General features: G+C 53.5%; 51 protein-coding genes and 1 riboswitch (1 of these 52 running past the window's edge). Of the genes, 28 read left to right on the forward strand and 23 right to left on the reverse strand.

What is annotated here, in order from left to right; translation table 11 throughout:
• Positions 1 to 416: 416 nt before the first annotated feature.
• Positions 417 to 1268: a glutamate racemase gene (gene murI, locus L2097_RS22355; protein ID WP_250353705.1), complete on the reverse strand. Its 852-nt coding sequence runs from the start codon at positions 1266 to 1268 to the stop codon at positions 417 to 419.
• Complete coding sequence (gene btuB / locus L2097_RS22360) at positions 1213 to 3051, reverse strand: TonB-dependent vitamin B12 receptor BtuB (RefSeq protein ID WP_250353706.1); 1839 nt, start codon at positions 3049 to 3051, stop codon at positions 1213 to 1215. The genes murI and btuB overlap by 56 nt, the downstream gene beginning before the upstream one ends.
• 66 nt (positions 3052 to 3117) lie before the next feature.
• Positions 3118 to 3297, reverse strand: a riboswitch (cobalamin riboswitch).
• A gap of 118 nt (positions 3298 to 3415) precedes the next feature.
• On the opposite strand from btuB, the gene trmA reads away from it, so the two are divergent.
• On the forward strand, positions 3416 to 4516 hold the full coding sequence (gene trmA, locus L2097_RS22365; RefSeq protein WP_250353707.1) for a tRNA (uridine(54)-C5)-methyltransferase TrmA: 1101 nt from the start codon (positions 3416 to 3418) through the stop codon (positions 4514 to 4516).
• 47 nt (positions 4517 to 4563) lie between these two features.
• Here trmA and L2097_RS22370 read toward each other — a convergent pair whose 3' ends face one another.
• Both L2097_RS22370 and fabR read right to left on the reverse strand, forming a co-directional pair.
• Positions 4564 to 4917, reverse strand: a complete 354-nt coding sequence (locus L2097_RS22370; protein ID WP_047372335.1) for a YijD family membrane protein — start codon at positions 4915 to 4917, stop codon at positions 4564 to 4566.
• A gap of 10 nt (positions 4918 to 4927) precedes the next feature.
• Positions 4928 to 5566 (reverse strand): HTH-type transcriptional repressor FabR, encoded by a 639-nt coding sequence (fabR, locus tag L2097_RS22375; RefSeq protein WP_039077269.1) that lies wholly within the window; start codon positions 5564 to 5566, stop codon positions 4928 to 4930.
• Positions 5567 to 5762: 196 nt separating this feature from the next.
• On the opposite strand from fabR, the gene sthA reads away from it, so the two are divergent.
• Positions 5763 to 7163 (forward strand): Si-specific NAD(P)(+) transhydrogenase, encoded by a 1401-nt coding sequence (sthA, locus tag L2097_RS22380; RefSeq protein WP_047372336.1) that lies wholly within the window; start codon positions 5763 to 5765, stop codon positions 7161 to 7163.
• Here the strand turns inward: sthA and oxyR are convergent.
• From oxyR to argC, 4 genes are all read right to left on the reverse strand, one after another.
• On the reverse strand, positions 7146 to 8063 hold the full coding sequence (gene oxyR, locus L2097_RS22385) for a DNA-binding transcriptional regulator OxyR (RefSeq protein ID WP_039077271.1): 918 nt from the start codon (positions 8061 to 8063) through the stop codon (positions 7146 to 7148). The two genes, sthA and oxyR, sit on opposite strands and share 18 nt — an antisense overlap.
• A 281-nt stretch (positions 8064 to 8344) precedes the next feature.
• Positions 8345 to 9718, reverse strand: a complete 1374-nt coding sequence (argH, locus tag L2097_RS22390; RefSeq protein ID WP_250353708.1) for an argininosuccinate lyase — start codon at positions 9716 to 9718, stop codon at positions 8345 to 8347.
• Between the two features lie 74 nt (positions 9719 to 9792).
• Positions 9793 to 10569, reverse strand: a complete 777-nt coding sequence (gene argB / locus L2097_RS22395; protein WP_103280952.1) for an acetylglutamate kinase — start codon at positions 10567 to 10569, stop codon at positions 9793 to 9795.
• Positions 10570 to 10584: 15 nt separating this feature from the next.
• Positions 10585 to 11589, reverse strand: coding sequence for an N-acetyl-gamma-glutamyl-phosphate reductase (gene argC / locus L2097_RS22400; RefSeq protein ID WP_047372338.1), 1005 nt, complete (start codon positions 11587 to 11589; stop codon positions 10585 to 10587).
• Between the two features lie 172 nt (positions 11590 to 11761).
• Between argC and argE the strand changes: the two genes are divergently transcribed.
• The 10 genes from argE (at position 11762) to nagA (ending at position 25158) form a co-directional block, all read left to right on the forward strand.
• On the forward strand, positions 11762 to 12913 hold the full coding sequence (argE, locus tag L2097_RS22405) for an acetylornithine deacetylase (RefSeq protein WP_085006088.1): 1152 nt from the start codon (positions 11762 to 11764) through the stop codon (positions 12911 to 12913).
• Between the two features lie 270 nt (positions 12914 to 13183).
• On the forward strand, positions 13184 to 15835 hold the full coding sequence (gene ppc, locus L2097_RS22410; protein WP_047372340.1) for a phosphoenolpyruvate carboxylase: 2652 nt from the start codon (positions 13184 to 13186) through the stop codon (positions 15833 to 15835).
• A gap of 96 nt (positions 15836 to 15931) precedes the next feature.
• Positions 15932 to 16786 carry an AraC family transcriptional regulator gene (locus L2097_RS22415; RefSeq protein ID WP_250353709.1) on the forward strand — a complete coding sequence of 285 codons (855 nt, stop codon included), beginning with the start codon at positions 15932 to 15934 and terminating at the stop codon, positions 16784 to 16786.
• 252 nt (positions 16787 to 17038) lie between these two features.
• Positions 17039 to 17701 (forward strand): fructose-6-phosphate aldolase, encoded by a 663-nt coding sequence (fsa, locus tag L2097_RS22420; protein WP_047372341.1) that lies wholly within the window; start codon positions 17039 to 17041, stop codon positions 17699 to 17701.
• A 53-nt stretch (positions 17702 to 17754) separates the two neighbouring features.
• Positions 17755 to 18858, forward strand: coding sequence for a bifunctional L-1,2-propanediol dehydrogenase/glycerol dehydrogenase (gene gldA, locus L2097_RS22425; protein WP_250353710.1), 1104 nt, complete (start codon positions 17755 to 17757; stop codon positions 18856 to 18858).
• Between the two features lie 136 nt (positions 18859 to 18994).
• Positions 18995 to 19744: a DeoR/GlpR family DNA-binding transcription regulator gene (locus L2097_RS22430; RefSeq protein ID WP_250353711.1), complete on the forward strand. Its 750-nt coding sequence runs from the start codon at positions 18995 to 18997 to the stop codon at positions 19742 to 19744.
• A 160-nt stretch (positions 19745 to 19904) separates the two neighbouring features.
• On the forward strand, positions 19905 to 22328 hold the full coding sequence (locus L2097_RS22435; protein ID WP_250353712.1) for a glycyl radical protein: 2424 nt from the start codon (positions 19905 to 19907) through the stop codon (positions 22326 to 22328).
• A gap of 12 nt (positions 22329 to 22340) precedes the next feature.
• A complete protein-coding gene (locus tag L2097_RS22440) occupies positions 22341 to 23255 on the forward strand; it encodes a glycyl-radical enzyme activating protein (protein WP_085006093.1) in 915 nt (304 codons plus the stop codon).
• A 9-nt stretch (positions 23256 to 23264) separates the two neighbouring features.
• On the forward strand, positions 23265 to 24008 hold the full coding sequence (gene nagB, locus L2097_RS22445; RefSeq protein ID WP_250353713.1) for a glucosamine-6-phosphate deaminase: 744 nt from the start codon (positions 23265 to 23267) through the stop codon (positions 24006 to 24008).
• A gap of 4 nt (positions 24009 to 24012) precedes the next feature.
• Positions 24013 to 25158: an N-acetylglucosamine-6-phosphate deacetylase gene (nagA, locus tag L2097_RS22450; protein WP_250353714.1), complete on the forward strand. Its 1146-nt coding sequence runs from the start codon at positions 24013 to 24015 to the stop codon at positions 25156 to 25158.
• A gap of 27 nt (positions 25159 to 25185) precedes the next feature.
• Here the strand turns inward: nagA and metF are convergent, their stop codons facing one another.
• The 3 genes from metF to metB all read right to left on the reverse strand — a co-directional run bounded on the left by metF (position 25186) and on the right by metB (position 29890).
• On the reverse strand, positions 25186 to 26076 hold the full coding sequence (gene metF, locus L2097_RS22455; RefSeq protein ID WP_047372348.1) for a methylenetetrahydrofolate reductase: 891 nt from the start codon (positions 26074 to 26076) through the stop codon (positions 25186 to 25188).
• 218 nt (positions 26077 to 26294) lie between these two features.
• Complete coding sequence (locus L2097_RS22460) at positions 26295 to 28727, reverse strand: bifunctional aspartate kinase/homoserine dehydrogenase II (protein ID WP_085006097.1); 2433 nt, start codon at positions 28725 to 28727, stop codon at positions 26295 to 26297.
• A gap of 2 nt (positions 28728 to 28729) precedes the next feature.
• Positions 28730 to 29890, reverse strand: a complete 1161-nt coding sequence (gene metB / locus L2097_RS22465) for a cystathionine gamma-synthase (RefSeq protein ID WP_047372350.1) — start codon at positions 29888 to 29890, stop codon at positions 28730 to 28732.
• A 276-nt stretch (positions 29891 to 30166) separates the two neighbouring features.
• On the opposite strand from metB, the gene metJ reads away from it, so the two are divergent.
• Positions 30167 to 30484, forward strand: a complete 318-nt coding sequence (gene metJ / locus L2097_RS22470; protein WP_007369220.1) for a met regulon transcriptional regulator MetJ — start codon at positions 30167 to 30169, stop codon at positions 30482 to 30484.
• A 59-nt stretch (positions 30485 to 30543) separates the two neighbouring features.
• Positions 30544 to 31155 carry a YiiX family permuted papain-like enzyme gene (locus L2097_RS22475; RefSeq protein ID WP_250353715.1) on the forward strand — a complete coding sequence of 204 codons (612 nt, stop codon included), beginning with the start codon at positions 30544 to 30546 and terminating at the stop codon, positions 31153 to 31155.
• A gap of 382 nt (positions 31156 to 31537) precedes the next feature.
• On the opposite strand, the gene L2097_RS22480 is transcribed toward L2097_RS22475, so the two are convergent.
• From L2097_RS22480 to rpmE, 3 genes are all read right to left on the reverse strand, one after another.
• Complete coding sequence (locus tag L2097_RS22480) at positions 31538 to 33079, reverse strand: MFS transporter (protein WP_085006099.1); 1542 nt, start codon at positions 33077 to 33079, stop codon at positions 31538 to 31540.
• 110 nt (positions 33080 to 33189) lie between these two features.
• On the reverse strand, positions 33190 to 33870 hold the full coding sequence (locus L2097_RS22485; protein WP_047372353.1) for an oligogalacturonate-specific porin KdgM family protein: 681 nt from the start codon (positions 33868 to 33870) through the stop codon (positions 33190 to 33192).
• A gap of 374 nt (positions 33871 to 34244) precedes the next feature.
• Positions 34245 to 34457 carry a 50S ribosomal protein L31 gene (gene rpmE / locus L2097_RS22490; RefSeq protein WP_039055221.1) on the reverse strand — a complete coding sequence of 71 codons (213 nt, stop codon included), beginning with the start codon at positions 34455 to 34457 and terminating at the stop codon, positions 34245 to 34247.
• A 206-nt stretch (positions 34458 to 34663) separates the two neighbouring features.
• On the opposite strand from rpmE, the gene priA reads away from it, so the two are divergent.
• The 7 genes from priA to rraA all read left to right on the forward strand — a co-directional run bounded on the left by priA (position 34664) and on the right by rraA (position 42641).
• Positions 34664 to 36859: a primosomal protein N' gene (gene priA, locus L2097_RS22495; protein ID WP_250353716.1), complete on the forward strand. Its 2196-nt coding sequence runs from the start codon at positions 34664 to 34666 to the stop codon at positions 36857 to 36859.
• A gap of 124 nt (positions 36860 to 36983) precedes the next feature.
• A complete protein-coding gene (gene cytR / locus L2097_RS22500) occupies positions 36984 to 38009 on the forward strand; it encodes a DNA-binding transcriptional regulator CytR (RefSeq protein ID WP_047372355.1) in 1026 nt (341 codons plus the stop codon).
• A 95-nt stretch (positions 38010 to 38104) separates the two neighbouring features.
• Positions 38105 to 39097, forward strand: coding sequence for a cell division protein FtsN (ftsN, locus tag L2097_RS22505; RefSeq protein WP_250353717.1), 993 nt, complete (start codon positions 38105 to 38107; stop codon positions 39095 to 39097).
• 90 nt (positions 39098 to 39187) lie between these two features.
• Entirely contained in the window at positions 39188 to 39718 is a 531-nt protein-coding gene (gene hslV / locus L2097_RS22510; protein ID WP_039077299.1) for an ATP-dependent protease subunit HslV, read from the forward strand.
• Between the two features lie 9 nt (positions 39719 to 39727).
• A complete protein-coding gene (gene hslU / locus L2097_RS22515; protein WP_047372357.1) occupies positions 39728 to 41062 on the forward strand; it encodes an ATP-dependent protease ATPase subunit HslU in 1335 nt (444 codons plus the stop codon).
• A 71-nt stretch (positions 41063 to 41133) separates the two neighbouring features.
• Positions 41134 to 42063: a 1,4-dihydroxy-2-naphthoate polyprenyltransferase gene (gene menA / locus L2097_RS22520; RefSeq protein WP_250353718.1), complete on the forward strand. Its 930-nt coding sequence runs from the start codon at positions 41134 to 41136 to the stop codon at positions 42061 to 42063.
• A 92-nt stretch (positions 42064 to 42155) separates the two neighbouring features.
• The gene (gene rraA, locus L2097_RS22525; RefSeq protein WP_039077301.1) at positions 42156 to 42641 is read left to right on the forward strand and encodes a ribonuclease E activity regulator RraA; all 486 of its coding nucleotides are present in this window, start codon (positions 42156 to 42158) and stop codon (positions 42639 to 42641) included.
• A 139-nt stretch (positions 42642 to 42780) separates the two neighbouring features.
• Here the strand turns inward: rraA and zapB are convergent, their stop codons facing one another.
• Positions 42781 to 43026 (reverse strand): septal ring assembly protein ZapB, encoded by a 246-nt coding sequence (zapB, locus tag L2097_RS22530; protein WP_103245119.1) that lies wholly within the window; start codon positions 43024 to 43026, stop codon positions 42781 to 42783.
• A gap of 450 nt (positions 43027 to 43476) precedes the next feature.
• On the opposite strand from zapB, the gene L2097_RS22535 reads away from it, so the two are divergent.
• From L2097_RS22535 to fpr, 4 genes are all read left to right on the forward strand, one after another.
• On the forward strand, positions 43477 to 44325 hold the full coding sequence (locus L2097_RS22535) for an MIP/aquaporin family protein (protein ID WP_039077302.1): 849 nt from the start codon (positions 43477 to 43479) through the stop codon (positions 44323 to 44325).
• A 21-nt stretch (positions 44326 to 44346) separates the two neighbouring features.
• Positions 44347 to 45855, forward strand: coding sequence for a glycerol kinase GlpK (glpK, locus tag L2097_RS22540; protein ID WP_047372358.1), 1509 nt, complete (start codon positions 44347 to 44349; stop codon positions 45853 to 45855).
• Positions 45856 to 45999: 144 nt separating this feature from the next.
• A complete protein-coding gene (glpX, locus tag L2097_RS22545; protein ID WP_047372359.1) occupies positions 46000 to 47010 on the forward strand; it encodes a class II fructose-bisphosphatase in 1011 nt (336 codons plus the stop codon).
• A gap of 145 nt (positions 47011 to 47155) precedes the next feature.
• The gene (gene fpr, locus L2097_RS22550; protein ID WP_250353719.1) at positions 47156 to 47902 is read left to right on the forward strand and encodes a ferredoxin--NADP(+) reductase; all 747 of its coding nucleotides are present in this window, start codon (positions 47156 to 47158) and stop codon (positions 47900 to 47902) included.
• Here fpr and L2097_RS22555 read toward each other — a convergent pair whose 3' ends face one another.
• Positions 47903 to 48322: a DUF805 domain-containing protein gene (locus tag L2097_RS22555; protein WP_250353720.1), complete on the reverse strand. Its 420-nt coding sequence runs from the start codon at positions 48320 to 48322 to the stop codon at positions 47903 to 47905.
• A 112-nt stretch (positions 48323 to 48434) separates the two neighbouring features.
• On the opposite strand from L2097_RS22555, the gene L2097_RS22560 reads away from it, so the two are divergent.
• Complete coding sequence (locus L2097_RS22560; protein ID WP_047372362.1) at positions 48435 to 49022, forward strand: DUF1454 family protein; 588 nt, start codon at positions 48435 to 48437, stop codon at positions 49020 to 49022.
• A 110-nt stretch (positions 49023 to 49132) separates the two neighbouring features.
• Positions 49133 to 49897, forward strand: coding sequence for a triose-phosphate isomerase (gene tpiA / locus L2097_RS22565; RefSeq protein WP_039077308.1), 765 nt, complete (start codon positions 49133 to 49135; stop codon positions 49895 to 49897).
• Positions 49898 to 50036: 139 nt separating this feature from the next.
• Here tpiA and L2097_RS22570 read toward each other — a convergent pair whose 3' ends face one another.
• A complete protein-coding gene (locus L2097_RS22570) occupies positions 50037 to 50990 on the reverse strand; it encodes an MBL fold metallo-hydrolase (protein ID WP_047372363.1) in 954 nt (317 codons plus the stop codon).
• Positions 50991 to 51071: 81 nt separating this feature from the next.
• Between L2097_RS22570 and L2097_RS22575 the strand changes: the two genes are divergently transcribed.
• The gene (locus L2097_RS22575) at positions 51072 to 52016 is read left to right on the forward strand and encodes a LysR family transcriptional regulator (protein ID WP_047372364.1); all 945 of its coding nucleotides are present in this window, start codon (positions 51072 to 51074) and stop codon (positions 52014 to 52016) included.
• Between the two features lie 53 nt (positions 52017 to 52069).
• Here the strand turns inward: L2097_RS22575 and L2097_RS22580 are convergent, their stop codons facing one another.
• The 6 genes from L2097_RS22580 to cpxP form a co-directional block, all read right to left on the reverse strand.
• Positions 52070 to 53374, reverse strand: a complete 1305-nt coding sequence (locus L2097_RS22580; protein ID WP_047372365.1) for an SLC13 family permease — start codon at positions 53372 to 53374, stop codon at positions 52070 to 52072.
• Positions 53375 to 53447: 73 nt separating this feature from the next.
• Positions 53448 to 54203, reverse strand: a complete 756-nt coding sequence (locus tag L2097_RS22585; RefSeq protein WP_047372366.1) for a CDP-diacylglycerol diphosphatase — start codon at positions 54201 to 54203, stop codon at positions 53448 to 53450.
• A 96-nt stretch (positions 54204 to 54299) separates the two neighbouring features.
• Positions 54300 to 55289, reverse strand: coding sequence for a sulfate ABC transporter substrate-binding protein (locus L2097_RS22590; protein WP_047372367.1), 990 nt, complete (start codon positions 55287 to 55289; stop codon positions 54300 to 54302).
• A 147-nt stretch (positions 55290 to 55436) separates the two neighbouring features.
• The gene (pfkA, locus tag L2097_RS22595; protein ID WP_047372368.1) at positions 55437 to 56399 is read right to left on the reverse strand and encodes a 6-phosphofructokinase; all 963 of its coding nucleotides are present in this window, start codon (positions 56397 to 56399) and stop codon (positions 55437 to 55439) included.
• Positions 56400 to 56600: 201 nt separating this feature from the next.
• Positions 56601 to 57485 (reverse strand): CDF family cation-efflux transporter FieF, encoded by an 885-nt coding sequence (gene fieF, locus L2097_RS22600; RefSeq protein ID WP_047372369.1) that lies wholly within the window; start codon positions 57483 to 57485, stop codon positions 56601 to 56603.
• 157 nt (positions 57486 to 57642) lie between these two features.
• Positions 57643 to 57671, reverse strand: the 3' portion of a protein-coding gene (gene cpxP, locus L2097_RS22605) for a cell-envelope stress modulator CpxP (protein ID WP_250353746.1). Its footprint extends 472 nt past the window's final position; only the last 29 of its 501 coding nucleotides appear in the window; its start codon lies beyond the right edge, outside the window; it ends in the stop codon at positions 57643 to 57645.

Consider the following 57671-nt stretch of genomic DNA (forward strand, 5'->3'; position numbering starts at 1 on the left):
AGCCATGATCAAACTCTTCAATTTAAAAGTTTGATGCTCTTAGAATTAAACTTCGTAATGAATTACGTGTTCACTCCAGAGACTTGGTATTCATTTATTGTCCGAAGACATTAAGAATCCATGTCACTTTGAGTGCCCACACAGATTGTCTGATAAATTGTTAAAGAGCAGTGCCGCTTCGTTTTTCGCTGCGGCGCGGGGTGTGCATATTACGCTTTCCCGCTGCAGAGTCAAGTATTTATTTTTACTTTTCTCTGCGGGCTTCTCACCGGCATTCGCCTGAGAACCCTGCTGACCCGGTGGCTTGCTTGCCGTTGTTCCGTGTCAGTGGAGGCGCATTATAGGGAGTTCTCTGGAAGTGACAAGCCCTAATTTTAAAAAACTCTTCAACCGTCTCTTTTTTGCTCAAAACACCACTAGAGCGCGAGTTTTTCGAGCGCTCCGAAGCCATAGCGCTGTAAAACGGGCAATAAAAGAACAGTTTCTGGTGTAACGGCCATGCAATACGCCAGATTCGTATCTGCTGATTTAGCATCAGGCGCTTCATGCTCAAGCAACCAGGCCGTACGACGCGCAATAGCCGCACCGGAATCCACCAGCCGCGTTCCCTCGGGGAGTACCTGCAACAACTCATGCTGTAATAAAGGGAAGTGTGTACAGCCGAGTACTACGGTATCGGGTGGCTCCGGCATACGCAGCCACGGGCGTAGAATACGTTTGAGCTCATCCAGCGGAACGGGCTTACCGTGTAACTTCGCTTCCGCAAGCTCAACCATCTCCGCAGAACCCAGCAATTCAATTTTGCATTCATTGGCAAAACGCTTGATAAGCTCATGCGTATAAGGACGTTTTACCGTTGCTCTCGTTGCCAGTAACCCAACCACGCCATTCGCCGTTAAGCGTGCAGCGGGTTTGATCGCGGGAACCACCCCTACAACCGGGAAAGCGAATTTCTCACGTAGCGCAGGTAAAGAAACGGTACTGGCGGTATTGCAGGCAATGACGGCAAGCGCCAGAGGATATTGAGCCTGAACGGCAGTAACGATTTCGACAACACGTTCAACGATGAATTCTTCGCTCTTTTCCCCATAAGGAAAGGCGACGTTGTCGAATGCATAAATGTAATGCAGGTCCGGCAGGAGATGCCGGACCTCATCATAAACCGATAAACCCCCTACGCCAGAATCAAACACCAGCACAGTGGGCCGCAGTTTAGAAGGTGTAGCTGCCAGACAAGGTATATTCTCGTCCTGCAGTTTGGTAGCCATAAGCTGTCTCGTAATCTTTATCGAACAGGTTAGCTATTTTACCACGAACTGTCAGATGAGAGGTCATTGGATATGACAATCCAATGTCCCACAGGCTCACGCCGCCAAGTTTTACATCACGGTTGTTGTAGTAATCATTATCGTAGCGCTGTCCGATATACTGATACATCACGTTCCAGCCGAGATCGAAGACCTGTCCTGTCAGTTCGTATTTCACCTGCTGCTTAGCGCGGCGATACAGAACTTTATCCGTTTGGTCATCACGTGGGTCAACATACTGAAGCGTCAGATGATGGTCCACCGGGCCAGTACTGAGGTTGCTGGTCCACTCCAGCCCTTTAATGGTGGCGGACTTGACGTTGAAATACTGATTATTCCTGTAGTCGATGAGGTTTTGAATTTCATAATGGTACGCCGACAGACGCCAGTCCAGCGGCCCCGTCAAACCCTCAATACCCGCTTCCCACTGTTTAGACTCTTCCGGTTTCAGATTCGGGTTGGAAGCAATACCAAAGCGCTCTGCGCCAAACTGCTGCCCAAGCGATGGCGCAAGGAACCCGGTGCCGTAAGAAAGCGTCACTCGGTAATCATCGACGAATTCCCACCCCGCCGCTGTCTGCCAGGTACCATGCCAACCGAACTGTTCGTCGTGATCTTCACGCCCGGACGCTTCCAGGGTTACCTTGTCAATTTGCTGCTGGCCGGTCAGATAGAGCCCGGTGGTGTCGCGCTTGTAGATATCCGTACTGGAAGTGCCGCTGGATTGCAGTTTCTCTTGTTTCCAGTCAACCCCTCCGCTTACCGCGCCATGCCCCACCTCGACGTTGTTACCCCACTGGATGTAACGCTGTTCCATATTGTCCAGGCTTGCACTCGCTGCATAGCGGCCATCCTGCGCATTGTAATTATAATTTTTAAGGTGCTGATAATTGGCAATCAACTGAGAGGAGTAGATGCCGGAATGATAATTGAGGCCGGTGTCCCATGATTGGGTGTAATTCTGGCTTTCATCGCCACCGCCTGCGTAACCATCGCTGCCCTGGTCGTAATCAGTATTTGAACTGTAGCCATAGCCGCGGAAGAATCCTGAGACGCTATCGTTAAATTTATGCTGAACGCCGCCCCAGAACAGTTTATTGCGATAACCGTCGCGATCGCTGTCATCCGCGTAGGTTGAATCCGGCTGTACGTTAAAACCCTTGGTCGTCTGATACGCACCAGCAGCGGTGACCATCGTATCGCCAAAGCGTTGATTTATCGCGCCGTCATAGTTCTGGTAACTGTTGCTCCCCATCCCTGCGTTAATCTGCGCACGTTCATCGTCACTCATCGTAATGATGTTAACCACGCCGCCGATGGCACCGGATCCATAAACCGCAGAACGTGGGCCACGGATGTATTCAATACGCTGTACCAGCGAGACCGGGATCTGACCAATATCGATTGCATTGCCAATACCGGCACGGGCCATCGGTACGCCGTCAATCAGCACCAGCACATGACGCGCTTCGGTACCGCGAACAAAGAGAGAAGAACTCTGCCCTATTCCACCGTACTGGGCGATGTCCACGCCCGGCAGGCGACGCATCACATCGTTAAGGTCTTTCGACTGCCAGCGTTGAATATCTTCACGCGTCACCACATCGGTGGGTGCCAGTACGGTGTTCACCGGTTGTTGAAAACGGTTTGCTGTTACCACCAGAGTGTCCGGGGAGCCATCCTGCGCCCAGCCGGAAAAAGCCGTGACGGAGAGCGCCGTCAGCAGCGAAGTTTTTTTAATCATTGTGAGAGCATCCACAAAATAATAAGGATGCCGCAGGCGTCATCAATAGCTCGCGATGATGGCACCATATGCGACGTAATACCGGCAGGTCTTCGGGCTAGGAGGTACAACAAGATGATGACTTCCCACATATATATGCAGTGTCTGCTTTCGCTATCATCCCACACATCCTTACCGCTGCGCGTCAGCTCCAGATTTACACTGGATTCCCTTTTAACTCACAGGACCGGAACAAGGATGCTACATTCAGAAACATATAGATGTCCAGACTGCTATGCCGGGAAGTGAAAAAACATCCGGGACTGGACATCCCCTGAGCAATCCCTACAATCCCCGCGTTATTCTTAATCATTCAGGAAGCACAATGACACCCGAACACCTGCCGACAGAACAGTACGAAGCCCAGTTGGCTGAAAAAGTCGTACGTCTGCAAGCCATGATGACGCCTTTTTCCGCGCCCGTTCCGGAGGTGTTCCGCTCACCGGTCAGCCATTACCGCATGCGCGCGGAGTTTCGCATCTGGCACGACGGCGACGATATTTACCACATTATTTTTGATCAACAGACGAAAAGCCGTATCCGTGTCGATAGCTTCCCGGCGGCAAGCGAGCTGATCAATCAGTTAATGAAAGCGCTGATGGACGGACTGCGCGGCAATAAAGTGCTGCGTCACAAGTTATTCCAGATTGATTATCTGACCACCATGAGCAATCAGGCCGTTGTCTCCCTGCTGTATCACAAGAAACTGGATGATGAATGGCGTGAAGAGGCTACGCGTCTGCGTGATGCCTTACGTGCAAAAAACCTGAACGTGCACCTGATCGGGCGCGCCACTAAAACCAAAATCGAACTGGATCAGGATTATATCGACGAACGTCTGCCGATCGCCGGGAAAGAGATGATTTATCGCCAGGTGGAAAACAGCTTCACGCAACCCAACGCGGCGATGAATATTCAAATGCTGGAATGGGCGCTGGGCGCGACAAAAGATTCAACAGGCGACCTGCTGGAACTCTACTGCGGCAACGGCAATTTCTCACTGGCGCTTGCACGTAATTTTGACCGCGTTCTGGCCACGGAAATCGCCAAACCTTCAGTTGCGGCTGCACAATATAATATCGCGGCGAATCATATTGGTAACGTGCAAATCATTCGTATGTCGGCAGAAGAGTTTACCCAGGCCATGAACGGTGTGCGTCAATTCAACCGCTTGCAGGGTATCGATTTGAAAGGTTATCAGTGCGAGACGATTTTTGTCGATCCGCCGCGTAGCGGGCTGGATGCGGAAACGGAAAAAATGGTGCAGGCCTATCCGCGCATTCTTTATATCTCCTGTAACCCGGAGACGCTGTGTAAGAACCTGGAAACCCTAAGCCAGACACACCGCGTTGAACGCCTTGCGCTGTTCGATCAATTCCCTTACACGCACCATATGGAATGCGGCGTATTGCTCACTGCGAAGTAAAAGCAAAGCGCATTAGCTCATGGGCCGATGCGCTTCATTTATTTGGTTTACAGTTCCGACTTACGGTTACGTATGCGATAACCAATCCAGAAAACCAGGATCACTGACAATACCGCCGGCAGGAAATTAGAGCCAATAGCCGGGTATTCCGCCCGTACCACGGTGCTGTAAAGTAACACGCCCAGAATAAAACAGGCCGCTGCCAGGCCCGGCAACCCGACTGGCATAGTTCGGTTTTGATAACGCTGATGCAGACAGTACACCGTTAGCACCAGTGAAATGATCGGGAAGACGGAAAAAGGCACGATCGAGCTAAAAATCGCTGCAAATGCGCCGTTAATCGATAAGCCAGCGATCAGCGCCAGCAACAAGGTACCTCTATCCTGGACAGATTGTTTCATTACTTATCCTTCACTCGTCGGTTTGATGCGCCATTTTTTCTTGTTCACGGCGATACCAGTAATACGCACCTTTGGAGATCATCCTCAGTTGCAATACCAGCCGCTCTTCTAATTGCCTGCGTTGCTCAACGCCGATATCCAGTGCCTCGGCACCCGCGCTGAAAACAATAGTTACCATTGCCTCGGCCTGCGCTTCGGTGAACGCACGCGGCATATGGTTTTCGAGTTCGAGATAATCGGCAAGTTCCGCAATAAAGTGCTGGATTTCACGTGCTACCGCAGCGCGGAATGCCGCTGAGGTGCCGGAACGTTCACGTAGTAGCAGACGAAATGCGTTCGGATTGTTGCCGATGAATTCCATAAAGGTCGAAACGGACGTTCGAATAACGCTGCCGCCTTTTGCGATACGCTGACGTGCCTGACGCATCAATTGACGCAGCATTAAGCCGCTCTCATCGACCATGGTCAGGCCGAGCTCATCCACATCGCGGAAATGGCGATAAAAGGACGTCGGGGCAATGCCCGCTTCACGCGCAACTTCGCGCAAACTCAGGCTGGCAAAACTGCGCTCAGCGCTAAGCTGGCTAAATGCCGCCTCCACCAGCGAACGCCGGGTTTTTTCTTTTTGTTGCGCTCTAACGCCCATCACGATGCTTGAATCCCTCCGCAGACCTGCTGGCACTATACCAGAGAATAAAACTAATCGGATTGTACTGGATTGTGAATGATTGTTTACGAGCTCTTTCTGCTTTACTGCATGAAAAAAGCACAACGATAATTGGGTTATCCCGCTAACGATGTTACTATTATGTTGTTTTTATGTATAAGAACAGGTAAGCCCTCCCATGCCACATTCCTACGATTACGACGCAATAGTTATAGGCTCCGGTCCCGGCGGCGAAGGCGCTGCTATGGGGCTGGTTAAACAAGGTGCCCGGATAGCTGTCATTGAGCGCTATCACAACGTGGGCGGAGGATGTACCCACTGGGGAACCATCCCCTCGAAAGCCCTTCGCCACGCGGTCAGCCGTATTATCGAATTTAACCAAAACCCTTTATATAGCGACCACACCCGCCTTCTTCGTTCTTCTTTCGCCGATATTCTCAATCATGCAGATAGCGTGATTAACCAACAAACGCAGATGCGGCAAGGCTTTTATGAGCGTAATCGCTGCGAGATCTTGCAAGGTAACGCCCATTTTGTTGACCCACACACAGTTTCGCTGGAGTGCCCGGATGGCTCAGTAGAAACCCTCACCGCCGAAAAGTTCGTGATAGCCTGTGGTTCGCGCCCCTATCGCCCGGCCGATGTGGACTTCTCTCATCCACGCATTTATGACAGCGACTCGATTCTGAATATGCACCACGAACCTCGTCACGTGATCATCTACGGTGCGGGGGTGATCGGCTGCGAATACGCGTCGATCTTCCGGGGAATGAATGTCAAAGTCGATCTGATCAACACCCGCGATCGCCTGCTGGCTTTTCTGGATCAGGAAATGTCGGACTCCCTTTCCTATCACTTCTGGAACAGTGGCGTCGTTATTCGCCATAACGAAGAATATGAACAGATTGAGGGAATGGATGATGGTGTGATTATGCACCTGAAATCTGGCAAGAAAGTGAAAGCAGACTGCCTGCTCTACGCCAACGGACGTACCGGTAACACTGACAGCCTGCAGCTGGAAAATATTGGTCTGGATGCTGATGGCCGTGGTCAGTTGAAAGTCAACAGTATGTACCAGACAGCGTTGCCGCATATTTATGCCGTGGGCGATGTCATTGGTTACCCAAGCCTTGCTTCGGCGGCGTATGATCAGGGGCGTATTGCCGCACAGGCGATGGTGAAAGGTGAAGCGACAGCCCATCTGGTGGAAGACATTCCAACCGGCATTTACACCATTCCGGAAATTAGCTCTGTGGGCAAAACCGAGCAGCAATTGACGGCAATGAAAGTACCTTACGAGGTGGGCCGGGCTCAGTTTAAGCATCTGGCGCGCGCGCAGATTGTGGGTATGAACGTTGGCACGCTGAAAATCCTGTTCCATCGCGAAACCAAAGAGATTTTAGGGATTCACTGCTTTGGGGAACGCGCGGCCGAAATCATTCACATCGGCCAGGCGATTATGGAGCAGAAAGGTGGCGGTAACACGATAGAATACTTTGTTAACACCACCTTTAACTACCCGACCATGGCGGAAGCCTATCGGGTAGCCGCGCTAAATGGCCTAAACCGCCTGTTTTAACGCACTGTCGAAATGGCCATCCATCGCACCACGGATGGCCTCTGCCAGCTGCTCATAGCGGCTACGCAGCGGTGAGCCAGGACGATAAACCAGCCCAATCGTACGACGCGGTTCCGGTTTAATGCATGGCAGATATACCACGCCATCACGCACACGTTCACGCGGTACTGCCAGTGCAGGCAGCAACGTGATACCGCTGCCCGCAGCGACCATATTACGCAGTGTCTCCAGACTGGTCGCCCGGAAGTGAGTGTCTTCATCGGCACCCGCTTCAAAGCAGAAGCCCATCGCCTGATCGCGCAGGCAGTGTCCATCTTCCAGCATGAGCAGCTTTTCACCCGCCAGATCGGACATCGGGACGCGGTCGCGATTCGCCCAGGGGTGGTCCTGATAAATCGCCAGCATCATGGGTTCGTCGAACAGCGGCACCTCAATAAAGGCTTCACTCTCTTTTACCAACGCCAGGATTGCACAATCGAGCTTGCCGCTGTCCAGTTGCGCCAGAAGCTGATGGGTCTGCGCCTCATGCAGATACATTTCCAGTTTCGGGAATGTCTGGTGCAGCATAGGGATAATATGCGGAAGCAGATAGGGTCCAACGGTAGGGATTAAGCCAATATGCAGTGGGCCGGACATCGTCTCCCCCTGCTGGCTTGCCATCTCCTTGAGCACTTTGACCTCACGCAGCACGGTGCGTGCCTGATCAACCAGCAGCAAACCGGCCTGAGTGAACAAGACTTTGCGGCTGGTACGCTCCAGCAGCATAACGCCAAGCTCGTCTTCCAGTTTACGAATTTGCCCGCTCAATGTTGGCTGGCTGACATGGCAGGAATCCGCTGCACGGCGAAAATGGCGGTGTTCAGCTAACGCCACCAGATATTCAAGATCACGAATATTCATTATTCATCCTCCGTCGCCACGATAGTTCATGGCGATAGATAGAATAGCAACGAACGATTATCCCTATCAAGCATTCTGTTCAATAATTAACTCAAGAAACGAAGCGGGACATATTACCCTTGATGCCACTGCCAGTTCTCTCTGAACAACTAAAGCCAACGTGAACATTTGCGGACCCCCGTGGTCCGCTTTTTTTTGCGCAGGATAAAAAACAAAAGGCAGCCAGCGCTGCCTTTGTCAGGATTGGCTCTCTCGCCCTGAGAGAGGGAACTCAGAGAGGCTTATACCAGGCGATTTTTCGCATCCGCAATGGCCTGAGCGACCTGTTTCGGCGACACGCCGCCTTTTGCTGCGCGTTTATCCAGGCAAGATTGCAGCGACAAAATCGGATACACATCATCGGCAATCACCGCATTGAACTTCTGCAAATCCGCCAGCGCCAGATCTTCGAGTGGTTTGCCCTGGCGGATAGCTTCCACCACGGCCTCACCAACAATATGGTGCGCTTCACGGAATGGCACGCCTTTGGCCACCAGGTAATCCGCCAGCTCTGTCGCGTTAGCATAGCCCTGTTGCGCAGCTTCCTGACAACGCGGGCGTTTTACCTGAATGCCATCCAGCACCAGTGCCGCCATGTGCAGGCAGTCAAGCCAGGTATCGAGCGCATCGAACAGCCCTTCTTTGTCTTCCTGCATATCTTTGTTGTACGCCAACGGCAGACCTTTCAGGGTCATCATCATGCCGGTCAGCGCGCCCTGCACGCGGCCACACTTGCCGCGGATTAGCTCCAGCGCATCCGGGTTTTTCTTTTGCGGCATCAGAGAAGAGCCGGAGGTAACGCGATCGGACAGTTCAACGAACCCGGCTTCACCGGTATTGAAGAAAATCAGGTCTTCGGCGAAACGGGAGAGATGAACCATACCGATAGAGGCGTCAGAGAGCAGCTCCAGCACATGGTCACGATCAGATACGGTGTCCAGGCTGTTACGGGTTGCGGATGCAAAACCCAGCCAGCCGGCCAGCTGTTCGCGATCAATTTCATAAGCAGTGCCCGCCAGTGCGCCGCAACCCAGCGGGCTCACGTCCAGGCGCTTGAGCGTATCCTGCAGGCGGCTTTCATCACGCGCCAGCATTTCTACATAGGCCAGGCACCAGTGGGCAAAAGTTACCGGCTGCGCACGTTGCAGGTGGGTGTAACCCGGCATCACTGCATCCTGGTTATTTTCCGCGGTTTCAACCAGCGCACTCTGCAACTGACGGTTTGCCGTCAGCAGCTCAGCCACCGTGTCTTTGCACCATAGTTTGAGGTCAGTCGCGACCTGATCGTTACGGCTACGCCCGGTGTGCAGTTTTTTACCCAACTGACCGACTTTATCGATCAGTTTACCTTCCACCCAGCTATGAATGTCTTCGGCATCGCTTTCGAGGATCTGCTGCGGATTCGCACGCACTTCTTCAAGCAGGATCTTCAGCGCCTCTTCCAGTTGTCGTTGCTCATCGTTGGTTAATACACCCACGGTGACCAACGCTTTGGACCAGGCCACAGAGCCAACGATATCCTGCTCCGCCAGGCGATAGTCAAAGCGCAAAGAGTCATTGAACTGTTTGAACCGTTGATCTGCTGCCTGAGTAAAACGCCCGCCCCAAAGTGCCATAACATGCTTCCTTAAATTCGTTTAATGTTGCCTGTCTTTCACCCCCTCCGCTCAGGAGAGGGCCAGAGAAAATTTTAAGCCAGAATACGTGTGCCGATCGGTGTGCCGTTAAACAGCGCCGGTAACTGATCCGCATGCCGCCAGGAGGCGATATCCACCGGCCGATTCAGCGTACGCGCCGCATCAAGCGCCGCATTCACCTTCACAATCATGCCATCGGTGATGATGCCCTGCGCGATTAACTGCTCGGCTTTCGCCGCCGTCATCTCGGCAATACGCTGGCCTTTACCATCCAGAATACCGCTCACATCGGAGAGCAAAATCAGGTCTGCGCCCAGTGTTGCCGCCAGCGCCGTCGCCGCCTGGTCTGCATTGACGTTCATCAGTTCGCCTTCGTCGGTCACACCGATAGAGCTAATCACCGGCAGGAAACCACCGTCCAGCAGCGCGTTAATCAGTTTAGGCGAGCCTGGCTGGGCCAGACCCACATGACCAAGCTCTTCATCCAGCTTCGTCACTTTTACGCTGTCGCCATCGCCAAGGAAGAGACCGACAGACGCAATCTGGTGTTTCTTCGCCCAGGCCAGCAGAGTTTTGTTCGCCGTACCCGCCAACGCACCGGTAATAATGTCGATTTGATCGGCAGGGGTCACGCGCAGGCCATTTTTCTTTTTCACCGGCAGGTTGAGCTGTTTCATCAACTCATCCACCACGCAGCCGCCGCCGTGGACAATGACCAGCGGACGCTGGTGCGATTCACGGTAATTCACCAGCGCGGTAAACAGACGCTCCAGCGCTTCTTCACTATCCAGCAGCACGCCGCCGAGTTTAATAATTAATGGATTCATCATCAGGCCTGCACTCAATTAGATAAGAGACTGGGTTTCAGCGTAGCCGAAACGAATATTGGCACACTGCACTGCCTGTGCAGCCGCACCTTTTAATAAGTTATCTTCGGTGGCCACGACAATCAGATGCTCGTCCTTCACGGCGAAACCAATATCGCAGAACGGCAGGCCAACCACATTTTTCAGCGCCGGAACGCCTTTATCGTACAGGCGTACAAGCGGTTTATTGCCATAAGCCTGGTGGAAAATCTCCGCAACTTGCGCATGGGTCACACCCGGCTTCAAACGGCAGGTAATGGTTTCCAGAATGCCGCGCGGGAAATTGCCCAGATGCGGGGTAAAAATAACCTCAGCCCCCAGGTGGGTGGTGATTTCCGGATGATGGCGATGGTTGAACACGCCATACGGCTGCAGGCTGACTTCACAGAAACTGTTCGAGATCGCGGCTTTACGCCCTGCACCGCTCACACCACTGGTGGCGTTAATCACTGGCCACTGATTCAGTTCCAGCACGCCCGCATCAATCAGCGGTTTAAGGGAGAGCTGAGCCGCTGTCGGATAGCAGCCCGGCACGGCTATCAGATTCGCCTCTTTCAGCGCATCCGTACTCCACTCCGCCAAGCCATACACTGCTTGCGCGAGCAGGTCCGGATGCTGATGGGTGAAGCCATAGAATTTTTCATAGAACGCGGGATCGTTAACACGAAACGCACCAGAGAGATCGAAGACTACGCAGCCCGCTGCGAGAAATTGCGGTGCCAGGTCGTGGCTCACTTCATGCGCGGTTGCCAGAAACACGACATCCACACCTTGCGCGAACTCACTGATATCCGACATCGGCTGCAATGGCAGGTCGACAATGCCTTTCAACTGCGGATGTAAATCAGAGACCAATTTTCCTGCATCATTACTTTGCGCTGAAACCGTCAAAGCGGTTATGTTCATATGAGGATGGCGATTTACATAGGTCACTAGCTCTGCGCCGGCGTAACCGCTGGCACCCACAATTAATGTGTTCAACATCGGGGCAGTCTACCTTCTTAGTACGTCATGTTTGCCAGGGAGTGATTCGGCATCAATCCCACGTCGCGCAGTAAAGGCGCCGGATGGGTTCCTTTACGCTCAGCATTAATGTATTTTTATTCACTATTAATGCATGAATATTGATACTATCACGAACTCAGGTATGTCAACAATGAAAATGAATTTGCCACCATTTATCGAGATTTACCGCGCCCTGATTGGCACTCCGTCTATCAGTGCAACGGAAGAAGCCCTTGATCAAAGCAATGCTTCTTTAATCAATCTGCTTGCTGGATGGTTTGGCGACCTCGGGTTCAAGGTTGAAGTACAACCCGTCCCCGGCACACGCAATAAGTTTAATCTATTAGCCAGCACCGGTGAGGGCGCTGGCGGTCTTCTGTTGACGGGTCATACCGATACCGTTCCCTTCGATGACGGGCGCTGGACGCGCGATCCCTTCACTCTGACGGAACATGACAACAAGCTCTACGGCCTGGGCACCGCCGATATGAAAGGCTTCTTCGCCTTCATTCTTGACGCGTTGCGTGATGTTGATGTGACGAAACTGAAAAAGCCGCTCTACATTCTGGCGACGGCCGATGAAGAGACCAGCATGGCGGGTGCACGCTATTTCTCCGAAAACACAGCGATTCGCCCGGATTGCGCCATCATCGGTGAGCCAACGTCTCTGCAACCGATCCGCGCCCATAAAGGTCATATCTCCACAGCGGTGCGTGTGATGGGCCAGTCCGGCCACTCCAGCGACCCGGCACGTGGCGTGAATGCCATTGAACTGATGCACGATGCCATCGGGCGCATCATGACTCTGCGTGACAACCTGAAAGAGCGCTATCACTACGATGCGTTCACCGTACCTTATCCAACGCTGAACCTCGGCAGCCTGCACGGCGGTGATGCTTCCAACCGTATCTGTGCCTGCTGCGAACTGCATATGGACATCCGCCCACTGCCAGGTATGACGCTGAGCGATCTCGACGGCTTACTGAATGAAGCGCTGGCACCCGTGAGCGAGCGCTGGCCGGGCCGCCTGACGGTTTCTGAACTGCATCCGCCGATCCCAGGCTACGAGTGCCCGCCGGATCATCAGTTGGTTGAAGTGGTGGAAAAACTGCTCGGCGAGAAAACAGACGTGGTGAACTACTGTACCGAAGCGCCGTTCATTCAAACGCTGTGCCCGACCCTGGTGTTGGGACCGGGATCAATCAATCAGGCTCATCAGCCTGATGAATATCTTGAGACCCGCTTTATTAAACCCACGCGTGAATTGATTACGCAGGTGGTCCATCACTTCTGCTGGCATTGATTTACCCCCCTCGCTCCGAGTGACCACATTTGGAGTGGGGATAAAATTGAGTGACATTGTTCACAATTCCATAAGCAACGCTTATTAGCCGGGAAGCGAATTAAATTTCGTAAATTCACGCCATTTATTCGTTTGCTGAACCGATTTCGCCGCAATTGACGCCGTGGGTTTTACGTGGCTTTATAAAAGGCGGTGTCTGATATCTATCCGTTTCACGTTGCATGGCGGTGGATATAACAAAATAAAATGAGATGGGGTGTCTGGGTTAACATGAACGAACAATATTCCGCTTTGCGTAGTAATGTCAGTATGCTCGGCAAGCTGCTGGGGGATACCATCAAGGATGCGTTGGGAGAGAATATCCTTGATAGGGTCGAAACAATCCGTAAGCTGTCCAAATCTTCACGTGCTGGTAATGAAGCGAGTCGTCAGGAACTGCTCAATACGCTGCAAAACCTGTCCAATGATGAACTGCTGCCGGTAGCCCGCGCATTCAGCCAGTTTCTGAACCTTGCCAACACCGCTGAGCAATACCACAGCATTTCGCCAAAAGGCGAAGCTGCAAGCAACCCGGAAGTGATTGCTCGTACTCTGCGTAAACTGAAAGACCAACCCGATCTCAACGAAGCGACCATCAAGCAAGCCGTCGAATCACTGTCGCTGGAGCTGGTACTGACAGCCCACCCGACAGAGATTACCCGCCGTACGCTGATCCATAAAATGGTGGAAGTGAACAACTGCTTAAAGCAGTTGGATAATACCGATATCGCCGATTATGAGCGCCATCAACTGATGCGCCGACTGCGCCAGCTTATCGCACAGTCCTGGCATACTGATGAAATCCGTAAACACCGTCCCAGCCCGGTCGACGAAGCCAAATGGGGCTTTGCGGTGGTGGAAAACAGCCTGTGGGAAGGTGTGCCTAACTATCTTCGCGAGCTTAACGAACAGCTTGAAGCGAACCTGAATTACAAACTGCCGGTCGATTTCGTACCGGTACGCTTTACCTCCTGGATGGGCGGCGACCGCGACGGCAACCCGAACGTCACCGCAGAGATTACCCGTCACGTCCTGCTGCTGAGCCGCTGGAAGGCGACCGACCTGTTTCTGAAAGATATTCAGTTACTGATTTCTGAGCTCTCGATGGTTGAATGTACCGACGAGCTTCGCGAGCTGGCCGGTGCCGAAGGCGCGCAGGAACCGTACCGTTATCTGATGAAAAAACTGCGCGGCCAGCTGATGGCGACGCAGGCCTGGCTGGAAGCGCGCCTGAAAGGCCAAAGACTGCCGAAACCAGAAGGTCTGCTGAGCCAGAACGAACAGCTGTGGGAACCGCTTTACGCCTGTTACAAATCTCTGCAAGCCTGCGGTATGGGCATCATCGCGAATGGTGAACTGCTTGATACCCTTAGGCGCGTGAAATGCTTTGGCGTACCGCTGGTGCGTATTGATGTGCGTCAGGAGAGCACCCGTCACACCGAAGCGCTCGGCGAACTGACCCGTTACCTGGGTATCGGCGATTATGAAAGCTGGTCCGAAGCCGACAAACAGGCATTCCTGATTCGCGAACTGAACTCCAAACGTCCTCTGCTACCACGTAACTGGGAGCCGAGCAATGAAACCCGCGAGGTGCTCAATACCTGCAAAGCGATCGTTGACGCGCCGAAAGGATCAGTAGCCGCCTACGTGATCTCCATGGCGAAGACCCCATCCGACGTGCTGGGTGTTCATCTGTTGCTAAAAGAAGCCGGTATCGACTATGCCTTGCCGGTTGCGCCGCTGTTTGAAACCCTGGACGATCTGAACAATGCCAACGACGTGATGACCCAGTTGCTGAACATCGACTGGTACCGCGGCTTTATTCAGGGCAAACAGATGGTGATGATTGGCTATTCCGACTCCGCAAAAGACGCGGGCGTGATGGCCGCATCCTGGGCGCAATATCAGGCACAGGACGCGCTGATCAAAACCTGCGAGAAAGCCGGCATTGAGCTGACGCTGTTCCACGGCCGTGGCGGCTCGATTGGTCGTGGCGGCGCCCCGGCCCATGCGGCACTGCTTTCACAACCGCCGGGAAGTCTGAAAGGCGGCCTGCGCGTGACCGAACAGGGCGAGATGATCCGCTTCAAATACGGTCTGCCGGAAGTGACCATCAGCAGCCTGTCGCTGTACACCAGCGCCATTCTGGAAGCCAACCTGCTGCCGCCACCAGAGCCGAAAGATGCGTGGCGTCACGTCATGGATGAGCTGTCTACCATTTCCTGTGACATGTATCGTGGCTATGTGCGCGAAAACAAAGACTTTGTGCCGTACTTCCGTTCCGCAACGCCGGAGCAGGAACTGGGCAAATTACCGCTCGGCTCACGTCCTGCCAAGCGTCGTCCGACCGGCGGTGTAGAATCTCTGCGCGCCATTCCGTGGATTTTCGCCTGGACGCAAAACCGCCTGATGCTGCCCGCCTGGCTGGGTGCGGGTGCGGCGCTGCAAAAAGTGGTGGAAGACGGCAAACAGAGCGAGCTGGAAGCGATGTGCCGCGACTGGCCGTTCTTCTCAACCCGCCTTGGCATGCTGGAAATGGTGTTCTCCAAAGCGGACCTGTGGCTCGCGGAATATTACGATCAGCGTCTGGTGAAACCTGAGCTGTGGGCGCTGGGCAGTGAATTGCGTAAGCTGCTCGAAGCCGACATCAACGTGGTTCTGGCCATCGCCAACGACTCCCATCTGATGGCCGATCTGCCGTGGATTGCCGAGTCTATCCAGCTGCGTAATATTTATACTGACCCGCTGAACGTGCTGCAGGCTGAGTTGCTGCACCGTTCCCGTAAAGCGGAAGAAGAAGGTAAAGAACCGGATCGCCGCGTAGAGCAGGCATTGATGGTGACCATCGCAGGCGTTGCGGCGGGTATGCGTAATACTGGCTAACCTTCACAGCCTTGTGCAAAAGGTCACACACAGTGTGGCCTTTTTTTATGTCGCCAGTTAAGGTTGAGCGGTTTCATGCGCGCGGAAAAGGAAACCATGAATTACGACGTCAGCGATCTGCTTACCCGCCTGATTAGCGGCCAGACACCTCTGCGGCAAATCTGTTTTACCACGGCCGCGGGTCCAGCACCTGCCTCAGCGTTACAGGTGGATTTCCCGCGCCTGGAGATCGTACTGGAAGGAACATTGATGGATCTGAGCATCAATGGAGAAACATCATTGATGACCGAACAAGATGTGCTTTACATCCCCGCAGGCGGCTGGAACGCTCCCCAATGGCAGATGCCTGTCACTATGCTGAGCGTACTATTTGGCAAACAGCAGTTGGGTTTTAGCGTGACTCAGTGGGATGGCAGCGCGTTGCATAATCTGGCTAAACAGCACGTCGCTCGCCGGGGCCCTCGTATTGGCTCATTCCTTCTGCAAACATTGCACGAGATGCAGATGCAGCCGAAAGAACAGCAAACAGCACGCCTTATCGTCGCCAGCTTGCTAAGTCATTGTGCCGATCTTCTCGGCAGTCAAATCCAGACGGCGTCGCGTAGTCAGGCACTTTTCGAAGCCATTCGCGATTATATAGACGAAAATTATGCTCTGCCTTTAAGCCGTGAATCGGTGGCCCAGGCGTTTTATATCTCGCCGAATTACCTCTCGCACCTGTTTCAGAAAACAGCCGCCATCGGTTTCAACGAATATCTGAACCATACGCGGCTGGAACACGCCAAAACGCTGCTAAAGGGTTACGATCTGAAGGTGAAAGAGGTGGCGCACACCTGTGGGTTTGTCGACAGCAACTATTTCTGCCGTCTGTTCCGGAAAAATACTGAGCGTTCGCCCTCTGAGTATCGTCGACAGTACCACAGCCAGCTGACGGAGAAAAAACTGCAATAACTCAGCCTCAAGACAGGTGAGTATAAAAATGCTATTTGCTGGATTTTTGTAATATGAAAACACCTCGCCATTTTTTAAACTATTTATATTCAACAGGTTAACTGTGCGTCCTCTCTAAATATGATGCAGATCATGCTTTCAGCTGGATATTACATTTGTCTAGTTTTTGGCAGAAATGTCGCGTAGCGGCTCCCGCATTCCCCTCGTATCCTGTAGGCAGAAATCATTCGGGGAAATTTAAGAGGACGTATCATGGAACTGTATCTGGACACCGCCAATGTGAAAGAAGTTGAACGGCTGGCGCGTATCTACCCCCTCGCGGGCGTGACCACTAACCCGAGCATTATTGCTGCGGGTAAGGAATCCATCTGGGATGTGTTACCGCGCCTGCAAAAGGCTGTTGGCCCGGAGGGCATTCTGTTCGCCCAGACCATGAGCCGGGACGCCCAGGGAATGGTGGAAGAAGCCAGACGCCTGAGCAATGCCGTACCCGGCATCGTTGTCAAAATCCCGGTAACTTCCGAAGGCCTCGCCGCGATTAAGCTTCTGAAAAAAGAAGGCATCCCGACACTTGGCACTGCTGTTTACAGTGCAGCGCAAGGTCTGCTTGCCGCGCTGGCTGGCGCGAAATATGTGGCGCCTTACGTGAACCGTGTCGATGCCCAGGGCGGAGATGGTATCCGCACCGTACAGGAACTGCAAAGCCTGCTCGAACAACATGCCCCGGGAAGTAAAGTACTGGCAGCCAGCTTCAAAACTCCGCGCCAGGCGCTCGATTGCCTGCTGGCAGGTTGTGAAGCGATCACGCTTCCCCTGGATGTAGCGCAACAAATGCTCAATACACCTGCGGTAGAGTCGGCAATAGAGAAGTTTGAGCAGGACTGGAGTAACGCATTTGGCAATCTAAACCTGTAACCCGGCGCCAGGGTCACGGTACGTGGCCCGCATCGCCAGAATGGAGGAAATGTATGGACCGCATTATTCAATCCCCAGGTAAGTATATTCAGGGTGCAGACGTTATCACCCGTCTCGGTGAGTATCTCAAACCGCTGGCAGCAAGCTGGTTGGTTGTGGGGGACAAATTTGTCTTAGGTTTCGCCCAGGAGACGCTGCAAAAAAGTCTGGCAGATGCCGGACTTGCCTGCGAAGTGGTGCCTTTCGGCGGCGAATGCTCCCAAAATGAGATCGACCGTCTGCGTACCATCGCGGAAAAAGCAAAATGCGGCGCGGTGCTCGGTATCGGCGGCGGTAAAACGCTGGATACGGCAAAAGCGCTGGCCCACTTTATGGGCATACCTGTCGCTATCGCGCCAACTATCGCTTCCACAGACGCACCCTGTAGCGCGCTCTCGGTTATCTATACCGACGAAGGCGAGTTTGATCGTTACCTGATGCTGCCCAATAACCCGGATCGCGTCATTGTCGACACCAAAATCGTAGCCGGCGCACCGGCGCGTTTACTGGCTGCCGGTATCGGTGATGCGCTGGCAACGTGGTTTGAAGCCCGAGCCTGTTCGCGCAGCGGCGCCACCACCATGGCAGGCGGACAGTGCACTCAGGCAGCATTAGCGCTGGCAGAGCTTTGCTACAACACGCTGATCGCCGAAGGCGAAAAAGCGATGCTGGCGGCCGAGCAGCACGTGGTCACGCCAGCGCTGGAACGTGTTATTGAAGCCAATACCTATCTGAGCGGCGTGGGTTTTGAGAGCGGCGGTCTGGCTGCGGCACATGCTATCCACAACGGTCTGACGGCTATTCCCGATGCGCACCACTACTACCACGGCGAGAAAGTGGCATTTGGTACGCTGACGCAGCTGGTTCTGGAAAACGCGCCAGCGGAAGAAATTGAAACCGTCGCTGCGCTTTGCCACACCGTTGGGTTGCCTGTTACGCTGGCACAGCTGAATATTACGGACGACATCCCTGCCAAAATGCGTATCGTGGCAGAAGCAGCCTGTGCCGAAGGCGAAACCATCCATAACATGCCTGGCGGCGCGACGGCAGATCAGGTGTACGCCGCGCTCCTGGTCGCCGACCAGTACGGTCAACGCTTCCTCGAAGAGTGGGAATAATCCCTTCACACTCCCGGCATCGTCCGGGAGTGTTTCTTTATGTTCCTTTCAAGCCATATTGTCACTGCAATTTATGTGCTTTATAGTGCGTTTTTCCCCTTAGTGAACCCGCACCATGCAATCATCAGACAGAAGAATGAGCATCTATGCCATTCTGCAACAAGAAAAAAAGGTCGTGGTTAATGACCTGGCGGAGAAGTTTGGCGTTACCAAAATGACCATACGCCGTGATCTCTCGTTCTTCGAAAAGCAGGGCATTGTGAAAACCAGCTACGGCGGCGCGTATCTCACCAGCGGTGCCAGCGTGGAGCCCAGCTTCCAGCTTAAATCGGTACAAATGGTCGATGATAAGCACCTGATCGGGAAAAAAGCGGCTGATTTAGTGGAAGATGGCGACACCCTTATCATCGACTGCGGCACCACGGCGCTGGCCTTTGCCCAATGTATTTTCGACAAGAAAATCATGGTGATCACCAACTCGGTACCAGTCGTTAACGTGCTTAAGGGGCGCAGCAATATCAAGCTGATTGTCGCGCCGGGCGAATACGAAGACGACACGCAGGGTATGATCTCCTTTAGCACGGCCGATTTCTTCGGCACGCTTCATGCCGATAAAGTGTTCCTGAGTACCCAGGGTATCAATGAACAGGGCGAACTAACGGTCCCCAAAATGACGGATGCCCATGTGAAACGGGCGCTGGCACGTGCCGGGCGGCAAAAAATCCTGCTGGCCGACAAAAGCAAATTTGGCCAGACCTTCCTCGCCGGACATGGTCAACTAGGCGATTTCGATGTGGTGATCAGCCAAAGCGGCCTCTCTGCTGACGCATTATCCCTTCTCAACAGCCATACCGCAGAACTCATCCTGGCCGACACGGCCGAATAATCCTCAGCGCCCTACCCCGGGCGCTTGTGTTTTTTTGTGCCTTTAAATGTTCTATTTGGATTCTTTTGTGATTAAAAGAACATAATAGATCATTTTTAGATTGACAAAAACACACCTCAGGCATGAAATGCAGAAAACCATTTCACCAGTGAGGGAATTTATGAACGGATTGCTCAGCTTCAAACCGGCGAACCAGGATTGCGATTTTGCCAGGATTGCCAAAAAACAGGATCAGATGTTCCACCGCGTGGCGACGCTTTGCCCGGAACGCGCTGAGATCATCACCGAATCCTTTAAACATTCTGAAGGTAAACCGATTGTTATCCGCCGCGCGCTGGCGATGGCGGACATCCTGGAAAAAATGAGCATTTACATTGAGCCGGATATGCTCATTGTTGGTAACCAGGCCAGCGCTAACTTCGCCGCGCCGGTCTTTCCGGAATATTCATTCAACTGGGTGATTGAAGAGCTGGATCAATTTGATAAACGCTCAGGCGACAGCTTCCAGGTAAGCGAAGAGACGAAAGCACGTCTGCGTGTATTGCAGGATTACTGGCAGGGTAAAACCCATCAGGATGAAGTGCTGGCTAACCTGCCGCACATTAACCGCCTGGCGGAAAAACAAGGGGTACTGCACCGCGGCGGCATCAGTATGTCTGGCGATGGTCACATCATTCCTAACCATGACTTCGTACTGGAAGTGGGCTACGGCGGTATGCGTGATATCGCGAAACAGCACCTGGCGGAAGATACCGACCTGACCGACGAACAAAAAGATTTCTACCAGGCCGTGATCATCACCATGGAAGCGGCACTGAATTACTGTAAGCGCTTCTCCCTGCTTGCTAAAGAAGAGGCAGCGAAAACGACCGATGTAAAACGTCGCGACGAACTGCAGGCGATGAGCGAGATGTTTGCCCATCTGATGGAAAGCAAAGCGCGCAACTTCTGGGAAGCCGTAGAGACCGTTTACCTCACACACCTGCTGATGATGATCGAGAGTAACGGTCACTCGTTTTCTTTTGGTCGCTTCGATCAGTACGTCTGGCCGTTCTACGAAGCGGATATCAATTCTGGCAAAATCAGCAAAGAGAAGGCGCTGGAGATCCTGACCCACTTCTTCATCATGACCAACAGCCTGAACAAAGTGCGCCCCTGGGGCCATACCCAGTACAGCGGCGGCTACCCGCTCTATTCCAACCTGATGGTTGGCGGGATGAAGCCAGACGGCACTGACGGCACCAATGACCTCTCTTACCTGTCGCTGGAAGCCATGGCACTGACCGGCCTGCCGGAACCTAACCTGAGCGTACGCTTCTCCAAAGATACTCCGCACTCACTGATGCAAGACTCGGCAAAACTGATCCGTAAAGGCTTCGGCATGCCGTCTATTTTCTGTGACGAAGTGGTGATTCCGGCGATGATGACGCTGGGCCTGAGTGAAGAAGTCGCGCGCGAATATGCCTCGATGGGCTGCGTGGAAACCGCTATCCCGGGACGCTGGGGCCACCGTGCTACCGGTATGACCTACGTAAACTTCGGCAAAATCCTTGAACTGGTGATGAACAACGGCTGCGATCCGACAACCGGCGTTCAACTGGTGAATGTGAACGGCAAAGAAGGCCGCGACATTAACTACGCCTCTTATGATGAAGTCTGGGCGGCATGGAACCAGCTGCTGGCGTTCTACTCCGACCTGGCGGTGGATTGCGACCTGGTTTGCGACCGCGCGCTGAAATATCACGATGCTGACGCCTTCGCTTCCGCCACCATTAACTGCTGTCTGGAACGCGGTAAAACACTGAAAAATGGCGGCGCGGAGTATGACTTCGTTAGTTCCTCCAATATCGGGCCATCCGTGGTGGGCGACAGCCTGGCCGCAGTGAAGAAACTGGTCTTTGATGACAAGGTGCTGACGCTGAAACAACTGCGCGACGCCATGGACAGCAATTTTGACGGCATTGAAGGCGCTCGTGTACGTAAGCTTTGCCGTAACGCGCCGAAGTTCGGTAACGATATCGACTATGTGGATAACATCGTCGCTGATGTGTTCGAGTCCTATCTCAAACTATTGCCGAAATATAAAACGGATCGTTATGGCAAAGGACCAAAAGGCTGCGGCTACACCATGTCAACCTCCAACATCACCTCCTACGTGCCAAATGGTTTTGATGTGGGCGCAACGCCGGATGGCCGCCTGGCGACCATGCCGCTTAACGAAGGAGCGTCACCGTGCCTCGGCGCGGACAAAGAGGGTCCGACGGCGGTCATTAACTCCATCGCTAAACTACCTAACCAGAAAATTGCCGGTGGTCAGTTGCTGAACATGAAGTTCACCCCGAGCGCGCTGGAAGGCGAGGATAATCTGGAAAAATTCACCGCCTTTATGGAAGCCGGTCGTGCGAAAAATATTTTCCACAATCAGTTCAACATCATCGATTCAAACATCCTGCGGGCGGCAAAAGAACATCCGGAAGATTATCCGAACCTGATGGTGCGCGTCGCCGGTTATTGCGCCCTGTTCTCCACGCTGATGCCGGAAGCACAGGATGCGATCATCGCCCGAACTGAACTGTGCTGGTAAGTGTGAGGTGATATGAAAACTGGCCTGATTTCACGTATTCAGCGTTATTCCACCAAGGATGGTCCGGGGCTGCGCAGTACGGTGTTTATGCAGCAGTGCAACCTGCGCTGCCAGTGGTGCGCAAATCCTGAAACGCTCAGGTCAGGATTCAACGTCTTCTGGTTCAAGGAGAGGTGCCGCCAGTGCGGCACCTGCGTGCAGGCGGCGGCAAATAACGCCATCACCTTCGCCGACCCCGGCCAGGGCGTGGTCATTGACCGTAAACGCTGCACTAACCTGCTGGATATGGTTGATGCCTGCCCCTACGACGCCTATGAAAAGGTTGGCAAGGAGATGACCTCGCAGGCGCTGGCAGATCTGCTGCTGCGGGATAAAACCTTTTACGACGAAAGCGGCGGTGGCGTCACCTTCTCCGGCGGCGAGCCCGCCCTGCAGGCAGAGTTTGTTACCGAAACCGCACACATTCTCAGCGCAGCGGGTGTTCATCTTTGTCTCGACACCGCGGGTAATATACGTCGCGACAAACTGTTGCCGCTGGTCGATGCGGTGGACATGGTCTCCTACGATTTCAAAGCATTCGATCCGGAAATCCATCTCACCTGTACCGGAGTAGATAACCGACTGATCCTTGAAAATGCCAAAACGATCGCGGCAACGGGTAAGCCGATCCTGGCACGGATGGTGATCGTGCCGACACGCAACGATCAGCCGGAAGATATTCGTAAACGGCTTGAGTTTATTCGCAGCCTGGGCAGTGCCGTACAGCAGGTCGATATTCTCGAATATCACATCTACGGTATCGGTAAATACGAAAAACTCGGCATGCCCTATTTGCTTAACGGGATTCCCCCCGTACAGCGTGAAATGACCGAGCAGATTAAACAGTACGCCGAAGATATTGGCTTAAAAGCCACCATCGGCGGTTAAGGAAAAAAGATGCTGAATTTTATTATTACCCAGTCATACGAAGAGATGAGCGCGCTTGCAGCCCGGCGCGTAGCTAAAGCGCTTGCCCGCAAACCCGATTTAGTGATGGCGCTCCCTACAGGCGGTACGCCGGTTGGGCTGCTGACAGAGATGAGCCGCATGGCGCAGGAAAAAGAGGCGGATTTCTCCCGTGCTTTTTCATTCAATATTGACGAATACATCCCGCTGAAAAAAGACGATCCCCAGAGCTACTACTGGTTTCTTGATCACCACTTCTATCAGCATGCCAATGTGCCGCCGGAGAACCGTTTCGTTCCCGACGTGCTGGCAAAAGACCTGAATGAAGAATGCGCCCGCTATGAACGTGCGATTGTCGATCATGGCGATTTTGATATGACCGTACTCGGCATTGGTCACGACGGGCATATTGGCTTTAATGAACCGCAGGCTACCCATAGCCCGGTTTGCCATGTCATCAATCTAAACGAAGAGACTATCGAGGCAAACGCGCGTTTCTTTTCGCGCCAGGAAGACGTGCCGCGTCAGGCTATCACCCTCGGCATGGGCACCATACTGAAAAGTAAAGAAATTGTACTGATCGCCAACGGTAAATCCAAAGCCCAGGTCATGAAGCGACTGCACGATTGCACAGCTATCGACCCGATGTTTCCGGCCTCTTTCCTGCTGCTGCATCCGAATGTAACCGTCATGTGCGACAACGAAGCAGCATCGCTGATTTCGTCATTGAGGTGAGCGTATGATCATCCAAAGTGAACGTGTCTGGCTCTCCGGCGGGTTTTATCCGGCGAACATCACCGTAGAAGAGGGACGAATCAGTAACATTGCCATCGGGCTGACGCACCATGCCGCCCATGATTTCGGCTCGCGTCGTATTATCCCTGGCCTGATTGACAGCCATGCTCACGGTGGATGGAATTACGACACCAATGAAAACGATCCGGAAGGCCTGCGCCGCTGGGCGGTAAATCTTCCGGCAGAAGGGGTCACGGCATTTTGTCCGACCACCGTGACGGATGAAGACGCCACGCTGCTGGCGGCGCTGGAAAATATCTCCCGTGTAATGGATGAAGGCAACGCGGGCGCGGAGATCCTCGGCATCCATTTTGAAGGCCCGTTCCTGTGCCAGAAATACCGCGGCGCACAGCCGGAAAAACAGATCCGTCCGGCGAACATCGCGCAGTTTCAGGGTTTTGAGAAGGCCGCAAACAATCGCATCATCGCCATTACTCTGGCGCCAGAAGAGGATGCCGATCTTGCCCTCACCCGTTACTGCACGCAACGGGGGATTGCCGTCAATATGGGTCATTCAGACGCCACGTTTGAACAGGCGCTGGAGGCCGTCGCTAACGGCGCAAAAAACGTTACCCATGTTTACAACGGCATGGCGAAATATGTAAACCGCGAACCGGGCCTGCTCGGCGCAGCCTTTCGCCTGGATGGGCTGTACGGCGAAGTCATCGCCGATGGCATTTTCGTGGGTCTGGTGTCGGCATCGCACCTCTATCGCCTGAAAAATGATGACTACGTCATCATGATCAGCGACTCGATGAAAGCCAAAGGCTGCCCGCCAGGCCGCTATATGTTCGGCGGCGAACCCATGATTCTGGGTGAAGATGGCGCAACACGACGCGAAGATGGTGTCCTGGTTGGCAGCACGCTGCAACTTAATCGCGGCTTATACAATATGGTAGAAAGAGCGATGGTGCCGTTTGGCGCGGCATTGAAATCCTGCACGATTAACCCGGCGCGCCTGCTGGGGCTGGACGGACACAAAGGCAAGCTTCAACGCGGTTATGACGCAGATATTGTGGTGCTGGAGGATAATTATGATGTGCACACCACGTTCTGCGGTGGCGAGGTGGCATACAGCATTGCCGGATGATGCGATCACCCGGCGTTTTCCGCTGGCTTATACTGCCGGGCGTACGCCCAGTGTGTGGCAGATGGCGTAGCTCATTTCCGCACGGTTCAGGGTATAGAAATGGAAGTCTTTAACCCCTTCACGGCTGAGAATTTTTACCATGTCCATGGCGATGCTGGCGCCCACCAGTTTGCGGGTTTCGGCATCGTCATCCAGCCCTTCAAACATTTGTGACATCCACGCCGGAATACGCACGTTGGTCATGTCGGCAAATTTCTTTGCCTGTTTAAAGTTGGTGACCGGCAGGATCCCCGGGATGATTTCAACATCTATGCCCGTTGACGCACAGCGGTCACGGAAACGTAAATAGCTCTCTACGTCGAAGAAAAACTGGGTAATTGCGCGATTAGCGCCCGCATCCACTTTGCGCTTCAGGTTGAGCAAGTCGGCCTGCGCGCTTTTTGCTTCCGGATGCACTTCCGGATAAGCGGCAACGGAGATATCAAAATCCGCCACCTCTTTAAGCAACGTCACCAGGTCGGCAGCGTACATATCCGGCTTACCGCTTCCCGGCGGCAGATCGCCACGCAGCGCCACGATATGGCGAATACCGTTGTCCCAGTAATCTTTGGCGATAGCACGCAGTTCATCACGGGTTGCATCGATACAGGTTAAATGCGGCACCGCCTCAAGACCGGTACGATCTTTAATGCCTTTAATGATGCTATGGGTGCGGTCGCGCTCGCCGGAGTTGGCGCCGTAGGTGACGGAGACAAATTTCGGCTTGAGGCTACTCAGACGATCAATAGAGTTCCACAAGGTCTGTTCCATTTCACTGGTGCGCGGCGGAAAAAATTCAAATGAAACATTAATCTGACCGTGCACTTCAGCCAGGCTCTGATTCAGGGCTTCCCGCTGGTTGGCGTGAAAAAAGCTCATACCTTACCTCATCAATCGCGTGTTGTTATTTGTTGCGCTACGAACATCTATCCGTTTAGACGTCCAGATGTAAAAATGACGGAAAAGCCGACGCACGTCAACTGGAAAATCATCATACTGCGTGAGGAATGTTCAGCGAAGATGAAAAAGGTTCAGGATACGGAGGGGATTAGTGCAGCCTGATGCCCTCTCCCACGGGAGAGGGCGAAAAGAGACGACTACAGCAGTTGTGCCAGACGATTGATATCCGATTGAATCGCTCCGGCGGTCACATCGCGGCCGGCTCCCGGCCCACGGATCACCAGCGGGTTATCGCGATACCAGCGACTTTCGATGGCAAACACATTATCGCAAGGCAGTAGCGCCGCCAGAGGGTGTTCCGGACGCACCGCTTCCACACCCACACGCGCTTTGCCGTTGGCATCGAAACGCGCCACATAACGCAGCACCAGCCCCATCTCGCGAGCAGCCTCCAGACGCTGTGTCATCTGCTCATTGAGCTCATCGCCGTTTTCAAAGAAATGGTCGATAGACTCCTCTTCACAGCTCGTCGGTACCAGGGACTCCACGCGCACCTGGTCGGGTTCGATGTCATAACCCGCCTCGCGCGCCAGAATGACCAGCTTACGCATCACGTCTTTACCGGAAAGATCAACGCGCGGGTCCGGCTCGGTCAGCCCCTGCTGCCAGGCCTGATCGACCAAATCAGTAAACGGCACGGTGCCGTCAAATTGCAGGAACAACCAGGAGAGCGTACCGGAGAAGATACCGCTGATGGCCAGAATACTATCGCCACTATCGATAAGATCGCGAACCGTATGGTTTACCGGCAACCCGGCTCCGACGGTGGCGTTATACAGCCAGCGACGCCCGGTTTTTTCAAACGCGTCGTGGATCTGACGGTATTTGTCACTACTGCTGGCACCTGCCAGTTTATTCGCGCTGATCACGTGAAAGCCGTGACTGGCAAAATCCAGATACTGGTCGGCAAGTTGCGGGCTTGCCGTGACATCCAGCACAACAAGATCATCGTACGGGTGCGCGCGCATCCACAGGAATAGCGCCTCTTCATCCTGCTCGACCGCCTCATCATTGAAGAAGGCCAGCGCCCGGCTGGCGTCGAGCCCCTCGTAATTCAATAAACTACGGCGGCTATCCACCACGCCTGCAAGAACAAATTCGAACCCGGTACGGGCAGACAATGCGCTCTGTTCGCGGGCAAACAGCTCGAGCCAGCGAGACCCGATATTGCCTTTACCAAACAACATCAGGCCAATGCGTTTTTCCGCGCGGAACAGTGACTGGTGCAGCCCCTGAATCAGGCTTTCCGTTGGCCCTACGCGCAGCACTGCGACAAGACTGATACCTTCATCTGACTGCCAGACGAATTCCACGGCCTGGCCTTTCAACTGCTGCCAGAAACGGTGGCTATGCAGCGGATTACGGCAAACGCCAGCCCCGACCATTGCCACCAGAGCCAGCCCCTGACGCAAACGCAGTTCGCCCGGCAGACCGGCTTCGTCGAGCAGTTTAAAGACGCTATCCACCACTTCCGAGGTGTAGCAGAGCTGCAGAAGATTACGGTCCGCGTGAGCGCCTGTCGCCAGCGGACGAACCTGAGCGCGCTTAAGGATCACATCAATATCACGTTGCGCCAGTTTGAAATCTTGCCCGGCAGGCACCTGAAATTCGATCAGACAAACATCATCATGGCTTGTGACGATACGGGCGCCCGTGCCGGATGCCAGTACGCGCTCAATACGCGTGGAACCCTGCTCCGGGTTGTAGCTACAACGCAACTGCAAATCGATATTGCTGCCGGAAACCGGCTGCAAGGTTCGGGCGTGAAGTACCGGCGCCGCCAGACGTGCCAGCTCGCTGGCTTCATCCAGACGCAGCAACGGCAGCAGACAGGCATCTTTCACTTTACGCGGGTCGGCGCTGTATACGCCGGCCACGTCGCTCCAGATCGTCACGCGGGTAACCCCGGCTAATGCGCCAATTTGCGTTGCCGAATAGTCAGAACCATTGCGCCCCAGCAGCACGGTTTCGCCCGCCTCGTTGCGGCTGATAAAGCCCGTCACAACGATACGTTTGTCTGGATGCTGCGCCAGCAATTGCTGGAACAGCGGCCAGGAAGTGCCTTCGTTGACCTGCGGCTGAGCCGCACGTTCCGCGCGCAGAAACTCTCGCGCATCAAGCCATGCTGAGGCCTGCCCTTGCTGGTTTAGTACGGCAGACATCAGACGCGCAGACCACACTTCCCCATGCCCCACCACTTCGGCATAGATCGCATCGGTAATGCCGGCATCAAGCAACCCGGCCAGCCGCTCAAGGTCACGAATAAACTCACTAATCAGACCGTCAGCCACATCAGCTGGTAACAGCCCGGCAATCAGCTCACTTTGATAACGACGTAACGACTGCTGAACCTGATGCGCAGAGAGACGATCGGTCTGGCTCAATTTGAGCCAGCTAATCAACTGGTTAGTGGTACTGCCGGCTGCCGAAACGACCATTAAATCGCCCGGTTGCGAATATTCCGCCATGATCCCCGCGACGCGCAGGTAACATTTCACATCAGCCAGACTGCTCCCACCAAACTTATGCAGTTGACGAACCTTCGCCCCTGCCTGCGCATTCACACTCATGTTTATCCCTCAGCTGCGACCCGGAAGCCATTTTCCAGGTCGGCAATCAAATCTTCACCATCTTCAATGCCGGTTGAGATACGCAGTAACGTCTCTGAAATCCCGGCAGCGGCACGTGCTTCCGGCGCCATGCCCGCGTGTGTCATCGTGGCAGCGTGGGAGATTAAGCTTTCAACCCCACCTAACGATTCCGCCAGCGTAAATAATGACAAACCGCTTAAGAAGCGACGCAGTGTTTGCTCATCGCCATCCAGTTCGAAACTCAACATTGCGCCAAAGCCTTTCTGCTGACGTGCGGCAATCTCATGCCCCTGATTTTCCGGCAGCGACGGGTGATAAAGTTTTTTCACCAGCGGCTGCTTTTTCAGAAACTCAACGATTGCCTGGGCGTTACGCTGCGCCACTTCCATACGTGGAGACAGGGTGCGCAGGCCACGCAACAGCAGATAGCTGTCGAAGGCGCTACCGGTGACGCCGATATTATTCGCCCACCATGCCAGTTCTGTGACGGTATCCGGGTCTTTGGCAATCACCACGCCCGCAACAACGTCCGAGTGGCCATTCAGGTATTTAGTACATGAATGCAATACCAAATCTGCGCCTAACGCCAGCGGGTTTTGCAACGCCGGGCTCAGGAAGGTGTTATCTACCACGCTGACCGCACCGACCTCGCGCGCGAGTTGGCAGATTTTCGCAATATCCACGACGCGCAACAATGGGTTGCTCGGACTTTCCACCAGCACCAGCTTTGGTTTTTGCGCCAGTGCCGCTTTTAATGCCTGCTCATCATTCTGATCGACAAACAAAACTTTATAGCAGCCGCGTTTTGCCAGACTGTCGAAAAGACGATAACTGCCGCCATAGCAATCATGCGGCGCAACCAGCAGATCGCCCGGTTTCAGAAAAACCGTGGTCACCAGATGAATCGCCGACATACCAGTGTTGGTCATCACGGCACCCGCACCACCCTCCAGCTCTGCCAGCGCACGCTGCACGACATCGCGTGTCGGATTACCACGGCGTGAATAGTCATGGGCTCGTGGCTCATTAAAACCGGTGAAATTATAGGTGCTGGAGAGATGAATTGGCGGAACAACGCAACCGTATTGCTCGTCATCGTTCAATCCGCTACGCACTGCGATGGTGGCCTGTTTACGCGTCATGGTGAAGGCTTCCTGGCTTAATGGATGAAAAGTCAGGCACCAGAGTAAACATAAGAATAATAGACGTCAATACATCTGGACATCTAAACTTCTTTGCGTATAGATTGAGCAAAATCGCAATAGCCGTTAAAATTATATGCTTTAGTGAAGTGGCGCAGAGCGATACACCGTGTCACGGTACTGACTCTACGGTAAACTACGCGAGATTATGGTCCGGGCGCTGCATTGATCAGGTTCTGACCTTTTATTAATGACTGAGAGGATTAAAGGTATCTCATGGCTGAATGGAGCGGCGAATATATCAGCCCGTACGCTGAGCACGGTAAGAAGAGTGAACAGGTAAAAAAAATTACGGTTTCCATTCCTCTGAAGGTGTTAAAAATCCTCACCGATGAGCGCACCCGTCGTCAGGTTAACAACCTGCGTCATGCCACCAACAGCGAACTGCTGTGTGAGGCATTCCTGCATGCGTTTACCGGCCAACCGTTGCCCAACGATGAAGACCTGCGGAAAGAGCGCAGCGACGAAATCCCGGAAGAGGCAAAAGTGATTATGCGCGAATTGGGTATCGACCCCGATACGTGGGAGTACTGATTTAAAAAGGCGGCTCATGGATTGAATCGCCTTTTTTGTCTCGAACAAGGATGTAAATCATGACAAAGAAGTTTGTCTTCTTGCTGCTCACGGTGATGGTTTTCCCGGTTCTGGCTTATGAACCGCAGACGGGCGATATCATCTTTCAGATGTCTCGCTCGTCACAAAGTAAAGCTATCCAGCAAGCCACTCATTCGCGCTTTAGCCACACTGGCATGATCGTGCTGCGTAACAATGTCCCCTATGTTTTTGAAGCCATCGGCCCGGTGGTCTATACGCCACTGCAAAAATTCATCAACCGTGGGGAAAAAGGGCACTACATCATCCGCCGCGTGAAAGGTGGGCTTTCCATTTCACAGCAGCAAAAACTGGTGCAGACGGCAACGCGCTATCTCGGCAAACCCTATGACCTGGCATTTTCATGGACCGATGAGCGCCAGTATTGCTCAGAAGTGGTGTGGAAGGTGTATGACCGTGCGCTGGGGATACAGCCGGGTAAGCTGCAGAAACTTAAAGAGTTCGATCTGAACTCCCCGGTCGTGCGCGCCAAACTCAACGAGCGTTACGGGCGTAATATCCCGCTGAACGAAACAGTGATCTCGCCACAAGCGTTATTTGACGCCCCGCAACTGGAAACCGTCGCAAAAAAATGGACGGCCAAGGGGCTGTAAAGCGCAGGGGGGACGTTGGATACGTCGCTTACGTTAACGGCGGGAAGCGTTATACACGCAGTGGATAACCACAGAGCATGCCTGAATGTGCACTGCTATCCCCAGTAATGGAGCAGAGATAAACAAAAAAGGCAGAAGAAATCTTCTGCCTTTTTGTTGGACTGTCTGTTGCGCTGGCTCAATCAGAAGCGGGTCACTTCGGGGTGAACTTCTGACAGAGAAATAAAATAAGACACAACGACATTTTTCAGTGCATTTAGCATAGTCATATCCTTTCACGCGTTGTTAATGATGTCTTTCGCTGTGAAAAGTCTATGCCTCTTCCATGTCGCCAGCAATATTTTTGTGACTTTCATCACAAAAATTTCACTCAAATGAGCGCCTACACGGCTGACGCGTGAGATTGCGCTTCACGTGCCTTCTGCCGGTTGGTGTAGCCAATATCATTATTGCCCCACAGTTTTTCGTAAGGCATACCCGCCAGCATTTCTACCGTCTTACGCGCCTGCGGCGTAATGGATTCCGGCGTCAGGCGGCCCGCACTACGCATTTTTGCCGTCTCTTCACGCAGAACGCTGTGCGTGGACAAGTTCAGACGAAAGCGCAACGACACCAGGAAACCGATCGACAGCACCAGCACGGTGCCAATACTCAGAATCATCAGGATGGTATGGCTCACTCCCGGCACCTGTGTGCTCTGCCCGGAAATAAAACCGGACATTTGCATCACAATGCCCACCAGCATTACTGCGCCAGCCTGAGAGGCCTTACGCGTTAGGGTCATGATACCGGCAAAAATACCCTCGCGACGCTGACCCGTCACCACCTCGTCCACATCGGCAATATAGGTATAGATGTTCCACGGAATATAGTTAATGCCGCCACGCCCTAACCCGGCAATACCCGAAATAAATAATAGCAGCGACATATTATCGCTCTGTCCAGCCAGCGACAGCAGGGCGAAGGAAACCGCAGCCAGACCAAACAGCACCACGACAATACGGTAAGACGGCGCAGCGCCGAAACGAATACAGAGCGGGATCATCCCCATAACCGCGATAAACTGCAGAATCGCCATGGTTCCCATCAGACTGGAGGCCAGCGTCGGACTCTGCATCAACACAAACACCACATAGTAGGTGAAGACCGCGTTGAAGACGTCCTGTGCAATATATCCGCCAAGGTACATCCCCAGATGCTGACGAAAAATACGGATACGGAAGGTGGAACTCAATTCAATGATCAGACGGCCCAGGCTTTGTCCCAGGGTCAGTTTTGGTTTTACGGCTTCCGCTTGTTCATCCCGTGGGCGCTCCCAGGTGAAGATCCACACCAGCGTCAATACTATCGCGCAGATCACGGCAAAGACGATGCTGGCATAGAAGAAAGAAACAGCATTGTCTTTACCGAAATGACTCAACAGGATACCGGGCAGGAAAGCAGCCAGAATGGCGGAAAGCTGTGCCAGCGCGATACGCGCGCCGGAAAACTTGGTTTTCTGTTTGAAATCATCGGTCATCTCCGGCACCAGCGTCTCATAAGGCACCAGAATCATGGTGTACACCACGTCAAACAGCAGGTACGTGAATAAGTAGTACCAGTAGTTCATGTGGCCGACCCACATCAGCGTATAGGAAAATACGCACGGGATGCCAAGCAGAATGAAGAACTTACGGCGACCAAATCGTTTACCGAGCCAGGTATTGCCAAAATTGTCGGTCAGATAACCCATCAGTGGGCTGACTACGGCATCCAGTACCCTGGCCATGGCGAAAATAAATGTCGCCTCAATCGGCGTCAAGCCGCAGAAGGTCGTATAAAAATAAAGTAACCATGCGGCAGTCAGTGCTGTTGTACCCGCTCCCAGAAAATCTCCGGAGCCGTACGCCAGATAATTCACTAAACCCGGTTTGCGTGTAGACATTGTTTTACCCAATCCTTAGCGAAATATAAAATCTCGACTTAAAAATTGCGAGCGGACACGGCGGCAATATATATTGCCGCCGCATTATTCAGACACAGAAAGAGAGGTAACTAGAAGTTATAACCAATACCAACGCGATAACGCGTCTGGCGATCATCAGTAATCGCTGTTTTATAACCCGAAGACACGTTACCTACTTCAACAAATGGCACCCAATTACCTGCTTTATACGCAACACGGAAATTATATTCGTAATCTTGTTTAGTGTTGTTATAAATATTCTCATTTTCGGCAAATTTATAAATACCGTTAAGCTCAAACATCCAGTTACCGGTGTTATAACCAATCCACGCTTCCGGACGATCAATACGGCGGTCATCACGGCCCTGCGCGTTACGGCGGGTGTACTCGAAGCGATAGCGGAAGGCTGTCCACCAATTTTCGTTGATATTGTACTGAACACGCACGAATGGCTTGTAAATTGTCTGATTTTCATCCGTTTCAATGGCAATACCAGGAAGCCATATCAGGTTGCTCCAGGTAAACTGGTAGTTGGCAGTATACTCAATCCCGTTCGTTTCCATATTATTCAGCGGTTTTTTAGCATCCGCATCATCAGAACGGGAAATACCTTCTAACGCTACCCCAAAACCGCTGGCAAATCGTTGGGAAATATAAACACGATCATAGTTACGTCCATCATCATAATATTCATGACGATAGTCTACGTAACCCGCATGGGCTGTTCCTGCCAGTACCGGCAGTAATAACAACGCATATTTCAACTTCATGGAAATTCCTCTTTGACGTAAATTTCAATAAAAGAAAAGCGTGTAGCTATGGATTCGCAGGCCAGCGTAACGAGTGAAAGACAGCTACAAATTAAAAATGTCTTAATAACGTGAGGAATTGTATTTTAGTGTAAATGTACAAACCTTTGAGTTTTTGCCAGCATTCCGGTTAAGTGGCAAAAAAGCAAAGATACATCAGCTCAATGTCACCAACTGAAACAATAGACCCAACAAATAGAAACGATGTGCCAAATCAAGAGAACTAACGTTGCGAAAATTACAGTCTGGGATGAGGGGAAGGAAGATGATCGCAGGAAGGACGCGGAATTCAGGGACAAAAAAAGCGCCTTGCGGCGCTTTTTTCATCAGGCAACTTATTTGCTGCCCGGGATGCTGAAGCGTTTGTTGAAACGCTCAACACGACCACCGGTATCAACTACACGTTGTTTACCAGTGAAGAACGGGTGGCAGTTGCCGCACACGTCCAGGTTCAGGTCGTGACCCACGGTAGAGTGGGTTTTGATGACATTACCGCAAGAACAGGTTGCAGTAATAGCTACATAATTCGGGTGAATACCTTTTTTCATGGGAAACCTCAGTTTAAGGCCGCGTCGCTCTTCCAGCCCTAACGCCAGACACCACGCGAGTTAATGTATTAGTGGATCTCTGGCACGTGAATACGTACCAAAGGCGGCGAATCATACAGAAATTAACCAACGTATGCAAACTGATCCGCGCCCCACCTTTAACAATGTGTATACTATCCCGCCAGTTTTCAAGTCAGGATCCTGAGATGCCCGTCGCCCATGTAGCGCTACCCGTACCGTTGCCCCGCACCTTTGACTACCTGCTTCCTGATAGCATGGTGGCCAGCGCGGGCTGCCGGGTGCGCGTACCCTTTGGCACCCAGCAACGGGTGGGGATTGTGGTTTCCGTCGGTGAGACCAGCGAATTGCCGCTCGATGAGCTGAAAAGCGTGATCGAGGTGCTGGACAGCGACCCCGTCTTTTCCGTCCCGGTTTGGCGACTTCTGCTCTGGGCGGCAGACTATTATCACCACGCCATTGGCGATGTGCTTTTCAACGCCATTCCTGTACCCCTACGCCAGGGTAAACCGGCCAGTGCAGCAGTGCAGTGGTTCTGGTTTGCGACCGAGCAGGGGCAGGCGGTCGATCTCAATAGCCTTAAACGTTCGCCAAAACAGCAACAGGCGCTGGCGGCCCTGCGCCAGAGACGCATCTGGCGTCATCAGGTTGCGGAGCTTGAGTTCAACGACGCCGCGCTCCAGTCATTACGCACGAAGGGGCTGGCAGAACTCAACAGTGAGGAGCCTGCGCATCATGACTGGCGGCATGGCTTTTCCGTCTGCGGCGAGCGTCTGCGGCTTAATACCGAACAAGCTACGGCAGTGGGAGCGATCCACAGCGCGGCGGATCAATTCTCAGCCTGGCTGCTGGCAGGTGTAACCGGTTCAGGCAAAACAGAAGTCTATCTCAGCGTACTGGAGAATGTGCTGGCACAGGGGAAACAGGCGCTGGTGATGGTACCGGAAATCGGCCTGACGCCGCAGACCATCGCCCGTTTTCGTGAACGCTTTTCTGCCCCGGTCGAGGTACTGCATTCCGGATTGAATGACAGTGAACGCCTGTCCGCCTGGCTAAAAGCCAAAAACGGCGAAGCGGCGATTGTCATTGGCACGCGCTCGTCGCTGTTTACCCCTTTTAAAAATTTGGGCGTGATCGTGATCGATGAAGAACACGACAGCTCTTATAAACAGCAGGAAGGGTGGCGCTACCATGCACGCGACCTGGCCGTTTACCGTGCCCACAGCGAGCAAATTCCGATCATACTCGGCTCGGCGACGCCCGCACTGGAGACGCTCCACAATGTGCGCGCGCGTAAATACAGGATGCTGCGCCTGACGCGTCGCGCCGGCAACGCCCGCCCCGCCATACAACATGTGCTGGATCTAAAAGGTCAGGCGCTACAGGCAGGGCTCTCTCCTGCCCTTGCGAATCGCATGCGCCAGCACTTGCAGGCGGGTAATCAGGTCATCTTGTTCCTGAACCGTCGAGGCTTCGCGCCAGCGCTGCTGTGTCACGACTGCGGCTGGATTGCCGAATGTCCGCGCTGCGATCATTACTACACGTTACACCAGGCTCAACAACATTTACGTTGCCACCATTGCGACAGCCAGCGCCAGGTACCACGGCAATGTCCTTCCTGCGGCTCAACCCATCTGATGCCGGTTGGGCTGGGCACAGAACAACTGGAGCAGGCGCTCGCCCCGCTTTTTCCAGGGGTTCCGCTGTCGCGTATCGACCGGGACACCACCAGTCGTAAAGGCGCGCTCGAACAGCATCTGGCGGAAGTGCATCGTGGCGGTGCGCGTATTCTTATCGGCACACAGATGCTGGCGAAAGGGCACCATTTTCCGGACGTCACGCTGGTTGCCCTGTTGGATGTCGATGGCGCGCTCTTCTCCGCCGATTTCCGCGCTGCAGAACGCTTTGCGCAGCTTTATACCCAGGTCTCAGGGCGGGCCGGGCGCGCAGGGAAACAAGGGGAAGTCGTACTGCAAACCCACCATCCGGAACACCCTTTGTTGCAGACGCTTCTGCATAAAGGCTACGACACCTTCGCTGAGCAGGCGCTGGCGGAGCGTCAGACGCTCCAGCTTCCTCCGTGGACCAGCCATGTGCTCATCCGTGCGGAAGATCATAACAACCAGCAGGCGCCGTTGTTCCTGCAACAATTGAAAAATCTGCTGCAATCCAGCCCGCTGGCGGACCAGCGTCTTTGGGTGCTTGGTCCGGTTCCGGCACTGGCACCCAAGCGTGCCGGGCGCTGGCGCTGGCAGCTCCTGCTGCAACACCCTTCGCGAGTACGCCTGCAACAGATTGTCAGCGGCACGCTTACGCTTATCAACACCTTACCTGAGGCACGCAAAGTGAAGTGGGTGCTGGATGTGGACCCTATCGAGGGCTAAGGTTGCGAGGCACCTCGAAAAATTCAACTTTCATCACATTTTTAATGAAAATTCTGTAACCGATTAGATTAACTATCTGATAAAAATGTGTCTGCGCCTGCGCCGCGCATGCGAGGAGAAGAAGGTGAAGACCAGGAATCAGGTTGCAGCCGCGACCATGAAAGATGTTGCCGTTAAAGCGAAGGTGTCCACGGCAACGGTGTCCCGTGCGTTAATGAACCCGGATAAAGTGTCGCAGGCTACCCGCAATCGGGTTGAGCAGGCGGCAATGGAAGTGGGTTATTTGCCGCAATCGATGGGACGTAATGTTAAACGTAATGAATCCCGGACGATCCTGGTGATCGTGCCGGATATTTGCGATCCGTTTTTTAGTGAAATTATCCGTGGTATCGAAGTCACTGCCGCAGAAAATGGTTATCTGGTTCTGATCGGCGATTGCGCGCATCAGAATCAGCAAGAAAAAACCTTTATAGATTTAATCATCACTAAGCAGATAGACGGGATGCTGCTGCTCGGTTCGCGCTTGCCTTTCGATGCCAGCATCGAAGAACAACGTAACCTGCCGCCAATGGTGATGGCGAATGAGTTTGCCCCGGAACTGGAACTGCCTACAGTACATATCGACAACCTGACCGCCGCCTTCAATGCCGTGAATTACCTGCGCGAGCAGGGGCATCAGTACATTGGATGCATCGCCGGACCGGAAGAGATGCCGTTGTGCCACTACCGCCTGCAGGGCTATGTACAGGCGCTGCGTCGCTCCGGTATTACCGTTGACCCGCATTATATTGCCCGTGGCGACTTTACCTTTGCCGCCGGTGGCGAGGCGCTGGAACGGTTACTCTCTCTGCCGAAGCCGCCTACTGCGGTATTTTGTCACAGCGACGTGATGGCGCTCGGCGCGTTGTCTTATGCGAAGCGCCGCGGCCTGAAAGTGCCGCATGATTTGTCCATTATTGGTTTCGATAACATTTCGCTGGCTGAATTCTGCGATCCCCCTCTTACTACCGTCGCCCAGCCGCGTTTCGATATCGGTCGTGAAGCAATGCTGTTACTACTCGAACAGTTACAAGGTCATACGGTAAGCAGCGGCTCCCGATTACTGGATTGCGAATTGGTCATTCGTGGGTCAACTAAGGCGTTGACTTAACGTAAATGCGTTATCGGAATCCCTCTTCTGGTCAAAAGCCCGTCGCTTAAGTAACATGACGGGCTGACAAACGAAATAAATACAGCGAAACGATAGTGGCACAACGAGATTATGTACGCCGCAGCCAGTCGGCTCCTTCGCGGCAAAAAAAGAGTAGCTCAAGGAAGAAGCAACGTAGCGTATCCGCTGTCTCGCCCGCAATGGTCGCGATTGCCGCCGCAGTACTGGTAGCTTTTATCGGTGGCCTGTACTTTATTACCCACCACAAGAAAGAAGAATCTGAAACGCTGCAAAGCCAGAAGGTTGCAGGCAATGGTCTGCCGCCAAAACCGGAAGAGCGCTGGCGTTATATCAAAGAGCTGGAAAGCCGCCAGCCAGGCGTACGTGCGCCTACCGAACCCTCTGCGGGTGGTGAAGTGGAAAAACCGGAGCAACTGACGAACGAGCAACGTCAGTTACTGGCGCAAATGCAGGCAGATATGCGCCAGCAGCCTACGCAATTGAACGAAGTACCGTGGAACGAGCAGACGCAGGAGCAGCGTCAGCAAACGCTGCAACGCCAGCGTCAGGCGCAACAACAGGTACAGCAGCAGATGCAACAACAGCAGTGGAGTAACGTTCAGGTTGAACAACCGACGCGTACGCCACCGCGGGTAGCGGAGCAGCCACGTACGGCACAAACCACGCCTGTACAGGCACCGAAGCAGACGCCGCAGCAAAAACCGTCCGCCGCCAGCCAACAGCCGTACCAGGACTTGCTGCAAACACCAGCACACACCACGGCAACCGCGCCGAAAACGCAGCAGGCAGCGCCGGTGACGCATGAAGAAGCACCGAAGCAAACGGCCGAGAAAAAAGACGAACGTCGCTGGATGGTACAGTGTGGTTCGTTCAAAGGCGCCGATCAGGCAGAGACCGTTCGTGCCCAGCTCGCCTTTGAAGGGTTTGACTCTCGCATCACCAGCAATAACGGCTGGAATCGCGTGGTTATCGGCCCGGTTAAAGGCAAAGATAACGCGGACGGCACTATTAGCCGTCTGAAAATGGCCGGTCACACAAACTGCATCCGTCTCGCCGCCGGGGGTTGAAACCCCCAAAATCCCCCCCATCTATACTTGCATTCTGCCCCGTATCACTACGGGGCGTGTATTCTGCATTCGTAACCAGGGGGTCTGCTCGTGACAACAATAGTAAGCGTACGCCGTAACGGCCATGTCGTTATCGCTGGTGATGGCCAGGCGACACTGGGCAACACCGTTATGAAAGGCAACGTGAAGAAAGTTCGCCGTCTGTACAACGACAAAGTCATCGCTGGCTTTGCCGGGGGCACGGCTGATGCCTTCACGTTGTTTGAACTCTTTGAACGTAAGCTGGAGATGCATCAGGGTCACCTGGTAAAAGCGGCGGTGGAACTGGCCAAAGACTGGCGTACCGATCGCATGCTGCGCAAGCTGGAAGCGTTGCTGGCTGTAGCCGATGAAACGGCCTCACTGATCATCACCGGTAACGGTGACGTTGTGCAGCCGGAAAATGACCTGATTGCCATTGGCTCTGGTGGCCCGTATGCCCAGGCGGCTGCCCGTGCGCTGCTGGAAAACACCGACCTCAGCGCGCGCGACATCGCCGAGAAAGCGCTGAATATCGCCGGTGACATCTGCATCTACACTAACCACTTCCACACCATCGAAGAATTGACCACCAAGGCGTAAGGATCCCTCATGTCTGAAATGACCCCACGCGAAATTGTCAGCGAACTGGACAAACACATTATCGGTCAGGATGCGGCGAAGCGTTCCGTGGCGATTGCCCTGCGTAACCGCTGGCGCCGTATGCAGCTTGATGAAGAGCTGCGCCATGAAGTGACCCCGAAAAACATTCTGATGATCGGGCCGACCGGTGTGGGTAAAACCGAAATTGCCCGCCGTCTGGCGAAACTGGCGAATGCGCCCTTTATAAAAGTTGAAGCAACCAAATTCACCGAAGTGGGTTATGTCGGTAAAGAAGTGGATTCCATTATCCGCGATCTTACCGATGCCGCCGTGAAAATGGTCCGCATGCAGTCCATCGAAAAAAATCGCTATCGCGCCGAAGAGATGGCGGAAGAGCGTATTCTGGACGTGCTCATCCCCCCGGCAAAAAATAACTGGGGCCAGCCGGAAACGGTCGCTGAGCCGTCTGCTGCACGTCAGTCCTTCCGCAAAAAACTGCGTGAAGGCCAGCTCGATGATAAAGAAATTGAAATAAACCTGGCCGCGTCACCGATGGGCGTTGAGATCATGGCACCTCCAGGAATGGAAGAGATGACCAGCCAGCTTCAGTCCATGTTTCAGAATCTGGGCGGGCAAAAACAGAAACCGCGTAAGCTGAAAATCAAAGATGCGATGAAGCTGCTGATCGAAGAAGAAGCGGCGAAGCTGGTGAACCCGGAAGAGCTGAAACAAGATGCAATCGACGCAGTTGAACAGCACGGTATCGTCTTCATTGATGAAATCGACAAAATCTGTAAGCGCGGCGGTAATACTTCCGGTCCGGATGTTTCCCGTGAAGGTGTTCAGCGCGACCTGCTGCCGCTGGTAGAAGGCTGTACTGTCTCCACCAAACACGGCATGGTCAAAACCGATCACATCCTGTTTATCGCCTCCGGTGCATTCCAGGTGGCCAGCCCGTCAGATCTGATCCCGGAACTGCAGGGTCGTCTGCCGATTCGCGTCGAACTCAAGGCCCTGACCACGGAAGACTTTGAACGCATTCTGACCGAACCAAACGCATCGGTTACCGTGCAGTACAAAGCGCTGATGGCAACAGAAGGCGTCAATATCGATTTCACCGACGACGGGATTAAACGCATCGCACAGGCGGCCTGGCAGGTGAACGAGACCACCGAAAACATCGGTGCGCGCCGTCTGCACACCGTTCTGGAGCGCCTCATGGAAGACATTTCCTATGACGCAAGCGACCTGAATGGCGAAACTATCATCATCGACGCCGACTATGTGAGTAAGCACCTTGATGCTTTAGTGGCAGATGAAGATCTGAGCCGTTTTATCTTATAATCCCCGCCACAACGTTTTCATCATTTCCGATGGGGGCTTATGCCCCCATTTTTTATTACTGGCTGGTGACTATGACTGACGCACAACCTTTAAGCCGCACTCAGGCATGGCTGGAAAGCCTGCGCCCAAAAACACTGCCGCTGGCGTTTGCCGCTATCGTGGTAGGGACGACGCTGGCCTGGTGGCAGGGTTTCTTCGATCCGCTGGTTGCCGTACTGGCATTAAGCACCGCCGGATTGCTGCAAATCCTTTCCAACCTCGCCAATGACTATGGCGATGCGGTTAAGGGCAGCGACAAGCCTGACCGAATTGGGCCATTGCGCGGCATGCAAAAAGGGGCAATTTCGCTTGAGCAGATGAAGCGTGCGCTCATCATCGTCATTGTCCTGAGCTGCATCTCCGGCCTGCTGTTGCTGCTGGCGGCCTCGCAAACCCTGACAGATTTCATCGGCTTTGTGGTGCTTGGCGCGCTGTCGATCATCGCCGCTATTACCTATACCGTCGGTAAACGCCCTTACGGTTACATCGGCCTTGGCGATGTTTCGGTACTGATTTTCTTTGGCTGGCTGAGCGTAATGGGAAGCTGGTATCTGCAAACCCATATGCTGATCCCCGCGATTATCTTGCCAGCTACGGCGTGCGGCCTGCTGGCAACTGCAGTGCTGAATATCAACAACCTGCGTGATATCGACAGCGATCGCGCCAATGGCAAAATCACGCTCGTGGTGCGCTTAGGGCCGGTGAACGCACGCCGCTACCATGCGGGTTTGCTGGCCGGAGCCCTTCTCTGCCTGGCGCTGTTTAACGTGCTGTCGCTGCATAGCGCCTGGGGTTGGCTGTTCGTCTTTTCCGCGCCGTTGCTGTTCAAACAGGCACGTTTTGTGATGCGCGAGCGGGATCCGAAAGCCATGCCGCCGATGCTCGAACGTACCGTAAAAGGGGCTTTGCTGACTAACCTATTGTTTGTGGTTGGAATTATGCTGAGTCAGACGCAGTTTTAACTGACAAAAGTCAATTAACAATTGATGATTTTGCCAACAATGCGTGATGCGCGATATACTGACTACTCTCGCAGCAACTGAACGTTAAGCCTATGAAATACGATACGTCTGAGCTCTGTGACATCTACCAGGAAGATGTCAACGTCGTGGAACCACTGTTCTCCAATTTTGGCGGACGGTCGTCGTTTGGCGGTCAAATCATCACGGTGAAATGTTTCGAGGACAACGGGTTGCTGTACGATCTGCTCGAAGAAAATGGCCGTGGTCGTGTACTGCTGGTCGATGGCGGTGGTTCTGTGCGTCGTGCGTTAATCGATGCGGACCTGGCGCGCATCGCTCTGCAAAACGAGTGGGAAGGCATTGTGGTCTATGGCGCAGTGCGTCAGGTAGATGACCTGGAAGAGCTGGACATTGGCATTCAGGCCATTGCCGCGATTCCGGTCGGCGCCGCAGGGGAAGGTATCGGCGAAAGCGACATTCGCGTCAATTTCGGCGGCGTGACCTTCTTTTCCGGCGACCATCTCTATGCCGATAACACCGGTATCATCCTTTCCGAAGATCCACTGGATATCGAGTGATCAAAAAAGGCACCGAAAGGTGCCTTTTTTATGCGTTGTAGCAAGGCGGCAACTGAGCGAATCCCCAGCAACATAAACAGTGATGTGACTGGGATCAGTAAGCGCCGCCAACGCCGCTAACACGAAAGAAGAAGCGTAATCAGACTTCTTCCATACGGCCCAGCAGTGCCTGCAGACGCTCCTGCCAGCCATGCTGCTGTTCTTTCAACTGGTTGTTTTCACGAGCCAGTTCTTCGCGATCATGCTGTGCGGACTGGACTTCCTGGGACAGACTGTTGTTCTTCTCTTTCAGCTCTTCGATTTCCATCTGCAGCAGCGTGATGGTATCAATCGCCTGCTGTACTTTCGCTTCCAGCTTCTCGAATACTTCTAATGACATCGTCATACCTCTCCTGAATTGCAAGGCGTTGATGGGTATATACCACTCGGGTAAAACCGCGTTCCGTGAACGGCGACGCCTTAATGTATTTAGCGCACGGTCTTAGTACCCGATTGTATGAAGCCCTTTAGCCCCTGTCCAGCGACAACCCGCGCAGATCGCGCTTTGCAACACTTTTCAGTCTAAACCTGGTGCAATTGCGGTCCGCTTCAATAAATTGTTAAATTGAGGGTTACAAAAATGATTCAGCTCACACTTCGCATCCTGTCGCATCCCTTCGCAAACGCGCCTCATCGCGCGAAAACGCTCATTTTATTGACGCAGTACACACATTTTGATTTCGATATTTCTCGTTTTTGCTCGTTAACGATAAATTAACAGTATGTCTACACGGCATCGTGGAGTCTTCTCCCTCCATGCAAACTATAACCATTAAACTCTTTGCAGGATCCGATTATGAGTCAAACCTCAACCTTAAAAGGTCAGTGCATCGCCGAATTTCTCGGTACCGGGTTGTTGATTTTCTTCGGTGTGGGCTGCGTTGCGGCACTTAAAGTAGCAGGTGCCAGCTTCGGACAGTGGGAAATCAGTATCATTTGGGGTCTGGGCGTGGCGATGGCCATCTACCTGACCGCAGGGGTTTCCGGCGCACATCTTAACCCGGCAGTGACCATTGCATTGTGGCTGTTTGCCTGCTTCGACGGGCGCAAAGTTGTTCCCTTTATTGCTTCTCAATTTGCTGGCGCATTCTGCGCGGCCGCACTTGTTTACGGGCTTTATTACAATCTTTTCTTCGATTTCGAACAAACTCACCATATGGTGCGTGGCAGCGTCGAAAGTCTCGATCTGGCAGGCATCTTTTCAACCTACCCTAACCCGCACATCAATTTCTTCCAGGCCTTTGCTGTTGAGATGGTGATTACCGCGGTTCTGATGGGCGTCATCATGGCGCTGGGTGATGACGGCAACGGGATCCCGCGTGGCCCGCTGGCACCACTGCTGATTGGTCTGCTGATTGCCGTTATTGGTGCTTCTATGGGCCCGCTGACCGGGTTTGCGATGAACCCTGCTCGTGATATCGGACCAAAAGCGTTCGCCTGGCTGGCTGGCTGGGGCAATGTCGCCTTCACCGGTGGGAAAGATATTCCCTATTTCCTCGTACCGCTGTTTGGGCCGATTGTCGGCGCATCACTGGGTGCCTTCGGTTATCGTAAACTGATTGGCCGTAATTTACCGTGTGACGTTTGTGCTGTGGAAGATGACAAAGACGCCACCACGACTTCACAACAAAAAGCTCCGCTGTAATGTGACTACGGGACATAAATCATGACTGAAAAGAAATATATCGTTGCGCTGGACCAGGGTACCACCAGCTCCCGCGCCGTCGTAATGGATCATGACGCCAACATCATCAGCGTTTCGCAGCGCGAATTCGAACAAATCTATCCTAAGCCAGGCTGGGTAGAGCATGACCCAATGGAAATCTGGGCAACGCAAAGCTCCACGCTGGTTGAAGTGCTGGCTAAAGCAGACATCAACTCCGATGAAATCGCCGCGATTGGTATCACCAACCAACGTGAAACGACTATAGTCTGGGAGCGCGAAACCGGTAAGCCTATCTATAACGCCATTGTCTGGCAGTGCCGCCGCACCTCAGAAATCTGCGAGCAGCTCAAACGCGATGGCATGGAAGAGTATGTGCGCAGCGCCACCGGCCTGGTGGTTGACCCGTACTTCTCCGGCACCAAAGTGAAGTGGATTCTCGATCATGTAGAAGGTTCTCGCGAACGCGCGAAACGTGGCGAACTGCTGTTCGGTACCGTCGACACCTGGCTTATCTGGAAAATGACCCAGGGCCGCGTACACGTTACTGACTACACCAACGCCTCCCGTACCATGCTGTTCAATATCCATGATCTGGACTGGGATGACAAAATGCTGGACGCGCTGGATATCCCGCGCGCCATGCTGCCGGAAGTGCGTAAATCTTCCGAAGTCTACGGCCAGACCAACATCGGTGGTAAAGGCGGTACCCGTATTCCTATCGCCGGGATCGCCGGTGACCAACAGGCAGCACTGTTCGGTCAGTTGTGCGTAAAAGAAGGGATGGCGAAGAACACCTACGGTACCGGCTGCTTTATGCTGATGAATACCGGCGAAAAAGCGGTGAAATCAGAAAACGGCCTGTTAACCACTATCGCTTGCGGACCGACGGGTGAAGTGAACTATGCGCTGGAAGGTGCCGTGTTCATGGCGGGTGCGTCAATCCAGTGGCTGCGCGATGAGATGAAACTCATCAGCGATGCCTTTGACTCGGAATATTTCGCCACCAAAGTGAAAGACACCAATGGCGTCTACGTGGTGCCTGCTTTCACCGGCCTGGGCGCACCGTACTGGGACCCGTATGCACGTGGCGCGATTTTTGGTCTGACCCGTGGCGTAAACTCAAACCACATCATTCGCGCAACGCTGGAATCTATCGCCTACCAGACACGTGACGTTCTGGAAGCCATGCAGGCTGACTCCGGCATTCGTCTGCACGCCCTGCGCGTGGATGGCGGCGCGGTGGCCAACAACTTCCTGATGCAGTTCCAGTCCGACATTCTGGGCACCCGCGTTGAGCGTCCGGAAGTGCGTGAAGTCACTGCACTGGGCGCAGCTTACCTGGCGGGCCTGGCGGTGGGCTTCTGGCAGAACCTGGACGAACTACAGGAGAAAGCGGTGATTGAGCGTGAATTCCGCCCGAGCATCGAAACCACCGAACGCAACGTTCGCTACGCGGGCTGGAAAAAAGCCGTGAAACGTGCGCTGGCGTGGGAAGAGCACGACGAGTAATCCCCTCCCCCTCACCTCTGTTTTCTCCCTCTCCCTGAGGGAGAGGGCCGGGGTGAGGGCCTCAGGCAACACCGCACCTGACCGCACCCATGCCCCCTCTCTGTGTTAAACTTCGCGCAATTTCTTTCACTTCACGAGTTTGCTATGAGACGAGAACTTGCCATTGAATTTTCCCGCGTGACCGAAGCAGCGGCGCTGGCTGGCTATAAGTGGCTGGGCCGCGGCGACAAAAATACCGCCGACGGCGCTGCCGTTCACGCCATGCGCATCATGCTTAATCAGGTCAATATTGACGGCACCATTGTGATTGGTGAAGGGGAAATCGACGAAGCCCCAATGCTCTATATCGGTGAAAAAGTCGGTACTGGTAGAGGCGATGCGGTGGATATCGCCGTTGATCCGATCGAAGGCACCCGCATGACCGCCATGGGTCAGGCTAATGCCCTGGCAGTACTGGCGGTGGGTGATCAAGGCTGCTTCCTCAATGCGCCGGATATGTATATGGAAAAACTGATTGTCGGCCCTGGCGCAAAAGGCACTATCGACCTCAACCTGCCGCTTGCCGATAACCTGCGTAATGTGGCTAATGCGCTCGGAAAACCGCTCAGTGAGCTGACGGTAACGATTCTGGCCAAACCTCGCCACGACGCCACCATCGCTGAAATGCAGAAGCTCGGCGTACGCGTTTTCGCTATTCCGGACGGCGACGTTGCCGCCTCCATTCTGACCTGCATGCCGGACAGTGAAGTCGATGTCCTTTATGGTATTGGCGGTGCGCCGGAAGGGGTCGTTTCAGCTGCCGTCATCCGCGCGCTGGATGGTGATATGAATGGCCGCTTGCTGGCACGTCATCACGTAAAAGGCGACAACGAAGAGAACCGTCGTATCGGGGAAATCGAGCTGGCTCGCTGCCAGGCGATGGGCATTGAGGCCGATAAAGTCCTGCGCCTGGATGATATGGCACGCAGCGACAACGTAATTTTCTCAGCAACCGGGATTACCAAAGGCGACTTGCTGGACGGTATTAGCCGCAAAGGCAATATTGCCACCACCGAAACCCTGCTGATTCGCGGAAAATCGCGTACCATCCGCCGCATTCAGTCTATCCACTATCTGGATCGCAAAGACCCGGACGTACAGACGCATATTCTGTAAGCCGCGCGCTCAAGGAAGAGCGGATTTAATGTGGTTGTATTAACCTGTAAATTATTTGTTCAATAGAGCCTTCTTTCCTGACCGGGCTGGAAATCCTCTCCATTCACGACGAAGATAAGGCAATGATTCTGAACAGGAGAAAATCATGGCCGACTGGGTTACAGGAAAAGTCGTAAACGTCGAGTTCTGGACCGACGCATTGTTCAGTTTGACCGTTCATGCCCCCGTTCATCCCTTTACTGCCGGACAATTTGCCAAGCTGGGCCTCGAAATCGACGGTGAGCGGGTACAGCGTGCCTACTCTTACGTCAATGCGCCAGGTAACCCCGATCTGGAGTTTTATCTGGTCACCGTCCCTGAGGGCAAACTCAGTCCGCGTCTGGCCGCGCTGAAGCCAGGCGATGAGGTGTTAATCGTCAGCGAGGCGGCAGGGTTCTTTGTTCTCGACGAAGTGCCGGACTGCGATACCCTGTGGATGCTGGCAACCGGGACCGCAATTGGGCCGTATTTGTCGATCCTACAGGAAGGTAAGGACCTGGAACGCTTTACTCATCTGGTACTGGTGCATGCGGTACGCTACGCCGCGGATTTAAGTTATCTGCCGCTGATGCTCGAACTGCAGAAGCGCTATGAGGGTAAATTGCGGATTCAAACGGTGGTTAGCCGGGAAACAGTGCCCGGGTCGCTCACAGGGCGTGTGCCTGCGCTGATTGAGAACGGTACACTGGAAGAGGCAGTGGGATTGCCCATCAACACCGAAACCAGCCACGTAATGCTCTGCGGCAACCCGCAGATGGTGCGTGACACACAGCAGTTACTGAAAGAGTCCCGGCAGATGGCGAAACATCTGCGCCGCCGTCCGGGCCACATCACCGCTGAACACTACTGGTAATCAGCGGAACTGTACTTCAAGCGTATCCTTGCCGAACTTGTTCTCGCCCTGGGTGCCGATAAATGCGCCCAGGTCGATGAGCATCGTTACCATTATCAGCACTGGCACGAAGCGGCCAACAACCCATTCCCACGTACCGCCCAGTATCTCCCAGTGCCCTGCCAGCAGCATCCAGGCAAGAATAAATAACAACGACCAACTGCCGGACTTATTACGGTCATGCAGTCGTTTCACAATCACACACGCGGTTGGCCAGAGCAGGCAAACCAGCATAAACGCGGCATTTTGGCTGGCCAGAAGTTCAAAACTGACCGCGTAAAATAACGCCGCCATCGCCAGCATCCAGATAACGGTCCAGATCCAAAAATCACGACGACCAATGCGGCCTTTAAATGAGAACAACCACTGCTGAATACCCATGTAAGGTTCCTTTAATTGTAGTGCTGCGTAGTTTACCCTGGTCACGTGAGTTTTTGACAAGCCAGACTGTTATCGTTTTAATCGTGAACAAAGAGAAGTGAGGACGATGTTAATGAAAACCTGGTGGCTCCTGTTTACGGCGCTCTTCATCAACCACTATGCCTTCGCAGAGGATACGCCACCTGCGGCTGCGGCCCCGTATCTGCTGCCAGGAGCCCCCACATTCGAACAATCCATCAGCCAGTTCAGAGAAAAGTTCAACGAAGATAACCCCGACCTGCAGCTCAACGAATTTCGCGCTGTAGATTCGCGTAGTGATACCGAACGTCTGACCCGCGCCGCGACCAAAATTAACGACAATCTGTACGCCTCCACGGCGCTGGAACGCGGCACGCTGAAAATTAAATCCATGCAGATGACCTGGCTACCGGTCAGAGGGCCAGAGCAAAAGGCGGCAAAAGCCAAAGCGCAGGAGTATATGGCGGCGCTGATTCGCGCGTTTTCGCCGACGCTGACCAAAGCGCAAAGTCTGCAAAAGCTGCAAAAATTACTGAACAACGGCAAAAACAAACTCTGGTATGCCGAAACGGAAGGTGCCATCCGTTATGTGGTCGCAGATGACGGTGAAAAGGGGCTCACCTTCGCTGTTGAACCGATTAAGCTGGCGCTATCTGAAAGCCTGGAAGGCGACAATAAATGACAAAAAGCAAAGCCTTTCCGACGACGAATCTCTATACTGTCTCACAGACCAAACTGCCCTGACGGGTAGACATTTTACTTAAATTCGCTCTTATAGCGTGGAGAATTCAAATGCGACATCCTTTAGTGATGGGTAACTGGAAACTGAACGGCAGCCGCCACATGGTAAACGAACTGGTAGCTAACCTGCGTAAAGAGCTGGCTGGCGTTACGGGTTGTGGCGTCGCCATCGCTCCGCCGGCTATGTACCTGGATCTGGCTAAACAAGCCGCTGCAGGCAGCCACATCATTCTGGGCGCTCAGAACGTCGACGTTAACCTGTCTGGCGCATTCACCGGCGAAACCTCCGCTGAAATGCTCAAAGATATTGGCGCGCAGTACATTATTATCGGCCACTCCGAGCGTCGTACTTACCACGCAGAATCTGACGAACTCATTGCTAAAAAATTCGCCGTTCTGAAAGAACAAGGTCTGATCCCGGTTCTGTGCATCGGTGAAACCGAAGCAGAAAACGAAGCGGGCAAAACCGAAGAAGTGTGTGCACGTCAGATCGACGCGGTTCTGAAAACTCAGGGCGCTGCGGCATTCGAAGGCGCGGTCATCGCTTACGAACCAGTATGGGCAATCGGTACCGGTAAATCTGCGACCCCGGCTCAGGCTCAGGCGGTTCACAAATTCATTCGTGACCATATCGCTAAAGCAGATGCGAAAGTGGCTGAGCAGGTAATTATTCAGTACGGCGGTTCCGTTAACGCGGCTAACGCTGCTGAGCTGTTCACCCAGCCGGACATCGACGGCGCGCTGGTTGGCGGCGCTTCCCTGAAAGCTGACGCTTTTGCGGTAATCGTTAAAGCAGCAGAAGCGGCAAAAGCGTAATTCGCTTGTCGCGGTGAATACTCCTCTCAGGTTACAGCGGGCGGTGTTCATGTTATCTCTCCCCTCAGGGGGAGAGATAACTTCTCAAGGTACTTAACGCCCCGGCTGTATCGGCGCAGGCGTCCAGATGGCAGGCAGACTACTGCCCTAACTGGGTCGTATAATTGCTCTCCACCCAACGATACCCATTCCCCTCACGCTTCACGTGGCCAAACCCCGGAAATGAAATATGTGCGGCAGCAACCCAATACCCCTGCTCCGCGGCCTGTTTGAGCACACGTTCCCGCGTTTTGATAGCCTGCTGGCGATTGACATCAAAATGTATTGCCACGTGCGGATCAGGCATTTGTACTGCTTTGGCGTGGATAATATCGCCCCATAAAACCAGCGTCTGACCTTCACTTTCCACACGATACAGCACGCTGCCCGGCGTATGGCCCGCCGTAGATTCTGCACGAATCCCCTCCACCGGCGTTGCTGGCGCCAGGAATGTCTTTAACCGCCCGGCATTGATAACCGGGCGAAGCGTTTTCTCGCTTTCAGCAAACGTGTGCGCCTCACCTGGCTCAACCTGAGTGACGTTCGACGGATTAAGCCAGAAGTCGACGTCGCGTTTGTCGACATACACGTTAGCCTCAGGAAAGGCGAGCTTGCCGGCGTGTGATACCCCACCAGAGTGATCGGCATGAATATGGGTCAGTAATACGTCGTCAATGGATTCAGCCGGATAGCCTGCTGCGGCAAGATTCTCCAGCAGATGCCCACCCCGGCTACCGAATAGTTCACCGGCACCGGTATCCACTAAAACGCGTTTTTTGCCATCATCGATGACATAGGCGTTAATCGAGGTCTCCGCTTGCGGCGTCATTGCTTCGCTTGCCATCGCCTGACGTAATTTTTCTGCGGAGATGTTAGTCAGCAGTGTATTAAGGGGCACCGTTACCGTGCCGTCGGATACCGCGGTGATGCGCAGCTTGCCCAGTTTCATGCGGTAGTAACCGGGAGCCTGTTCATCCAGCGCACTCGTCTGCCCGGCGGCCAGAAGCTGGCTGGAAAAGAGGAGTGTCGTCACCAGCGCCAGTATCATTTTCATAAAATTGCCTCATCCCAGTGTCATTTGAACGTGCTCAGCAGTATCCTCAGCAAGCCACTATCATTCAAATTGATTAATATAATGTTCACTATCAGAGAAAATGATTTTCATCGTATCGATCTCAATTTGCTGACGGTGCTGCTTGTCCTGCATCGCGAGGGCAGCGTGTCACGTACCGCTGAAAAACTGCATCTGGGGCAACCGGCGGTCAGTAATGCGCTGGCCAGGTTACGTGAGATGTTTGACGATCCTCTGTTTGTTCGTACCGCAGGAGGCATGGTACCGACGCCGCGTGCCGAAGCGCTTATTGACTCACTCGGCCCCCTGATGGAACAGATGCAGTACGTTCTTTTTCAACCACCGGCATTCACCCCGGCGAAGGCAACTCATGTGTTCCGTCTGGGTATGAGCGACTGGGTTGAGCGTTGGCTGATGCCGGAATTACAGGCATACGTGACACGCGAAGCGCCGGGAGTCACGCTGCAGGTAACAGCCAGCGATCCTTTCCGCGATGGTGAGCAAGTGCTCCAGCGGGAGATAGATCTGGCGATTTCGGTTGGCCAGAACACTGCCGCCACGTTGAGGCGTGAACATCTCCGTTCACTCAACTTTTGTACGTTCTGGCACCCCGAACAGCTTTCGCTGCAAGCGCCGCTGACGTTGAATGATTACATCGAGCATGATCACGTGCTGGTTTCATATCGAGGTTCGACCTGGAGCGCCGTCGATGAGCAGTTAGCATTGCAGGGGAAATCACGAAGGGTACGATACGTTACGCCACATTTTTCTTCTTTGCCGCCGCTGCTGAAACGCATGTCGGCTTTCGCGACCGTCCCCTCCGGGCTGGCTGCCGACTGGATATCTCATTACGGTTTACGCTGTAGCCCCGTTCCGGTTGAGACGCCGGAAATTGCGCTCTCGCTGCTGTGGCATAAATGTTGTGATAACGATATGCCACTGAACTGGTTAAGAACGGTATTACACAATGTCATAAATGCACTGCCGTCGTTCGCCCCATCGTTATAGCGACTTGACTGCCCCTCACAAAGGTCAGTGTGAGGGGGCAGATCGCACCATAACTACAATTTCCCCAGCACGCTAAACCACGCATAATCCAGCGGCAGCAGCACCAGATACGTTGCCACCGCCAGTGCAATACATAACAACATCCCTGCCCGTGCAGGGACTTTGCCTAACGCCATGGCCACCACGATCGGTGACGCCTGATACGGCAGTAGCGGTGTGGAATAGCCCAGTACCTGAATCATAATCACTGACAGCAACGGGAAGCCCGTTGCGTCGGAAAAACTCTGCGCCAGCGTGGTAAAAAGTGCGGGCACTCCGTTAGCGGTCATGATGAAGTTGAGCGCAGTCGTAGTGCCGGTGAGCGCCAGGAAGCTGGTAAAAGGCTGCGCCGGATCCAACGGCATGATATGCAGCAGCGCGTTCCCTACTGCCGCCCCAATTCCCGTCTGCGTGACCGTAATGGCCAGCCCAAGGATGCCGGCAACATAAATACAGGTACGGATATTTACCCCGGTGGAAAACTCGTCGCCGTTGATAAACCCTACGCGTGGCAACAGGGTAATACAGGCCGCCGCCAGCCCCGTCCAGGCCGGGCCAATGCCGTGCCAGCTCTCCGTGACCCACATTGTTAAGACCACCGCCAGCAGCCAGGCGAGGCGCTTCTCCTCCCGACTCATGGGGTCAGGTGGCGTGAGATCCTTTGGTGCGTGCGGCTGTCCCGGGAAAAGCCAGCAGATAAGACCAATCAGGATGAGGCCTTTCAGAATACCCAGCACCGGCGTATGCAGCAGCAAATACGGCAGGTAGTTGAGATGAATACCGTAGGATCCTTCCGCCGCCCCACTCATCACCAGATTGGGCACATTGGCGGGTAAAATCGTCGCTGACAACTGGAAGGTGCCAAACCCCACCGCCAGCGCAAGGCCATACCAGGAGCGTGTCCCTTCATTGATGCCCGCACGCGCCGCCATCGCCGCTACAATGGGCATCAGCAGAGCAATACGTCCCATATTCGACGGCATAACAAATGCCAGCGCATAACTCAGCAGCACAACGCTTGCGACCATTTGCAACCACGAGTCGGTGAGTCTGGCCGACAGCGCTCGCGCGGCCCGGTCAGCCAGCCCCGTTTTACGAATGGCGACACCCAGGACAAAACCGCTGAATACCAGCCAGAAAGCGGAAGAGGCAAAACCGCCGAAAATGACATCCGGCGGCGCAATCTTCGCCACCATCGCGGCAGCAAAAAACAGTAGCGCCGTGATGAATTCCGGTAGCAATGATGTGGCCCACAGCACGATAGTAAGGCCGATGATGACGGAAGGCAGAAACAGAGGGTGAGTAAACCAGAGCGACATACCTGTCTCCTGTAGAATTTTTCGGCAAGTCTACGGCGACAGCCTTGCCTGGTAAACGCCAAATCTGGTGGGGCTATTTTAGAATATTACACTGATGATCCTGAATTTCCTCGGCGGAACCACGGTTAAAGGCGAGCAGATTACGCTCGGTTGCCAGCAGCACAAACGAACCGTCAGCCTGGTGTACCATCGCCATGCCGTAGCGCCCCATATGTTCACGCGCTTCCGGCACCTCTTCGGCCAGCATTAAAAACGGGCTTCGCTGTACCAGTTCGGCTTCGGTCACGCGGCGCGCCAGATAAGGATGCCCAAGAAGGCCACCCGGAAAGGCCAGCCACTGACTGCTGATACGCGAGGCTTGCTGATCAAGCTTCACGCGCACATCTTCGCGCAGACAAGAAATATGGATATGGAAATGGTTCTGCGTACGTCCGACCCGTGAGTTAATCGTAAGCGACAGGGCGTTATCCGGCAGCGGTGTCCCGCGCGTTTTACTCAACATGCCGCGCGATTGCCAGGCCTGCCAGAAGAAGTTGGGGGTATGCGATTTCAACAACAGCGGGCTTTCAATACCGTTGATACGGTACGTTGGCATCAGCAAATACTGTAATGGCCCGTTACGGTCTTTAAGCAACACGTAGCCACTATCGGGATTGACCAGCGCACAGGGAGCGGGTAGAGAGTTATTCCGCTGATTCGGCACACATTGCTCAAGTACAATATGACGCAGTACATCCCGTTTACTGCTGTTCCACCAGTATTCACCACCCACCACAGCGGCGGCCGCCGCAATCAACAACACTATGCCAAACAGGCGCACTGTTTTCATCACTCTCTCCTTACAGGGAGGAACAGGAAGCATAGCGCAGAGATCGGTCGGGATAAAACGAAAACGGCCCTGTGAAGGGCCGCTGGAGGATGATGATTAGCGTTTACTGATTTCGTCGAACTTGCCGCCGTTGGAGAAGTGCTCTTTCTGCGCTTTCGTCCAGCCGCCAAAGACATCGTCAATGGTGAACAGTTTCAGTTTCGGGAATTCATTTGCGTATTTTGCCGCGACGTCTTTGTCACGCGGGCGATAGAAGTTTTTCGCCGCAATCTCCTGCCCTTCCGGGGAGTAGAGATATTTCAGATAAGCTTCTGCCACTTTCTGCGTGCCTTTCTTCTCGACAACTTTATCGACAACAGACACGGTAGGTTCCGCAAGGATGGATTCACTTGGCGTCACGATTTCGAACTTATCTTTGCCCAGTTCGTTCGTCGCCAGCAGCGCTTCATTTTCCCAGGCAATCAGCACATCGCCGATACCACGCTCTACGAACGTATTGGTCGCGCCGCGCGCACCGGAGTCCAGCACTTCTACGTTTTTATACAGCGCTTTCACGAAATCCTGAGCTTTTGCCTGATCGCCGCCGTTCTGATGCAGGGCATAACCCCACGCCGCCAGGTAGTTCCAGCGAGCACCGCCAGAGCTTTTCGGGTTCGGCGTGATCACCGACACGCCCGGTTTGATTAAATCATTCCAGTCATGAATCTGTTTTGGGTTGCCTTTACGCACCAGGAAAACGATGGTGGAAGTATAAGGTGCGGAGTTATCCGGCAGACGTTTGATCCAGTTTTTATCGATGCTGCCACGCTCGGCAATCGCATCAACATCATATGCCAGTGCCAGCGTTACGACATCGGCATCGAGGCCGTTGATAACCGATGTCGCCTGTTTACCTGAGCCGCCGTGTGACTGGCGAATCGTAACGTTATCGCCCGTTTCCTGTTTCCAGTGGGCGCTGAACGCTTTGTTGTACTGCTCGTACAATTCACGCGTTGGATCGTACGAAACGTTTAATAACTGAATGTCCTTTGCCAGAACGCTGCCGGATGCCAGCAGCAAAGTTAACCCTACGCCCCACTTATTCATCGCCCACTCTCTCAGGTTATGTATTTTGATGTGCTCAGCCTGCCAGAAAGCAGACCAATGATTAAAGAATAAAAAAAGATTGGCTATAACTTTAGGAAATAAATGGAGGCAAAGAAACGCCCTCGAAAAGGAGGGCGTTGAAGGAAATCAGTACAACTTTTTAGCGCATTCCAGCCAGTCGCCTTTGAACGGACGCTTCATGTTCTCAATGGCGTCAATAATGTCATGGTGAACCATCTTCTCGTTCTGGATACCAACACAACGACCACCGTGGCCCTGCAGCAGCAGTTCAATCGCGTATGCGCCCATACGGGAAGCAAGAATGCGGTCGTAAGGAACCGGGGAGCCGCCGCGCTGAATGTGGCCCAGAACGGTCGCGCGGGTTTCGCGCTGCGTTTCAGCTTCGATGTATTTGGCCAGCTCATCGATATCGCAGATGTGCTCGGTGATAGCCACGATCGCGTGTTTTTTACCTTTCGCGATGCCCGCTTTGATTTCAGCCACCAGATCTTCACGGCTGAATTCAACTTCCGGCAGAACGATAAATTCGCAACCACCTGCAATGGCCGCCGCCAGCGTCAGGTCGCCACAGTAGCGGCCCATCACTTCAACGATGGAGATACGCTGGTGGGAAGAAGAGGTGTCACGCAGACGGTCAATGGCTTCTACTACGGTATGCAACGCGGTGAAGTAACCGATGGTGTAGTCAGTACCGGCAACATCGTTATCGATAGTGCCCGGCAAGCCGATGCACGGGAAGCCCATTTCTGTCAGACGCTTCGCGCCCATATAGGAACCGTCGCCGCCGATGACGACCAGCGCATCAATACCGCGCTTTTTCATGTTCTCAATAGCCACGGCGCGGACATGTTCTTCACGGAATTCCGGGAAACGGGCAGAACCAAGGAATGTACCGCCACGGTTAATCATGTCAGACACGCTATAGCGGTCGAGTTGAATCATGCGGTCTTCGTACAGGCCGAGATAACCATCGTAAATACCCGCTACTTCCAGACCTTCAGTCAATGCTGCACGGACAACGCCACGAATTGCTGCGTTCATGCCCGGCGCATCACCGCCACTTGTCAACACACCGATTTTCTTAATCATGACTACCTCTGAACTTAGGAATGCAAAAATAATGTTCTGTTGGCCAAAAAACTCCGCGAGGGAGTAAACATCTATGCTGCAATATTATATCAACTGCGGCTTGCTGAATTGATTCAGGTCAGACCATATGGCGGTAATTTATACACAAAAATCGGGTCTGACTCACTTCTTTTACAACGAAATACGACAGCCTTAATCCGCTTATCGTCCTTGAGGTACCACTGAACAGGGATCCTGATGAATAATCACATCTGATCCTGGAAAACGCTGCAAAATGGCCTGCTCCACATGTTCAGCCACAATATGCGCCTGAACCAATGGAAGGTTATCGTCCATTTCCAAATGTATTTGAATAAAGCGGGTCGGCCCTGACTGCCGCGTGCGAAGATCGTGCGCGCCGCTTACGCCTGGCCAGGAAGTGACAATATCGAAAATTTCCTGCCGTTCGGCATCGGGTAATGCCCGATCCAGTAAAGACTGAACCGCTTCATAACCCATACGCAGCGCGCTGTACAAAATATAGACGCCAATCCCCAGCGCAAAGAGAGCATCCGCCCGATGCCAGCCATACCATGACAGCCCCAGCGCGATGAGAATTGCACCGTTCATCATAACATCAGACTGATAATGAAGCATATCTGCCCGCACCGCCTGGCTTTGAGTTTTTCGCACAACCCAACGCTGAAAGGTGACGAGTATCACAGTACTGAGCAGGGCGATAACGGTCACCACAACGCCAATTCCGGGAGCACGCATCGGCTCAGGGTTCGCCAGATGCTCAATACCGGTTAAAAACAGGAACAATGCCGAACCGGAAATAAACATACTTTGCGCCAGCGCCGCCAGCGATTCGGCTTTCCCGTGTCCAAAGGTATGTTCATCGTCCGCAGGCTGCAGCGAATAACGCACTACCAGCAAATTGGTCAGTGAGGCGGCAATATCTACCAGAGAATCCACCAGTGCGGCCAGGATACTCACTGACCCGGTGAACCACCATGCAAAAATTTTAATAATTAATAATGACGATGCCATGATCGTTGCGGCAATGGCCGCGCGGCTGATCAGACGTCCATAAGATTCAATCATAAAAGCTCCCACGCTGTTCTGTGGGTAGTATAACGAAAGGCAACTCAATCGGAGGAAAATCAGGTGGCTGAATTCAGGGTAAAAAAAACCCCCTCATCATGAGGGGGAAGACAGGGATGGTGTCTATGGCAAGGAAAACAGGGTTCATTACTACTGACTACTGGGAACGCTGGGTGCTACTACTCA

This window comes from Citrobacter sp. MNAZ 1397 (assembly GCF_023613995.1).
Classification (GTDB): domain Bacteria; phylum Pseudomonadota; class Gammaproteobacteria; order Enterobacterales; family Enterobacteriaceae; genus Phytobacter; species Phytobacter ursingii.

Excerpts from the sequence above, each read along its gene's own strand:
- murI (WP_250353705.1), bottom strand. The coding sequence starts at position 1,268 with ATGGCTACCAAACTGCAGGACGAGAATATACCTTGTCTGGCAGCTACA.
- btuB (WP_250353706.1), bottom strand. The coding sequence starts at position 3,051 with ATGATTAAAAAAACTTCGCTGCTGACGGCGCTCTCCGTCACGGCTTTT.
- trmA (WP_250353707.1), top strand. The coding sequence starts at position 3,416 with ATGACACCCGAACACCTGCCGACAGAACAGTACGAAGCCCAGTTGGCT.
- L2097_RS22370 (WP_047372335.1), bottom strand. The coding sequence starts at position 4,917 with ATGAAACAATCTGTCCAGGATAGAGGTACCTTGTTGCTGGCGCTGATC.
- sthA (WP_047372336.1), top strand. The coding sequence starts at position 5,763 with ATGCCACATTCCTACGATTACGACGCAATAGTTATAGGCTCCGGTCCC.
- oxyR (WP_039077271.1), bottom strand. The coding sequence starts at position 8,063 with ATGAATATTCGTGATCTTGAATATCTGGTGGCGTTAGCTGAACACCGC.
- argH (WP_250353708.1), bottom strand. The coding sequence starts at position 9,718 with ATGGCACTTTGGGGCGGGCGTTTTACTCAGGCAGCAGATCAACGGTTC.
- argB (WP_103280952.1), bottom strand. The coding sequence starts at position 10,569 with ATGATGAATCCATTAATTATTAAACTCGGCGGCGTGCTGCTGGATAGT.
- argC (WP_047372338.1), bottom strand. The coding sequence starts at position 11,589 with ATGTTGAACACATTAATTGTGGGTGCCAGCGGTTACGCCGGCGCAGAG.
- argE (WP_085006088.1), top strand. The coding sequence starts at position 11,762 with ATGAAAATGAATTTGCCACCATTTATCGAGATTTACCGCGCCCTGATT.
- ppc (WP_047372340.1), top strand. The coding sequence starts at position 13,184 with ATGAACGAACAATATTCCGCTTTGCGTAGTAATGTCAGTATGCTCGGC.
- L2097_RS22415 (WP_250353709.1), top strand. The coding sequence starts at position 15,932 with ATGAATTACGACGTCAGCGATCTGCTTACCCGCCTGATTAGCGGCCAG.
- fsa (WP_047372341.1), top strand. The coding sequence starts at position 17,039 with ATGGAACTGTATCTGGACACCGCCAATGTGAAAGAAGTTGAACGGCTG.
- gldA (WP_250353710.1), top strand. The coding sequence starts at position 17,755 with ATGGACCGCATTATTCAATCCCCAGGTAAGTATATTCAGGGTGCAGAC.
- L2097_RS22430 (WP_250353711.1), top strand. The coding sequence starts at position 18,995 with ATGAGCATCTATGCCATTCTGCAACAAGAAAAAAAGGTCGTGGTTAAT.
- L2097_RS22435 (WP_250353712.1), top strand. The coding sequence starts at position 19,905 with ATGAACGGATTGCTCAGCTTCAAACCGGCGAACCAGGATTGCGATTTT.
- L2097_RS22440 (WP_085006093.1), top strand. The coding sequence starts at position 22,341 with ATGAAAACTGGCCTGATTTCACGTATTCAGCGTTATTCCACCAAGGAT.
- nagB (WP_250353713.1), top strand. The coding sequence starts at position 23,265 with ATGCTGAATTTTATTATTACCCAGTCATACGAAGAGATGAGCGCGCTT.
- nagA (WP_250353714.1), top strand. The coding sequence starts at position 24,013 with ATGATCATCCAAAGTGAACGTGTCTGGCTCTCCGGCGGGTTTTATCCG.
- metF (WP_047372348.1), bottom strand. The coding sequence starts at position 26,076 with ATGAGCTTTTTTCACGCCAACCAGCGGGAAGCCCTGAATCAGAGCCTG.
- L2097_RS22460 (WP_085006097.1), bottom strand. The coding sequence starts at position 28,727 with ATGAGTGTGAATGCGCAGGCAGGGGCGAAGGTTCGTCAACTGCATAAG.
- metB (WP_047372350.1), bottom strand. The coding sequence starts at position 29,890 with ATGACGCGTAAACAGGCCACCATCGCAGTGCGTAGCGGATTGAACGAT.
- metJ (WP_007369220.1), top strand. The coding sequence starts at position 30,167 with ATGGCTGAATGGAGCGGCGAATATATCAGCCCGTACGCTGAGCACGGT.
- L2097_RS22475 (WP_250353715.1), top strand. The coding sequence starts at position 30,544 with ATGACAAAGAAGTTTGTCTTCTTGCTGCTCACGGTGATGGTTTTCCCG.
- L2097_RS22480 (WP_085006099.1), bottom strand. The coding sequence starts at position 33,079 with ATGTCTACACGCAAACCGGGTTTAGTGAATTATCTGGCGTACGGCTCC.
- L2097_RS22485 (WP_047372353.1), bottom strand. The coding sequence starts at position 33,870 with ATGAAGTTGAAATATGCGTTGTTATTACTGCCGGTACTGGCAGGAACA.
- rpmE (WP_039055221.1), bottom strand. The coding sequence starts at position 34,457 with ATGAAAAAAGGTATTCACCCGAATTATGTAGCTATTACTGCAACCTGT.
- priA (WP_250353716.1), top strand. The coding sequence starts at position 34,664 with ATGCCCGTCGCCCATGTAGCGCTACCCGTACCGTTGCCCCGCACCTTT.
- hslU (WP_047372357.1), top strand. The coding sequence starts at position 39,728 with ATGTCTGAAATGACCCCACGCGAAATTGTCAGCGAACTGGACAAACAC.
- menA (WP_250353718.1), top strand. The coding sequence starts at position 41,134 with ATGACTGACGCACAACCTTTAAGCCGCACTCAGGCATGGCTGGAAAGC.
- rraA (WP_039077301.1), top strand. The coding sequence starts at position 42,156 with ATGAAATACGATACGTCTGAGCTCTGTGACATCTACCAGGAAGATGTC.
- zapB (WP_103245119.1), bottom strand. The coding sequence starts at position 43,026 with ATGACGATGTCATTAGAAGTATTCGAGAAGCTGGAAGCGAAAGTACAG.
- L2097_RS22535 (WP_039077302.1), top strand. The coding sequence starts at position 43,477 with ATGAGTCAAACCTCAACCTTAAAAGGTCAGTGCATCGCCGAATTTCTC.
- glpK (WP_047372358.1), top strand. The coding sequence starts at position 44,347 with ATGACTGAAAAGAAATATATCGTTGCGCTGGACCAGGGTACCACCAGC.
- glpX (WP_047372359.1), top strand. The coding sequence starts at position 46,000 with ATGAGACGAGAACTTGCCATTGAATTTTCCCGCGTGACCGAAGCAGCG.
- fpr (WP_250353719.1), top strand. The coding sequence starts at position 47,156 with ATGGCCGACTGGGTTACAGGAAAAGTCGTAAACGTCGAGTTCTGGACC.
- L2097_RS22555 (WP_250353720.1), bottom strand. The coding sequence starts at position 48,322 with ATGGGTATTCAGCAGTGGTTGTTCTCATTTAAAGGCCGCATTGGTCGT.
- L2097_RS22560 (WP_047372362.1), top strand. The coding sequence starts at position 48,435 with ATGAAAACCTGGTGGCTCCTGTTTACGGCGCTCTTCATCAACCACTAT.
- tpiA (WP_039077308.1), top strand. The coding sequence starts at position 49,133 with ATGCGACATCCTTTAGTGATGGGTAACTGGAAACTGAACGGCAGCCGC.
- L2097_RS22570 (WP_047372363.1), bottom strand. The coding sequence starts at position 50,990 with ATGAAAATGATACTGGCGCTGGTGACGACACTCCTCTTTTCCAGCCAG.
- L2097_RS22575 (WP_047372364.1), top strand. The coding sequence starts at position 51,072 with ATGTTCACTATCAGAGAAAATGATTTTCATCGTATCGATCTCAATTTG.
- L2097_RS22580 (WP_047372365.1), bottom strand. The coding sequence starts at position 53,374 with ATGTCGCTCTGGTTTACTCACCCTCTGTTTCTGCCTTCCGTCATCATC.
- L2097_RS22585 (WP_047372366.1), bottom strand. The coding sequence starts at position 54,203 with ATGAAAACAGTGCGCCTGTTTGGCATAGTGTTGTTGATTGCGGCGGCC.
- L2097_RS22590 (WP_047372367.1), bottom strand. The coding sequence starts at position 55,289 with ATGAATAAGTGGGGCGTAGGGTTAACTTTGCTGCTGGCATCCGGCAGC.
- pfkA (WP_047372368.1), bottom strand. The coding sequence starts at position 56,399 with ATGATTAAGAAAATCGGTGTGTTGACAAGTGGCGGTGATGCGCCGGGC.
- fieF (WP_047372369.1), bottom strand. The coding sequence starts at position 57,485 with ATGATTGAATCTTATGGACGTCTGATCAGCCGCGCGGCCATTGCCGCA.